Genomic DNA, 57,671 nt, shown 5'->3' with positions numbered 1-57,671 from the left:
CCACGCTCTCCATCCGCATCCCGAGCGTGCGCATCCCGATCGCGAGCCTCTCCGGCGGTCAGCGTCAGGTCGTCGCCATCGCCCGCGCCCTGATCGGCGACCCGAAGGTCGTCATCCTCGACGAGCCCACCGCCGCCCTCGGCGTCGAGCAGACCGCTCAGGTCCTCGACCTGGTCGAGCGGCTGCGCGAGCGCGACCTCGGCGTCATCCTCATCAGCCACAACATGGCCGACGTCAAGGCGGTCGCGGACACCGTCGCCGTTCTGCGCCTGGGCAAGAACAACGGCTCCTTCTCCGTGAAGGACACCAGCCACGAAGAGATCATCGCCGCGATCACGGGTGCCACGGACAACGCCGTGACCCGTCGTGCGGGGCGGCGCACCGCGGAGGCGGCACAGTGAGCGACACCTCGAAGACCGTGAAGAGCGATTCCCCGGAGCCGGAGAAGGCCACGACGGCCACGAAGGCCGGCAAGACCGAAGGCGTGGTCGAGAAGCAGGCCACCGTGGCGCCCGCCGACGACCCCACGGCCGCGCCGGTCGCCGTCGTCGACCCGCGTCTGCTGGTCCGCGAAGAGGGCCTCAAGGGCTACGTCACCGAGTTCAAGCGCAAGGTGAAGGGCGGCGAGCTGGGCTCGCTGCCGGTGGTCATCGGCCTGATCGTCATCTGGACGATCTTCCAGCTGCAGAACGACCGCTTCCTGAGCGCCGACAACCTCTCGAACATCAGCTACTACCTGTCGGCCACCGGCATGCTCGCCATCGGCCTGGTGTTCGTCCTGCTGCTCGGCGAGATCGACCTGTCCGTCGGTTCGGTCAGCGGTCTGGCCTCCACCCTGTTCGCCGTGTTCGTGGTGAACCAGGGCATGAACGCCTGGTTGTCGCTGCTCCTGGCGATCCTCACCGGTATTGCCATCGGCGCGCTGCACGGCTGGTTCTTCGCCAAGATCGGCGTACCCGCGTTCGTCGTCACCCTGGCCGGCTTCCTCGGCTGGAACGGTCTGATGCTGTGGCTGCTGGGCGACAGCGGCACGATCAACATCCCGTCCGACTCGGGCCCGGTCCACCTGCTCGGCCAGAGCTCCTTCTTCATGGACCAGGCCATCATCGGCGCCTACCTGCTGGCCGGCCTCGCCGTCGTGCTCTCCCTCGTCGGCAACTTCAACGAGCAGCGCCGCCGCCGGGCCGCGGGCGTTCCGTTCCGGCCGACCAGCGAGATCCTGCTGCGCGTCGGTGCCCTCGCCGTCGCGTCCTTCGTCGCCGCCGCCGTGCTCAACGACTCGGCCGGTGTCTCCAACGCGCTGGTGATCTTCCTGGCGGCGCTCGTGATCGTCGACTTCGTCCTGCGGCGTACGACGTACGGCCGCCAGGTGTTCGCGGTCGGTGGCGGTATCGAGGCGGCCCGCCGTGCCGGTATCAACGTGCCGATGGTCCGCATCACCGTGTTCGCCATCTCCGGTGGCTTCGCGGCGGTCGGCGGTATGTTCTTCGCCGGTCAGACCGCGAGCGCGACGCTCAGCGCCGGTGGCGGCAACACCCTGATGCTCGCCATCGCGGCGGCCGTCATCGGTGGCACCAGCCTCTTCGGCGGCCGCGGTACCGTCTGGTCCGCCCTCCTGGGCATGCTGGTCATCCAGTCCATCCAGACCGGCCTGGACCTGCTGAACATGAACACCTCGATCCAGTACATGATCACCGGTGGTGTTCTGCTCGGTGCGGTGGTCATCGACTCCGTCTCCCGCAAGAGCCAGAAGGCCGCCGGCCGGGGTTAGCGGTTCGCGGTGGCGCCGTTCGGGGTGCGGTGCGTCTGCGGGTGACCCGCCGTCGTGGCTGGTCGCGCCCACGCGGCGGAGCCGCATATCGATACAGCCCCGCGCCCCTAGAGGCTCGTTGCGGTCCCCTTCTTTGCCCGGTACCCGCGCGGTACCGGGCAAAGGCGTGTCATAGGGGAGGCCCATCCTGGGTACCGCCGTTGCGTGATGGATCACGTACGGGCCCGGCGCTGGGCGCTGGGGCGGAACATTAGACTCGATGCGCCCGGAAACAGCTCGATCAGCTCTACTGCAAGGAGGCACGGGTGCCGCTGCTGACCCGCATCAGGGGACCGCGCGATCTGGACCGGCTCAGCCTGGAGGAGCTGGACCAGCTGGCAGGGGAGATCCGGAGCTTCCTGGTCGACGCCGTCTCCAAGACCGGCGGCCACCTCGGCCCCAACCTCGGTGTGGTCGAGCTCACCATCGCCCTGCACCGCGTCTTCGAGTCGCCGAAGGACAAGGTGCTGTGGGACACGGGCCACCAGTCCTACGTGCACAAGCTGCTCACCGGGCGGCAGGACTTCGCCAAGCTGAAGATGAAGGGCGGCCTGTCCGGCTACCCCTCGCAGGCCGAGTCCGAGCACGACGTCATCGAGAACAGCCACGCCTCCACGGTGCTCGGCTGGGCCGACGGCATCGCCAAGGCCAACCAGCTCCTCGAACGCGACAGCCATGTCGTCGCCGTGATCGGTGACGGGGCGCTGACCGGCGGTATGGCCTGGGAGGCGCTGAACAACATCGCCGAGGCCAAGGACCGCCCGCTCGTCATCGTCGTCAACGACAACGAGCGGTCGTACGCCCCGACCATCGGCGGTCTCGCCAACCACCTGGCGACGCTGCGCACGACCGACGGCTACGAGCGCTTCCTGACCCGGACGAAGGAGATCCTCGACCGCACGCCGGTCGTCGGAAAGCCGCTGTACGAGACCCTGCACGGCGCCAAGAAGGGCCTCAAGGACTTCATCGCGCCGCAGGGGATGTTCGAGGACCTCGGGCTGAAGTACGTCGGACCGATCGACGGGCACGACATCGAGGCCCTGGAGTCGGCGCTGGCCCGCGCCAAGCGGTTCGGCGGGCCCGTCATCGTGCACTGCCTCACCGAGAAGGGCCGCGGCTACCAGCCCGCCCTCCAGGACGAGGCCGACCGCTTCCACGCCGTCGGCAAGATCCACCCGGACACCGGTCTGCCGATCTCCAGCTCCGGCGCCGACTGGACCTCCGTCTTCGGCGACGAGATGGTCAAGCTCGGCGAGGAGCGCAAGGACATCGTCGCCATCACCGCGGCCATGCTCCAGCCCGTCGGACTCGACAAGTTCGCCAAGGCCTTCCCCGAGCGGGTCTACGACGTCGGCATCGCCGAGCAGCACGGCGCCGTCTCCGCGGCGGGTCTCGCGCACGCGGGCGTGCACCCCGTCTTCGCCGTGTACGCCACCTTCCTCAACCGCGCCTTCGACCAGGTCCTGATGGACGTCGCCCTCCACAAGTGCGGAGTGACGTTCGTCCTGGACCGGGCCGGCATCACCGGCACCGACGGCGCCTCCCACAACGGCATGTGGGACATGTCGATCCTCCAGGTCGTGCCGGGGCTCAGGCTGGCCGCGCCGCGTGACGCCGACCAGGTGCGCGCACAGCTCCGCGAGGCCGTGGAGGTCGACGACGCGCCGACCGTCGTCCGCTTCTCCAAGGGCGCCGTCGGCCCCGCCGTACCCGCCGTGGGACGCGTCGGCGGGATGGACGTGCTGCGTGAGCCGGGGACGGACCGACCCGACGTGCTGCTCGTCTCCGTGGGCGCCCTGGCGCCGATGTGCCTGGAGATCGCGGGTCTGCTCGACCAGCAGGGCATCTCCACCACCGTCGTCGACCCGCGCTGGGTCAAGCCCGTCGACGAGGCCATGGCCCCGCTCGCCGAGCGGCACCGTGTCGTCGTCACCGTCGAGGACAACTCCCGCGTCGGCGGCGTCGGCTCCGCGATCGCCCAGACCCTGCGCGACGCCGGCGTCGACATCCCGCTGCGCGACTTCGGCATCCCGCCGCGCTTCCTCGACCACGCCTCCCGCGCCGAGGTCATGGCCGAGATCGGCCTCACCGCCCCCGACATCGCCCGCCAGGTCACCGGCCTGGTCTCCAAGCTGGACGGGCGGTTCGCCGGCACGGCGGCGGAGGTCGACTCCGTGGAGCCCGCCCGCGACTGACATGCCCGACCGGGCCGGTTGTGCCACCGTGAGGAGTGGCGCAACCGGCCTTTTTGCGTGAGACAAGCCCGCGCCGGGGCATACGCACTACGCCCCCTCTCGATCATGTCGAGGACGACGCAGCGTGGGAGGTAAGCCCGTGAGCAGCACTCTCTTCCGGACGAAGAAGGTCGAACAGTCCATCCTCGATACCGAGGAACCCGAGCACGCGCTCAAGAAAACCTTGTCCGCACTCGATCTGACCGTCTTCGGCGTCGGTGTCATCATCGGCACCGGCATCTTCGTCCTCACCGGCACGGTGGCCAAGAACAACGCCGGTCCCGCCGTCGCACTGGCCTTCGTGGTGTCCGGTGTCGTCTGCGCGCTCGCCGCGCTCTGCTACGCCGAGTTCGCCTCCACCGTCCCGGTGGCGGGCTCCGCGTACACGTTCTCGTACGCCTCCCTCGGGGAACTGCCCGCCTGGATCATCGGCTGGGACCTGGTCCTGGAGTTCGCGCTGGGCACGGCGGTGGTCGCCGTCGGCTGGTCCGGCTACATCCATTCGCTCATGGACAACGCGGGCTGGCAGCTGCCCGCCGCGCTGGGCAGCCGGGAGGGCGCCGACGGCTTCGGCTTCGACATCCTCGCCGCCGCGCTGGTCCTCATCCTCACCTGCATCCTCGTGATCGGGATGAAGCTGTCCGCGCGGGTCACCTCGGTCGTCGTCGCCATCAAGGTCACGGTCGTCCTCGTGGTGATCATCGCGGGCGCCTTCTTCATCAAGGCCGCCAACTACGACCCGTTCGTCCCGAAGGCGCAGACCGTGGAGGCCGGCAGCAGCCTCGACGCCCCGCTGATCCAGCTCATGTTCGGCTGGGCGCCCTCCAACTTCGGTGTGATGGGCATCTTCACCGCCGCCTCGGTCGTCTTCTTCGCCTTCATCGGCTTCGACGTGGTGGCCACGGCCGCCGAGGAGACCAGGAACCCGCAGCGGGACATGCCGCGCGGCATCCTCGGTTCCCTTTTCATCTGCACCGCCCTCTACGTCCTGGTGTCGATCGTCGTGACCGGCATGCAGCACTACAGCCGGCTGTCCGTGGACGCCCCGCTCGCCGACGCCTTCAAGGCCACCGGGCACCCCTGGTACGCGGGCTTCATCAGCTTCGGCGCCGCGGTCGGTCTGACCACGGTCTGCATGATCCTGCTCCTGGGCCAGACCCGCGTCTTCTTCGCGATGAGCCGCGACGGACTGCTGCCCCGCTTCTTCTCCCACGTCCACCCGCGGTTCAGGACCCCGCACCGGCCGACCATCCTGCTCGGTGTGGTCATCGCGATCCTCGCCGGTTTCACGCCCCTGACCGAACTCGCCGCCCTGGTCAACATCGGCACACTGTTCGCCTTCGTCGTCGTGGCCATCGGCGTGATCATCCTCCGGAAGACCCGCCCCGACCTGCACCGGGCCTTCCGCACCCCGTGGGTGCCGGTCATCCCGATCCTGTCGGTGGCCGCCTCCCTGTGGCTGATGATCAACCTGCCGGCCGAAACCTGGGTCCGCTTCGGCATCTGGATGGCGGCCGGCTTCGTCGTCTACTTCCTCTACGGTCGCTCCCACAGCCGTCTGGGCCGCCACCACGAGACCACGGTCGAACAGGTGGTCAAGGGCGAACCCGGCGTGGACTGACCGACGCCCTTCCCGGCCTCCGGCCCTGTACGTCCTGCTTACGCAGGGGTGCGGGGCCGGACGTGCGTGGACGGTGGGTCGCCCGGCGAGCTGCCCTTCCGGCCTCTGAACGCCGCCCTCAACCCCGTACCGTCCGTGGGCCCGTGACCTCCGCGCCCAGCTCCGTCACCCGGCGGCGCAGTTCGCGGTCGGCCGTGACGACGAGGCGGGGGCGGTCGGCGGCCCGGGCGACCAGGCCGACGATGTGGTCGTCGCCGCTGCCGGGTGCCGACTCCACCCGTACGCCGGGCACCGGCTCCACCCCGCGGGCGGCGCCCTCGACGACGAGGACGATGTCCACGGGCCCGGAGTGCCCCGGGAGCCCGTCCGCGGCCAGCCGGTCGCGCAGCCGCCGCGCGGCGCCCCGCCGGTCGCGCCACCAGCCGTCGGGCACCGACCCGACGACGTTCGCGGCGTCGACGATCACCAGCAGCGGGGTGTTGTGGTCCATGGGCCCCAGGGTCGCACGGACAGGGCGCCGGGTGTGCCCCGCGCGAAGTCGCCGCAGGGGGGGCCGACATACAGTGAGCGGGTGAACGGCGAATGGCTCATACGAGGCCGCGACGGGCGGCTCAGTGTCTACCTGACGTCGGACGACACCGTCCTGTGCCGGGCGGAGCGCACCCGGGGCGGCCCCTGGGACCCGCCGCGCACGGTCGGCGGCGACCAGAAGGTGCAGCCGGGCGTCGCGGTCGGCCAGGGCTCCGACGGCTATGCCCATCTGGCCGCCTGGCGGCCGACCGCGGCGGGGGAGGCGGTGCTGATGCACTCCACTCACTTCCGGCCCCTGCTCGCCGCCCTGGACTGGTCCCCGTGCGGTCACGGTCACCCCAACAAGAAGGGCGACCGCACGGGCACACCCGCCGTGGCCGTGGACGCCCAGGGGCGGGCGCATGTCTTCGTGCGCAACATCGGCACCGGGATCAGCATGGTCGCCCAGAAGGAGAAGGGCGGCTGGGACCCGTGGCGCGACCTCAAGGGGCAGGGCGTCCAGGGGCCGCCGGTCGCGGTGACGGGGGAGTCCGGGTGCGTCGAGGCGTACGCGGCCGTGTCCGGGGCGATCCTGTACTGGCGTCAGGCGCAGCCGGGCACCATTCCGGTGCGGGAGGAACCCCTGGAGGCGCCGGTCCGCCCGGGCACCCTGCGGGCCCTCGCCACCTCTGCCGAGCACACCACGCTCTTCTTCACCGACGACGACTCCGGTGACCTGTGCGCCTGGCGCCCCGGCGGCAAGCCCGTCCCGCTGCTCCCCGCGGCCGGGCCCGGCCCGATCGCCGCCGTGCGCTGTGAACTCGACGGCCACGACTGCACGTTGCTCGCCCAGCGCTCCGCGAGCGGCCGTGTCGCCTTCGCCGCGTACCCCACCGAGGAGGAGACGGCCGGCGCCTGGTGGACCGAGTCCGGCCCCCAACTCCCGGACGACGCCCGGGTGGCGCTCACCAAGGACCACGAGGACCGCGTGGTCGCGGCCACCCTCTCCCCGTCGACCGGCCGCCTCCTCGTCACCCGCCGCAAGGACGAGCCGGGGCTGGCGCTGAAGGCGTGGCAGGAGGTGTGAGGCGGCGCGGGCGCCGTGTGCTCACGCCATCCGCAGGATCCACTGCCAGCCACCCATTCCCACGGTGACCGGCGCCCCGATCCCCGTGTCCGTCCCGGGCTGGAAGAGCAGGGCGCTGTCGGTGCCCGCGTTCGTCGTCGCCCACAGGTCGGCTCGGCCGTCCCGGTCGAGGTCGCCCGCGGTCAGCAGCGGCCGGTCGGCGGCCGACCAGGTGCCGCCCGCCACCGCCCGGCGCGTGCCGAGCGTTCCCGTCCCGGTGTTCGGGTGGAGCCACAGGGTCCCGGTGGCACGGTCGCGGGCCCACAGATCGGGGGAGCCGTCCCCGTCGGTGTCGCCGGGGGCGAGGACGTCCAGGCCGGTCCAGTCGCCGGCGCTCAGCCGCACGGGCGCGGCGGTCGACAGGGCGGGCGCGGAGGCGGCCGGGTCGCCGGGGTACAGCCACAGGCCGCCGGCGTCACGGACGACGAGATCGAGCGTCCCGTCGCGGTTCAGGTCGCCGGCGCTGAGCACGGCGGTGGCCGCGGTCCAGCCGGCGGGCCGTCCGCCCATGGCGAGGCGGGTGCCGAGCGCGCCGCTGCCGGTGTTGGGATAGACCCACAGCCGGTCACCGAGGCGGACGACCAGGTCCTCCCGTCCGTCGCCGGTCCAGTCGCCCCGGTGGGTGACCAGGGCGTCGGTCCAGCCGCCGGTACCGATCTGCCGGTGAGGGACGGCGACCAGGCCGTCGCCGAGCCCGGAGTACAGCCGCAGGTTGCCCTCGTTCTGCACAGCCACCAGGTCGGGCCGACCGTCGTTCGTGAGATCGCCCGGCACGCCGGAGCCGGGGCGCGGCTCGGGGTACGCGGCGCCGCGCAGCAGCCGGTGGTCGGACAGGCCGGGGTCAACGACGTCGCCACGGACGCCGTAGAAGTCGCCGGCGGTGACGAAGACGTGGTCGAACTTCTTGGGCGTGCCGGAGATGTCCGCGGTCGGCTCCCCGGAACGGCACTCGCCGCTGCCCGCGGTCAGGCAGGCGTCGGTGAACCAGTCCTTGTCGTTCTCGTCGACCTCGGCGAACCGTCCGGTGCCGGGCAGCCCGGTGCGGACCGGGTCCAGGGCCGGGTAGTCGGGGGCGGCGTTGAAGTCGCCGCCCAGGACGACCGGCAGCCCGAGGGCCCAGCGGTCGATGTGGGCGAGGGCCTCGGCGGAGCCGTTGTCGGGCTGGATGTACTGGGCGAGGTGGGTGGTGCAGGCCAGGGTCGGCCGGCCGTCGACGGGGCCCTTCGCGCACAGCACGGAACGGGGTTCCTCGCCGTCCGGGACGGTCAGGTTGGCGACGTACCGCTCGACCGAGTCCGTCTTGACCAGCACGCCGAGTCCGAAGCGGGTGCTGCCGTCCGCCGCCCACTTCGCGCAGCCGCTCGCCGAGGCCGGGCTGGTCCACACCGCGCTGTACCCGGGCAACGCGTCCCGCAGCGCGGTCCACTGACCGAGGCACAGTTCCTGGAGCATGACGGCGTCGGCGTCCCAGGCCTCGATCTGCTCGACCATCCGCTGCGTCCAGGTGGCGGTGTCCAGGTCGCTCTGGCAGACGTGGTAGGCGCCGCACACGTTGTACGTGAGTGAGCGGACGGTGGGTGCCGTGGCCGGATCCAGTTCGTCGGCATGCGCGGTTGTGGGCAGCAACAGGGCCGCACAGAGGGCGAGTCCTGTGCCGATCCATGTCAACAAGCCGCTGTACAGCCGCTTTTGTCCGCCCATGATGGCGTCTCCCGGAAGATTCGTAAGGGATTTGTAAAAGTAAAACGAACGCATAATATGCGCCCATGTTCAGGAAGATCACGGGGCGAGCGTGGCTCGCGGCCCTGCTCGCCGCGCTCCTGTGCAGAACACGGTGGCCGACCACCACCTCCGACGGCGACGAAGCGGCACGGCCCGTGGCCGACACGGTGCAGGCGGGGCGGGCGGCTGTCCGCTGCCCAGCAGTTCCCGACCGACCGTCCCCAGCCGTCCGCACTCCTGGGGCAAGGCGTCCGGCCGCCGGTGGAGCGGAAGGCCGGCGACGCGGCCCTGATCGTCCCGGAGTCCTGGACCGACAAGTCCGACGAAGGAGCCCTACTTGAGAGCACGCACCTGGCTCGCCGCGGTCCTGGCGATCGCGGTTGCCGCCCTGCCCACCACCGCGAGCGCGGAGGACGCGCCGCTGGTCACCACCGGCCCCGTCTTCAACAACCCGACCGGCGACATCACCGCACAAAACGCCATCCTCTCGAAGGTGGGCAGGCTGGTCCAGGGAGCCACCGCGGGGTCCGAGATCAAGCTGTCGCTCTTCCTCATGCACTCGCAGTGGCTGGCCGGCGAGCTGATCGAGGCCGCCGACCGGGGCGTGTCGGTCCAGATCGTCCTCGACTCCCGCACCACCAGCGCGGCGTACACCACGCTGGTGAACGCGCTCGGCACCGACACGGGCGCCTCCTCGTGGGTGGTCACCTGCCCGAGCGGCAAGGCCTGCCTGTCGAAGGCGTCGGACATGGTCAACCACAACAAGTTCTTCCTGTTCAGCGAGACGACCGGCAGTGAGTCCGGCGGCACCCCGGTGCAGGACGTCGTCGTCCAGTCCTCCGCCAACATGAGGGACTGGGACACCAAGGACGCCTGGAACGACGCGATGGTCGTCGTCGGCAACAGCACCCTCCACCAGGCCTACACCGACTACTTCGAGGACCTGAAGGCCGCGAGCAGCCCAACGACCCCGCCGGTCACCGACTACCCGGCCGACACCCAGGCCGGCGTCGCCAAGCTGTACCTCTTCCCCCGGCAGACCACCGACCCGATCGTCAACATCCTCAACACCGTGGACGACCCGGTCGGCACCCACGCGGTCTGCCACGGCAACTCCACCGGATACGGCACCACCGACGGCCGTACCGTGATCCGCGTCGCCATGCACCAGATCACCCGGCTCGCGGTCGCCGAGAAGCTGTGGGAGCTGGACAACGCCGGCTGCTACGTCGACATCGTGTACAGCCTGCTCGACGAGATGTACTCGGGTGAGGTCGTCGAGCAGCTCAAGGCCCCGACCGCTTACGGCGGCATCGCGCTGCACCGGCTGAACGACGAGGTCGACGGCACGTCCAGCCACACCAAGTACCTTCTGGTGGAGGGGACGTACAAGGGTGTCACCGACCAGAAGATCGTGTGGACCGGCAGCCACACCTACACCAAGAGCGCCCTGGTCGGCAACGACGAGGCCCTGCTGAAGTACCACGACTCCACCGTGCACGACGCCTACCGCCTCAACTTCTGGCACCAGCGCGCCGAAGCGGACGTGATCCAGTGAGATCCCCCTTCCGTACGGCGGCCGTGGCGGCCGCATCCCTCGTGGCCCTCTGCGCCACCCCGAGATTGTGCTCATCTCGTGAGGGGTGATCACATGGCCTCCACGACACAGAACGTCATCACAGGGAAAGCGAGTACGCCCATGGCAGTGGGACGCAGAGTGTTCCTCGGGGCCTTCACCGCAGGCGCGGTCACCGTCGCCGCCGGCGCCGAGGCGGCAGCAGCCGACGATGAGTACACGCAGTACACCGCACCGGCCAAGTTCTACGGGGACTCGCCGACGGCGTACGTCGTCGCCATCAACTACAAGGCCACGTCCGGCGACAAGGCGGCGCTGAACGTGACGTCGGACAACCCGGCCTCGTCCGCGATGTACATCAGCGGCAAGGAACAGGCCGCGCGGGGCACGCTGAAGATTGCCCACGTGGGGTACGCCGACGGCTCGGACAGCGGGGCCTCCGGCCTCTCGATCGACCTCCAGACTCCGGGGACCGCCGCACAGGGCATCTACGTCACCGCGACCCAGGGCCCGACCAAGGGCGCCCTGCTCGTCCTGCGCAACAACGCGGGCCTGGAGGACTTCGTGGTCAAGGGCACCGGCCTGATCGGCGTCGGCATCGACCGTGGCGGCACGGTGCGCGGCCAGGTCCACGTGGTCCAGCGCACCGAGAACCCCGCGCTCGTCGTCCAGGGCGTGACGCACATCGCCGACGTCGCCACGGCCCCGACCGAGCTGAAGCATCCTTCGCTCGGTGGTGGCGTCCTCTACGCGGAGAACGGCGAGCTGAAGTGGCTCAGCTCCAAGGGCGGCACGCCCACCACACTGGCCTGACAGGGAGGGACAAGGTGCAACTGACCCCCGAGGAACTCATCTCCGAGTTCCACGACGCCGTCATGGAGCTGTACTTCGCCCGTAAGCGCATCGCCGTCCTGGAGGCGGAGAACGCCGACCTGAAGGCCCGGCTCGCCGCGGCCGAACAGGACGCCACGAGCGCATGACAGAGGGCCTCCGCCGGACGGCGGAGGCCCTCTTCAGATCCGTACGACGACTACGCCGGAACCGACGCCACGCCCGGAGCCAGGAACTTCTTGCCGTTCACCCGCTCCGACACACCCTCGCGGTCCAGGTACGGCGTGATGCCGCCCAGGTGGAAGGGCCAGCCGGCACCGGTGATCAGGCAGAGGTCGATGTCCTGGGCCTCGGCGACGACGCCCTCGTCGAGCATCAGGCCGATCTCCTGCGCGACCGCGTCCAGGACACGGGCGCGGACCTGCTCCTCCGTCAGGACGGTGTCGCCCTGCTTCAGCAGCGCGGCGACCTCCGGGTCCAGCTCGGGCTTGCCGCTGTCGTAGACGTAGAAGCCGCGCTTGCCCGCCTCGACGACCGCCTTGAGGTTCGGGGAGACCGTGAAGCGGTCCGGGAACGCCCGGTTGAGCGTCTCGGAGACGTGCAGGCCGATGGCCGGGCCGACCAGCTCCAGCAGGACGAGAGGAGACATCGGCAGGCCCAGCGGCTCCACCGCCTTCTCCGCCACCTCGACCGGGGTGCCCTCGTCGATGACGTTCTGGACCTCGCCCATGAAGCGGGTCAGGATCCGGTTCACGACGAACGCCGGGGCGTCCTTCACCAGAACCGCCGTCTTCTTCAGCTTCTTGGCGACGCCGAACGCCGTGGCCAGCGAGGCGTCGTCGGTCTTCTCGCCGCGGACGATCTCGAGGAGCGGCAGGACGGCGACCGGGTTGAAGAAGTGGAAGCCCACGACCCGCTCGGGGTTCTTCAGCTTCGACGCCATCTCGGTGACCGAGAGGGACGAGGTGTTGGTGGCGAGGATCGCGTGCGCCGGGGCGACCGCCTCGACCTCCGCGAACACCTGCTGCTTGACGCCGATCTCCTCGAACACGGCCTCGATGATGAAGTCCGCGTCGGAGAAGCCCTCGGCCTTGTCCAGGACACCGCTCACCAGCGCCTTGAGGCGGTTGGCCTTGTCCTGGTTGATCCGGCCCTTGCCGAGCAGCTTGTCGATCTCGGCGTGGACGTAGCCCACACCCTTGTCGACGCGCTCCTGGTCGATGTCGGTCAGCACGACCGGCACCTCCAGGCGGCGCAGGAACAGCAGCGCGAGCTGGGAGGCCATCAGACCGGCGCCGACGACACCGACCTTGGTGACCGGACGGGCCAGCGACTTGTCCGGGGCGCCCGCCGGGCGCTTGCCGCGCTTCTGCACCAGGTTGAACGCGTAGATGCCCGCGCGCAGTTCACCGCCCATGATCAGGTCGGCGAGCGCCTTGTCCTCGGCGTCGTAGCCCTGCTGCAGGTCGCCGTTCTTGGCGGCGGCGATGATGTCCAGCGCGCGGTACGCGGCCGGGGCCGCGCCGTGCACCTTGCCGTCCGCGATGAAGCGGCCCTTGGCGACGGCCTGGTCCCAGGCCTCGCCGCGGTCGATCACCGGGCGCTCGACCTCGATCTCGCCCTTGAGGACGTGCGCCGTCCACAGCAGCGACTGCTCCAGGAAGTCCGCGCCCTCGAAGAGGGCGTCGGCGATGCCGAGGTCGAAGACCTGCTGGCCCTTGAGCTGCTTGTTCTGGTTGAGCGAGTTCTCGATGATGACCGAGACGGCCTTGTCCGCGCCGATCAGGTTCGGCAGCAGGGTGCAGCCGCCCCAGCCGGGGACGAGACCGAGGAACACCTCGGGGAGCGAGAAGGCCGGGAGCGCCTTGGAGACGGTCCGGTACGTGCAGTGCAGACCGACCTCGACACCGCCGCCCATGGCTGCGCCGTTGTAGTACGCGAAGGTCGGGACCGCGAGGCCCGCGAGGCGCTTGAAGACCTCGTGGCCGCCCTTGCCGATGGCGAGCGCGTGGTCGTACTCCTTCAGCAGCTCGACGCCCTTGAGGTCGGCGCCGACCGCGAAGATGAACGGCTTGCCGGTGACGCCGGCACCGACGATCTCGCCGGCCGCGGCCTCCGCCTCGACCTGGTCGATGGCGGTGTTGAGGTTCGCGAGGGAGGCCGGGCCGAAGGTGGTCGGCTTGGTGTGGTCGAAGCCGTTGTCCAGCGTGATCAGGGCGAAGCGCCCGGCGCCGAACGGCAGGTCCAGGTGGCGTACGTGCGCGGACGTGACGACCTCGTCGGGGAACAGCTCGGCCGCGCCCTTCAGGAGCTCAGCGGTGGTGCTCACTTGTTGCCTCCGTCGAAGTGCGGGTTCTCCCAGATGACCGTCGCGCCCATGCCGAAGCCGACGCACATGGTGGTCAGGCCGTAGCGGACCTGCGGCTGCTCCTCGAACTGGCGGGCCAGCTGCGTCATCAGACGGACGCCGGAGGAGGCCAGCGGGTGACCGAAGGCGATGGCGCCGCCGTACTGGTTGACGCGCTCGTCGTCGTCGGCGATGCCGTAGTGGTCGAGGAAGGCCAGGACCTGGACGGCGAAGGCCTCGTTGATCTCGAACAGACCGATGTCGGAGATGGACAGACCCGCCTGGGCGAGCGCCTTCTCCGTGGCCGGGATCGGGCCGTAGCCCATGACCTCCGGCTCGACGCCCGCGAAGGCGTAGCTGACGAGGCGCATCTTCACCGGCAGGTTGTTCTCGCGGGCGAAGTCCTCGGAGGCGATGAGGGAGGCGGTGGCACCGTCGTTCAGACCGGCCGCGTTACCGGCGGTGACCCGGCCGTGGACACGGAACGGGGTCTTGAGACCGGAGAGGTTCTCCAGGGTCGTGCCCGGGCGCATCGGCTCATCGGCGGTGACCAGGCCCCAGCCCGTCTCGCCGCCCTCGGGGTTGGTCCGGCGCACCGAGATCGGCACCAGGTCGGCCTGGATCTTGCCGTTGGCGTACGCCTTGGCGGCCTTCTCCTGGGAGCGCACCGCGTACTCGTCCGCGCGCAGCTTGGTGATCTGCGGGTAGCGGTCGTGCAGGTTCTCCGCGGTCATGCCCATGAACAGGGCGGACTCGTCGACGAGCTTCTCGCTGACGAACCGCGGGTTCGGGTCCACGCCCTCGCCCATGGGGTGGCGGCCCATGTGCTCGACACCGCCCGCGACGGCGATGTCGTACGCGCCGAAGGCGACGGAGCCGGCGACCGTGGTGACGGCGGTCAGGGCACCGGCGCACATGCGGTCGATGGAGTAACCGGGCACCGACTGCGGCAGACCGGCGAGGATGCCGGCCGTGCGGCCGATGGTCAGACCCTGGTCGCCGATCTGCGTGGTCGCGGCGATGGCGACCTCGTCGATCTTCTTCGGGTCGAGGCCGGGGTTGCGGCGCAGCAGCTCCCGGATCGCCTTCACGACAAGGTCGTCGGCGCGGGTCTCGTGGTAGATGCCCTTCGGGCCCGCCTTGCCGAACGGGGTACGGACGCCGTCGACGAAGACGACGTCCCTGACGGTACGAGGCACGATGGCTCTCCTCCAGAGGTGCGGGATGGCACTGCTGCGACACGCAAGCGCTGAGCGCGCGCTCAGGACCCATGCTACTTATGGGTAACGTAGCTGCACAGCCCTACCCGGGGGAGCGGCGAATGTCACACGTTCGGCGGAGCCGTCGACCCCCGGGGCGTCAGCACCGGTGTCGGTACCGGATGCGAACCCGGTCCCTCGCCCGTGATCACCCCGAACAGCGTCCGTGCCGCCTCCGCGCCGAAGCCGAACACGTCGTGACTCATCGCGGACAGCGTCGGATGCGTCAGCCGGCACAGCTGGGAGTCGTCCCAGGCGAGCAGGGAGACGTCCCGCGGCACGCTCAGCCCCATCTCGGCCGCCACCGCCAACCCCGCCACCGCCATGATGTCGTTGTCGTAAACGATTGCCGTGGGCCGGTCGGACGCGGCCGCGGTCAGCATGGACCGGGTCGCCCGCGCCCCTGCCTCCCCGGAGTAGTCCGTGGCGACCTGCCACGCACCGGCCAGCCCCAGACTCCGCGCCGCCGCGTCGAACGCGGCCGTCCGCATCACCGTGTGCCCGAGCGCGGCCGCACCCCCGACCCGGGCGATCCGGCGGTGCCCCAGCGCCGCCAGATACCGCACGGCCTCCGTCACCGCCGTCGCGTCGTCGGTCCACACGGACGTCAGACTCCCGGTCAGCGAGGGGTGCCCCACGGCCACCACCGGCATCCCGAGCCGCTCCGCCGCGGCCACGCGGGGATCGTCCGCCCGGAAGTCCACCAGGATCGACCCGCCGATCTGCCGCCCCCGCCACCACGACTCCTGGAGCCCGACCTCCTCGTCCAGGTTCCGCACCAGCCGCAGCAGCAGCGAGCAGGAGTGCTCGGTCAGCACGCTCTCCACCCCGGAGACGAACTCCATGTAGAACGGCTCGAGCCCCAGCATCCGCGCCGGCCGGCAGATCGCGAGCCCCACCACGTCCACGCGCGAGCTCGACAGTGACCGTGCGGTGAGGTTCGGTTCCCAGCCCAGCTCTCGCGCCGCCGCGAAGATGCGGTCCCGGGTCGCCTCCGCCAGCCCCGGCTTGTGGTTGAAGGCGAGCGAGACGGCACCCTTGGACACGCCGGCGCGCGCGGCGACGTCCTTGATGGTGACGCGAGGTGACGGGGACGCTGTCATCGAGCGGGCTCCTGGCAGTACAACGCTGAACGGGCGGCGGCGGCATCCGGAGTCTCCCAGCCCTCGACCCCGATGGTGACCCGTTCTCCGGGGAGCAGCGTCACGAGCCCCCGATCGGCCCGCGCCCGCGGATCCAGCCGGTCGGCCTGCAGGAGCAGATCCCGTACGAGAGTGCGGGCGCTCACCTCGATGCCTCCCGGTACGACCGCCACCTCGAACTCCGGCCTCGGATACGGGACGTCCCGGTCCGGCACGGGAAAGTGCACGGCCCGCAGCCTTCCCCCGCTCTCGGCTCCGCCCCCGCTCTCGGCTCCGCTCGAGCGGGGGGACCCCCATGAGCGGGAGGGGTCCCCATGCGCGGGGGACCCCCACGCGTCGGCCACCAGGAACTCCTTCGCGCCGGCCGGCTCCAGCTCCGCCGGCACCCGCACCTCGGCCACCGCCCGCGCGCCCGCGAGGAGGGGGACGTCCACCGCACCGATCAGCTCCCCCTCGACGGACATCCGTCGCAGCGACAGCGTGCCCGTCCACCGCTCACGGGCCTGGTTGACGGCCGCCACCACCAGTCCCGTCTCCCCCTGTCGCACCGTGAGCAGCCGATCCGCGTACAGCCGCCGCAGCTCGTGGTAGAGCGGCTTCTCCCGCCCGTCCCCGTCGATCGCCGCCCAGGACGTCACCGGCCAGCAGTCGTTGAGCTGCCAGACGACCGTGCCGGCGCACACCGGCCAGTGCGACCGCCAGTGTTCGATCCCCGCGGCCACCGCACGGGCCTGGTTGACCTGCGTGAGGTAGTGCCAGCGGTCGAAGTCCCCCTCGGGGAAGGGGAAGTGCCGCTCCAGCCCCCGCCGCAGCTTGCCGTTGCCGTCCTCCGCCTTCTGGTGGTGCAGCATGCCGGGGGAGTCCGCCGTGAGCTCCTCGCCCGGCAGTGCCCTCCGCAGCGTGGCGTACGCGGGCGGCGCCTGCCATCCGAACTCGGCCACGAACCGCGGCACATGAAGCCGGTAGTCGGCGTAGTCCTCCCGGTTCCACACCTCCCACGAGTGGTGCGTCCCGTGTGCCGGATCGTTCGGATGACGCCGCCACGACCCCGACCAGGGGCTGCCCGCCGTGTACGGCCGCGTCGGGTCCAGCTCGCCCACCACCCGGGGCAGCAGACCCAGGTAGTACCCCTCGCCCCAGGAGTCCCCGCCGAGCCGCTCCTCCCATCCCCAGTCCCGGAACCCCCACAGGTTCTCGTTGTTCCCGTTCCACAGCACCAGCGAGGGATGCGGCATCAGCCGTACGACGTTCTCCCGGGCCTCCGCCTCCACCTCGCCCCGCAGCGGCTGCTCCTCGGGGTAGGCCGCGCACGCGAACGGGAAGTCCTGCCACACCAGCAGGCCCAGCTCGTCGCAGGCGTCGTAGAAGTCCTCGCTCTCGTAGATCCCGCCACCCCAGATCCGGACCAGGTCCACGCCGGCGTCGGCCGCCTGCCGCAACCGCTTGCGGTAACGCTCCCGCGTCACCCGGGACGGGAACACGTCGTCCGGGATCCAGTTGACGCCCCGCGCGAAGAGCCGCTCACCGTTGACGACGAGGGTGAAACCGGTTCCGTGCGCGTCGGCGGAGGTGTCCAGCTCGACGTTCCGGAAACCGACGCGCCGCCGCCAGACGTCCAGCGGAGCGGACTCATGGTGCAAGGTCACCTCGACGTCGTACAGCGGCTGTCGGCCATACCCCCGGGGCCACCACAGCTCCGCGTCCGGCACCTCCACCCGTACGACGCCACTCGTCCCCGCCACCTCCGCCCGCACCCGCCGCCCGCCCACCCGGGCCTCCAGGGTGAGCACGGCCTCCACCCGGGTGCGCTCCACGTCGACGTGCAGCTCGACGACGCCGACGCCCTGCTCGACGGTGACGAGCGGCCGCACCCGGGCGATCCGTGCCGTCGACCAGCGCTCCAGCCGCACCGGCCGCCAGATCCCGGCCGTCACCAGCGTCGGCCCCCAGTCCCAGCCGAAGGAGCAGGCCATCTTGCGGAGGTACTGGTACGGCTCGGTGTACGCGGCCGGCCGCTCACCGACCCGCCCGCGCACCGCCTCCGCCTCGGCGTAGGCCGAGCGGAACCGGACGGTCAGCCCACCGCTCAGCCCCGTCACGTCGAACCGGTACGACCGGTGCATGTTCCGTGCCCGGCCCAGGAGTTGACCGTCCACCAGGATCTCGGCGGCCGTGTCGAGCCCGTCGAAGACCAGGTCGGTCTGCTCGTGCCCCGACGACACCTCCGGCAACCGGGTCTCGTAGGTCCACTCGCGCCGCCCCACCCACGCGACCTCGGTCTCGTTCCGGCCGAGGAAGGGGTCCGGGATCACCCCCGCCGCGAGCAGATCGGTGTGCACGCAGCCCGGCACCACGGCCGGGAGCGCCTCCTGCTCGTGCCGCAGGATCCATCCGTCGGTGAGCGGTGTCGCCTCCAGCATGCGCACTCCCTAAACCGGTAAACCCCAGCACTTGAGCGCCATCTCTTCATCCTTGGCGGATTTGGGACTTTACCGGTTGAGAAAGCGCTGTCAGAGTGCCGAATCAGCCAACCCGCTCGTGCTCGTCCGTCCCAAGAACGGAGCTGACGCACATGAACCGCCGTACAGTCCTCGCCATGGTCGCGGGAGCCGCCCTGCTGCTCCCGGGCTGCACCGGTACAGCAGGCAGTTCGAAGGGAGCCGACGCCAAGGCGCCCGACGACCCGTCGCAAGTGAGCGGAAACATCACGGTCCTCACCGTGCGCACCGACCTCGTGCAGGACGGCACGATGAAGAGGTACGCCGCCGAGTTCAACAAGACCTACCCGAAGGTGAAGGTCGAGTTCCAGGCGCTCACCAACTACGAGGCCGAGATCAAGATCCGGATGAACACGGAGGACTACGGCGACGTCCTCCTGATCCCCGGGGTCATCGAGAAGAGCGACTACCCGAAGTTCTTCGCCTCCCTGGGCACCGAGGCCGAACGCAGCAAGAAGTACCGCTTCACCGACTTCACCACCGTCGACGGCAAGGTCTACGGCCAGAGCCCCAACGGAGTGATGCCCGGCTTCATCTACAACAAGCGCGTCTGGAAGGAGGCCGGGATCAGCGAATGGCCCACCACCCCGGCCGAGTTCCTCGCCGGACTCAAGGCGATCAAGGCCAGGACCGACGCGATCCCGTACTACACCAACTTCGCCGCCCAGTGGCCGCTGACCTCCTGGACCTTCGTCAACGGTTCGGTCCACTGCGACCCGCAGGCGACCACGAAGCTCGCCACGGGTGACCCCTGGGCGGAGGGCTCCGACCTGCGCGTCGGTGACACGCTCCTGTACGACATCGTCAAGGAGGGCCTTGCCGAGAAGGACCCGACCACCAGCAACTGGGAGGAGTCCAAGCCCCGGACGGCGAAGGGCGAGATCGCCACGCAGTGGCTCGGCACCTGGGCGATCGTCCAGTTCCGGGACGCGGCGAAGAAGGCCGGCGTGAACCCCGACGACATCGGTTTCATGCCGTTCCCCGCCCAGGTGGACGGGAAGTTCTGCTCGACCATCGGCCCCGACTACAACCAGGCCGTCAACATCCACTCCCAGCACAAGGAGGCGGCCCGCGCCTGGATCGACTGGTTCACCGACAAGTCCGGCTACGACAAGGACAACCTGGCGATCTCCCCGCTCAAGGACGCCCCCATGCCCGACGTGCTGAAGCCGTACGAGGACGCGGGCGTCAAGCTCATCGAGCTGGACGACTCGGCGGGCGCGGAGGTCAAGCTCATCGACAACGAGTCCGAGGTCGGCATCAACAAGCCCGAGTACCGCCAGGACCTGGTCGACCTGGCGCGCGGCGCCAAGAAGGGCAGCCTGGACGACTTCCTCGCCGGCCTCGGCAAGAAGTGGACCGACACACAGAAGAACGTGGGCTCCTGATGACGGACACCACCGAGAAGGCGGACTTCAGGGCCGTGGCGCCGGCCCTGAAGTCCGCCGCCCCCCGGCGGGCCCCGCGCCGCGCCCGCACCTGGCGGCTGGTCACCCCGTGGCTGTTCCTGCTCGCCCCGCTCGCCCTCCTGATCACCTTCACCTACGCACCCATCGCCAACATGGTCGCGTACAGCTTCACCGACTGGGACGGCGTGAGCCCCGAACTGCACTACACGGGCGCCGAGAACTACGAGGAGCTCTTCACCAGGGAAGACCTCTTCCAGGTGTTCTGGGTCAGCGGCTACTACCTGGCCGCCTCCGCCGTCCAGATCGTCGCCGCGCTGTACTTCGCGACCGTCCTCAGCTTCAACCTCCGCTTCCGGAACTTCTTCAAGGGCGTGCTCTTCTTCCCGTCCCTGGTCAACGGCGTCGCGATCGGCTTCGTCTTCCTCTACTTCTTCCAGGACGGCGGCACCCTGGACACCGTCCTCGGTCTCTTCGGGTACGACACGGACCACGCCTGGCTGGGCACGCCGTTCTCCGCCAACACCTCACTCGCCGGCGTCTCGATATGGCGCTACCTCGGCATGAACTTCGTCCTGTTCCTGGGCGCGATCCAGTCCATCCCGGGGGAGCTGTACGAGGCGTCCGAGCTGGACGGCGCGAACCGCTGGCACCAGTTCCGCTACATCATCCTGCCCGGCATCAAGCCGGTGCTGACCCTGACCGTGATCCTCTCGGTCTCCGGCTCCCTCTCCGCCTTCGAGATCCCGTACATCATGACCGGCGGGGCGACCGGCACCGAGACCTTCGTGATCCAGACCGTGAAGCTGGCCTTCCAGTTCAACAAGACGGGGCTCGCCTCCGCGGCGGCCGTCGTGCTGCTGCTGATCATCCTGCTGGTGACCTGGGTGCAGCGACGCCTCGTCCCCGACGACAGGGTGGACCTCGTATGACACGCCGAGCCGTTGCCCGCACCCTCGTGTACCTGTCGCTGGTCCTCGCGGCGGTGGTCGTCCTGCTCCCGCTCGGCGTCGTCTTCCTGACCTCGCTGAAGACGGAGAACGAGACGGCGAACGACGGCGGAGCCCTCACGCTCCCGCGCGACCCGCTCAACTTCGACAACTACGTGACCGCGTTCCAGGACGGCGGGATGCTGGCGGCCTTCGGCAACACCGCCTTCATCCTGCTGATCTCCGTGGGCGGCACGGTCCTCATCGGCTCGATGACGGCCTACGCGATCGACCGCTTCACCTTCCGCTTCCGGAAACTGGTGGTCGCCCTCTTCCTGATCGCCGCCCTGGTCCCCGGCGTGACCACCCAGGTGGCCACCTTCCAGATCGTCCACAGCGTCGGCCTGTTCGACACCCGCTGGGCCCCGATCGCCCTCTACATGGGCACGGACATCGTGTCGATCTACATCTTCCTGCAGTTCGTCCGCTCGATCCCGATCTCCCTGGACGAGGCGGCCCGCCTCGACGGCGCGAACGCCTTCACCATCTACCGCAGGATCATCTTCCCGCTGCTGAAACCGGCGATCGCGACGGTCGTGATCGTGAAGGGGATCGCCGTCTACAACGACTTCTACATCCCCTTCCTCTACATGCCCTCCCAAGATCTTGGCGTGATCTCGACGTCCCTGTTCCGCTTCAAGGGCCCCTACGCCGCCCACTGGGAAACGATCTCGGCAGGAGCGGTGCTGGTGATCCTGCCGACGCTGATCGTCTTCCTGGTTCTGCAGAAATACATCTACAACGGTTTCATGCGGGGGGCGACCAGGTGAGCTGCCTTCAGCGGCGCCGGGCCGCGTCCTCAGGCGGACAGTGCCGCGACCAGCGCCGGCGTCACCTGCTCCACCTGCCAGGGCCGCGCCCCGTACCCCGTGAGCGCGGAGGCGATCGACTCCCCGTCGAGCGGCGCAGGCGGCTCCCAGCAGACGCGCCGCACGGCGTCCGGCGCGACGAGGTTCTCCTGAGGCATGTTCAACTGCTCGGCCAACGCGGACACGGCCGACCTCGCCGCACTGAGCCGCGCCGCCGCCGCAGGATCCTTGTCCGCCCAGGCGCGCGGCGGCGGAGGCCCGGCGACCGGCTGCCCCGGCTGCGGCAGCTGCGCCTCGGTCAACGCCTTCGCCCGGTCGACGGCCGCCTGCCACTGCTCCAGCTGCCGCCGCCCCATCCGATGCCCGAACCCGTTCAACGCCGCGAGCGCGTGCACATTGGCCGGAAGCGAGAGCGCGGCCTCCACGATGGCCGCGTCCGAGAGCACCTTGCCCGGTGACACGTCCCGCCGCTGGGCGATCCGGTCCCGGGTCTGCCACAGCTCCCGTACGACACCGAGCTGCCGCCGCCGGCGCACCTTGTGCATGCCGGACGTACGACGCCACGGGTCCTTGCGGGGCTCCGGCGGCGGGGCCGAGGCGATCGCGTCGAACTCCTGGCGGGCCCACTCCAGCTTGCCCTGCCGGTCCAGCTCCTTCTCCAGCGCGTCCCGCAGGTCGACGAGCAGCTCGACGTCGAGGGCCGCGTACCTGAGCCACGGCTCGGGCAGCGGGCGGGTGGACCAGTCGACGGCGGAGTGACCCTTCTCCAGGACGAAGCCGAGGACGCCCTCGACCATCGCGCCGAGGCCGACCCGCGGGAATCCGGCCAGCCGTCCGGCCAGCTCGGTGTCGAACAGCCGCGTCGGCACCATGCCTATTTCGCGGAGGCAGGGCAGGTCCTGGGTGGCCGCGTGCAGCACCCACTCGACGCCGGACAGCGCCTCGCCCAGCGCGGACAGGTCGGGGCAGGCGACGGGGTCGACCAGCGCGGTGCCGGCGCCCTGACGGCGTAGCTGAACCAGATAGGCGCGCTGGCCGTAGCGGTAGCCGGAGGCGCGCTCGGCGTCGACGGCGACGGGGCCGGAGCCGGCGGCGAAGGCCGCGATCACCTCGGCGAGCGAGGCCTCGTCGGCGATCACGGGCGGGATGCCCTCGCGCGGTTCGAGCAGAGGTGTCGGCGCCCCGGAAGCAGTAGATCCGCCGTCGTCCGGAGGGGCGCCTCCGGTGGTTCGCAGTGAACTGGCTGCTGCGGTTTCTTGGGCGTCGGTCACCTGTCAAGGGTATCCGTGTGTGGACGGCGCCCGCCGACGGAACGTTCCGCCGACGGGCGCCGCAGGGTCGTGAACCGGTCAGGAAAGGGGAGGGCCGGGACGGGGATCCCGGCGGGCTCTCCGTGGGGCATGCGTGGATATGTCGGTGGGAAAAAGTCGGTGGGTCAGTGGATGATGCCGGTGCGCAGGGCCACCGCGACCATGCCGGCGCGGTCACCCGTGCCGAGCTTGCGGGCGATCCGGGCGAGATGGCTCTTGACGGTCAGCGCGGACAGGCCCATCGAGACGCCGATCGCCTTGTTCGACTGGCCTTCGGCGACCAGCCGCAGTACCTCCACCTCGCGGCCGGACAGCTCGCGGTAGCCGCCCGGGTGGCTCGGGGCACCCGGGGGGCGGCGGTGGAGGCGGGCGGCGGCCGCGCCGATGGGGGCGGCACCGGGCCGGGTGGGGAGCCCGACGTTGGTGCGGGTACCGGTGACGACATAGCCCTTGACGCCGCCCGCGAGGGCGTTGCGCACGGCGCCGATGTCGTCGGCGGCGGAGAGGGCCAGCCCGTTGGGCCAGCCCGCGGCGCGGGTCTCCGACAGCAGGGTCAGGCCGGAGCCGTCGGGTAGGTGGACGTCGGCGACGCAGATGTCGCGGGGGTTGCCGATGCGGGGACGAGCCTCCGCGATGGACGAAGCCTCGATGACATCGCGCACACCGAGCGCCCACAGATGGCGGGTGACGGTGGAGCGGACGCGTGGGTCGGCCACGACCACCATGGCGGTGGGCTTGTTCGGGCGGTAGGCGACCAGGCTTGTGGGCTGCTCGAGGAGAACGGACACCAGGCCTCCTGGGGTGCGGGACGGGGCCGGCTCGTGGGGATCAAGCCGGGACGAACCGTGCTTTCAAGGTCACAGTCGTCTTCGGCACCGAACCCGGGGTCCTTTAGAGAACGATCACGATCTAGTGAGTAACAATTCGTGCAATTCGGACACGCGATCGATCATCCGAAGATCGAGTCGGTTTGAGTGAGTGCTGCCTGAGATCGAAAGTGGCCGTATCGACAAAGAGATGGTCAACGATGAGGCCAGGAGGGTTGGCCGACGGAAACGGTCAACGCGACTGCGGCCCGCGCCGCTGCGGAAGCGTCACCACCGACGCGTCCCCCGGACCGGCCGGCGGCAGCCCCGCCACCTGGGCCAGCAGATCGCACCAGGACGCCAGATGCGCCCCCGTGTCCGGCACCCCGCCCAACCCCTCCCGGGGCGTCCACGAGGCCCGGATCTCGATCTGCGAGGCCGCCGGACGCTCCGCCAGCCCGCCGAAGTAGTGCGAGCTCGCGCGCGTGACGGTCCCGCTCGGTTCCCCGTACGTCAGACCGCGCGCCTGGAGCGCACCCGTCAGCCAGGACCAGCACACCTCGGGCAGCAGCGGATCGACGGCCATCTCGGCCTCCAGCTCGGCGCGGATGAGCGTGACCAGGCGGAACGTGCCCCGCCAGGCGTCGTGCCCGGCTGGGTCGTGCAGCAGCACCAGCCGGCCGTCGGCCAGATCCTGGTCGCCGTCCACGACCGTCGCCTCCAGCGCGTACGCGAACGGGGCGAGCCGCTGCGGGGGCGGGGTGGGCTCCACCTCGATCTGGGGTCGCAGCCGGGCCGCCCGCAGGGCGTCGACCGCAGCCCGGAAGGGCAGCGGCACCGCACTGTTCCCCTGCCGGTCCCCCTCCCCGGTGTCCTTCTCGTCGTCCATTCCGCCCGTGCCGTCCGACAGTCGTCCCTGAGCCGCAGCCATGCGGGGAAGATTAAGGGGAACGGGAGCTTCGCGCAGGGCAAGACACCCGCCCGCGGGACCTGGGGGGCTGCGCGCTGGGCGAACACGCGCACGGGTCGCGGGCCCGGCAGGGGGGCGGCAGGGGGCGGCCCCACCGCCTCCGGCGCCGTGCGAGACTTGCCGTCGTGAGCGTGAACGAGAGCACCGCGGGCCGGCAGCCGACAGCGACGTACGACAGCCCCTTCCTGAAGGCGTGCAGGCGGGAACCCGTGCCGCACACACCCGTGTGGTTCATGCGGCAGGCCGGGCGCTCCCTGCCGGAGTACCGCAAGGTCCGCGAGGGCATCCCGATGCTCGAGTCCTGCATGCGGCCCGAGCTGGTCACCGAGATCACGCTGCAGCCCGTGCGCCGGCACAACGTGGACGCGGCGATCTACTTCAGCGACATCGTCGTCCCGCTCAAGGCCATCGGCATCGACCTCGACATCAAGCCCGGCGTCGGCCCGGTCGTCGAGCATCCGATCCGCACCCGCGCCGATCTCGCGCAACTGCGTGACCTCACCCCCGAGGACGTCTCCTACGTCACCGAGGCGATCGGCCTGCTGACCCGCGAGCTCGGCTCCACCCCCCTCATCGGTTTCGCGGGCGCGCCTTTCACCCTCGCGAGCTACCTCGTCGAGGGCGGACCGTCGCGCACGTACGAGAACGCCAAGGCGATGATGTACGGCGACCCCGAGCTGTGGGCCGAGCTGCTGGACCGGCTCGCGGACATCACGGCCGCGTTCCTGAAGGTGCAGATCGAGGCGGGCGCGAGCGCGGTCCAGCTGTTCGACTCCTGGGTCGGCGCCCTGGCACCGGCCGACTACCGCCGCTCGGTGATGCCCGCCTCCGCGAAGGTCTTCGACGCCGTCGCCGGGTACGGCGTCCCGCGCATCCACTTCGGCGTCGGCACCGGTGAGCTGCTGAAGCTGATGGGCGAGGCCGGCGCGGACGTCGTCGGCGTCGACTGGCGCGTCCCGCTCGACGAGGCCGCCCGCCGCGTCGGCCCCGGCAAGGCGCTCCAGGGCAACCTCGACCCGACCGTGCTGTTCTCCTCCACCGAGGCCGTCGAGACCAAGACCCGCGAGGTGCTTCAGGCGGCGGCCGGTCTGGAGGGCCACGTCTTCAACCTCGGCCACGGCGTCATGCCGTCCACCGACCCGGACGCACTGACCCGGCTCGTGGAGTACGTCCACACGCAGACGGCTCGCTAGGACTTCTCAGGCGCTCACCATGTGTGCCGGGGCCGCGCGCGCCTGCCGAACAGCAGGCCGCGCGGTTCCGGCGGCGGGGGTGTGCCCGGCTTGAGCGGCCAGGCGAGCAGCATGCCCGCGAGGAAGCCCACGATGTGCGCGGCGTACGCCACCGTGCCCGCGTCGGAGACGCCCTCGCCGGAGGAGTACACCGCCTGGAGCACGAACCAGAAGCCCAGCACCAGCCAGGCCGGCAGCCTCAGCGGCAGGAAGATCAGGAACGGGACGAGGACCCACACCCTGGCCTTCGGATACAGCACCAGATAGGCCCCCAGCACCCCCGCGATCGCCCCCGATGCCCCGATCAGCGGATCGGCCGACTCGGCGTTCAGAAGGGCGAAACCGTACGAGGCCGCGTAGCCGCAGGCGACGTAGAACAGCGCGAAGCGGACGTGGCCCATGCGGTCCTCGATGTTGTTGCCGAAGATCAGCAGGAACAGCATGTTGCCCAGCAGATGCAGCCAGCCGCCGTGCAGGAACATCGCGGTGAACACGCTCAGCTGCGGAGACTTTTCGTAGCCCGGCGGGGCCAGCACACAGCCGCCGTCCCGCACGTCGCCCGTGGGGACGAGCCGGGGCAGCTGATCATGGATCAACTCGCGCGGCACGGCCGCGTAGTGCTCCAGGAAGGCGTGCAGATGACACGTCTGCGCCAGGGTGCTGTCGCCGGCCACGGAGCCGGACAGGCCGGGCATGAAGAGGAACACGAAGACGTTCACGGCGATCAGCGCGTACGTCACCACCGGGGTACGGCGCGCGGGATTCACGTCATGGACGGGGATGACCACAAGGAAGTACTGCCCCCGATCCGTTCGGCGAATCGGTGCCCGCGGTGAACGGGGCGCCCGGGCCCTGCGTATGTCTCGGCAACCGCCCGTGACCCGGGGAAGGCGGGTCGCGGGGACGACGTGAGGAACAGACGATGAACGACCGGGTTACCCCTCCCCTGCACGCCACGCCCGACGGCGAGGCCGAGATCGCGCTCGTGATCCGCCTCCCCTGGGAGGACGTGGCACGGCTCGGCCAGGAGGCGGGACGGCTCGCTTCGCAGATGCAGCGGCCGGTGACGCTGGACGAGGCTGTCAGCCACCGGCTGCGGTCGCGGCCCGCTGCGGCTGCGCATGCGAAGCCGGCGGAGCAGCCTGCGGCGGCTGCGGTTTCTGCTCTGCCGCGGCTCACCGGGACTGCTTAGGTGGTCTTCGGGGTGCGGGTCGACTGTGGCTGGTCGCGCCCACGCGGCGGAGCCGCACATCGATGCAGCCCCGCGCCCCTTCACGTTGGCTGACCTGCTGTTCCCTACAAGTTCCGTACTTTTGCCGCTGCTTTTCTTGCCGCCACCAGCACCGGATCCCACACCGGGCTGAACGGCGGCGCGTACCCCAGGTCCAAGGCCGTCATCTGTTCCACCGTCATGCCGGCCGTCAGGGCGACCGCCGCGATGTCGACCCGCTTGCCCGCGCCCTCCCTGCCCACGATCTGCACGCCCAGCAGCCGTCCCGTCCGGCGCTCGGCGAGCATCTTGACCGTCATGGGGGAGGCGCCGGGGTAGTAGCCGGCGCGGCTGGTGGATTCGATGGTGACCGTCTCGTACTGCAGGCCGGCCCTGCGGGCGTCCTTCTCGCGGAGGCCCGTGCGGGCGATCTCGAGGTCGCAGACCTTGCTGACGGCCGTGCCGACGACGCCGGGGAAGGTGGCGTAGCCGCCGCCGACGTTGGTGCCGATGACCTGGCCGTGCTTGTTGGCGTGGGTCCCGAGGGCGATGTGGCGTTCCTGGCCCGAGACCAGGTCGAGGACCTCGACGCAGTCGCCGCCGGCCCAGATGTTCGCGTGGCCGCGCACCCGCATCGCCAGGTCGGTGAGGAGGCCGCCGTGGGCTCCGAGGGGGAGACCGGCGGCCTCGGCGAGACCGGTCTCCGGGCGGACGCCGATGCCGAGGACCACCACGTCCGCCGGGTACTCGGCGTCCTGCGTGACGACCGCCCGGACGCGGCCGTCGTCGTCGGTGAGCAGCTTGGTGACCTCGGCGTCGTTCACCATCGTGATGCCGAGGCCCTCCATGGCCTCGTGCACCAGCCGGCCCATGTCCGGGTCGAGGGTCGACATCGGCTCGCTGCCCCGGTTGACGACCGTCACCAGGTAACCGCGGTTGATGAGCGCCTCGGCCATCTCCACGCCGATGTAGCCCGCCCCGACCACCACCGCATGCCTGCCACGCGTACGCGTGAGCGTGTCGAGCAGCTCCTGCCCGTCGTCCAGCGTCTGCACCCCGTGCACGCCCTCGGCGTCGGCCCCCGGCATGTCCGGCCGGATCGGCCGGGCCCCGGTCGCGAGGACGAGCTTGTCGTACGACGTCCAGGACTCCGCCCCGGAGTCGACGTCACGCGCGTGTACCCGCTGCCGGGCCACGTCGATCTCCGTGACCTCGGTGCGCAGGCGCAGGTCGATCCCGCGCGCGCGGTGCTCCTCGGGCGTGCGGGCGATCAGGGCGTCCCGTTCGGTGACGTCACCCCCGACCCAGTACGGGATGCCGCACGCGGAGTAGGACGTGAAGTGGCCGCGTTCGAACGCCACGATCTCCAGCTCGTCGGGGCCCTTCAGCCGGCGGGCCTGGGACGCCGCGGACATGCCCGCGGCGTCCCCGCCGATCACGACCAGCCGCTCCCGCCCGGAGTTACCCTGGCGCGCGCTCTCGCTCATGCTCATGCGAACACGCTACGGGCGGGCGGCGTTTGAGTCCTCCTCGGCCTCGCCGGGCGTCGTCCGGCGCCGGCCCCGGAGCAGCCGCAGCCACACCAGCAGCAGCACGAGGGCCACCGCGGCGAACGGCAGCACCGCGCCGAACACGACGGCGATCCAGCGCAGCAACGTCACCAACGCGTCCCAGCCGCCCGCGAGCGCGTCCAGGAAGCCGGGCTCTTCGTCCTCCTTCGGCTTCTTCACCACCGGCTTCTCGGACAGGGTCAGCGTGATGGTGGCCATGCTGGTGCGGTCCTTCAGGGACGCCTGCTGGGCGAGCAGCGCCTCCAGGTCGGCCTCCCGGCGGCTCAACTCCCCCTCCAGGGTGACCACATCGCTCAGCTTGGTCGCCTGGTCCATCAGTTCGCGGATCCGGGCGACGCTGGCGCGCTGCGAGGTGATGCGGCTCTCGACGTCGACGACCTGGTCGGTGACGTCCTGCGCCTTCGCCGTGCGCTCCAGGAGCTTGCCCGCCCCCTGGAGACCGGCGAGGACGTCGTCGTACTTCTCGACGGGCACGCGCAGGACGACCCGGGTGTGCTCGGCGCCCTCCTCGTCGCGGGTGGTGGTCTCGTCGCCGACGTAGCCGCCCGCGTTCTCGGTGGCGGCGCGGGCCTCGTCGAGGGCCTTCGGCACGTCCTTGACCTGCACGGTCAGGGTCGCGGTGCGGATGATGCGGTTCACGGGCAGCTTCGGGGCCGCGCTGGGCTTCGACCCGCTCGCGCCCGCGCCCTGCTTGCCGCCCTCCGCCACACCGGCCTCTGCCGCGCCGGCGTCCGCGGCGGCCGCCTCGTCGTTCGCCTTGGAGCTGCCGCCGGCCGAGTCGTCCGCGCCGCTGCATCCGGCGAGCGCGACCGTGGTGGCGAGCAGGAGCCCCGCCAGGGCGTGCAGTGGTCGTACGGAACGTCGTGTGCGCATGTGGGTGTACCCCCCGAGGGTCGTGGAACCACTGACGCTTCTTCGACGCCGGGGCGCGGCGGGACGTTGGCCGCGCACGGTTCCGATGCGGTCACGGTCGGGACTCGGCCCGGGCACACCGGTCCGGGCGGGAGGGCCGAACGGCCCTGTCGGGAGTGTCAGTGGCGTTTGAGAGAGTGGGATCATGCGCGAAGCGGACACAGGCACGGGAGCGGGGCACGCCGTCGTCATCGGGGGTGGGATCGCCGGCCTCGCGGCGGCCCACCGGCTGCTGGACGGCGGCAGACGCGTGACCGTGCTGGAGGCCTCGGACCGGGTCGGCGGCAAACTGCTGCCCGGGGAGATCGCGGGCGTACGGGTCGACCTGGGCGCCGAGTCGATGCTGGCCCGCCGCCCCGAGGCGGTCGCCCTCGCGCGCGAGGTGGGCCTCGGCGACCGCCTTCGGCCGCCGGCCACCGCGACGGCCTCGATCTGGACCCGCGGCGCCCTGCGCCCCATGCCCAAGGGCCATGTCATGGGCGTCCCCGGCACCGCGGCCGCCCTCTCCGGCGTCCTGTCCGACGAGGGCCTCGCCCGTATCGAGCGCGACGCCGACCTGCCGCGCACGGAGGTCGGCGAGGACGTGGCGGTCGGGGAGTACGTGGCGGCGCGGCTGGGCCGCGAGGTCGTCGACCGTCTCGTCGAGCCGCTGCTGGGCGGGGTCTACGCCGGTGACGCCTACCGCATCTCGATGCGCTCGGCCGTCCCCCAGCTGTACCAGGCCGCGCGGACCCGTACGTCGTTGACGGAGGCCGTCCGCGAGATCCAGGCGAAGGCCGTCGCGAGCCGGCAGACCGGCCCGGTGTTCATGGGCGTCGAGGGCGGCGTGGGCCGACTCCCGCTCGCGGTCGCGGAGTCGGTCCGCGCACGGGGCGGCGAGATCGTCACCGGAGCGCCGGTGACGGAGCTGCGCAGAGTGACCGCGCCGGCCGCCGGCGAAGGGAGCGAGGCGGGCACGGGCGCGCCCGGTGACTCGCCCGACCGCGCCCACGCGGCGGCGCGGCCGCACCCGGTCTGGCGGATCGTCGCCGGGGAGCGGGTGCTGTACGCCGACGCCGTGATCGTCGCCGTCCCCGCGCCCGTCGCCGCCGATCTGCTGTCCGCCGAGTCCCCCGAGGCCGCCGCCGAGCTGCGCACCGTCGAGTACGCCTCCATGGCCCTGGTCACCCTCGCCTACCGCCGCTCCGAGGCCGCCCTGCCCGACGGCAGCGGCTTCCTCGTCCCGCCCGTCGACGGCCGCACCATCAAGGCGTCCACCTTCGCCTCCCAGAAGTGGGGCTGGATCGCCGACGAGGACCCGGACGTGATCGTGCTGCGCACCTCCGTCGGGCGGTACGGCGAGACGGAGATCCTCCAGCGGGAGGACGCCGACCTCGTCGACGTCTCCCGGCACGACCTCGAGGCGGCCACCGGGCTGGACGCCAGGCCCCTCGCCACCCGCGTCACCCGCTGGACGGACGGCCTGCCCCAGTACCCGGTCGGCCACCACGCGCGCGTGGCCCGCATCCGCGAGCACGTAGCCAAGCTGCCCGGCCTCGCCGTGTGCGGCGCCCCGTACGACGGGGTCGGCATCCCGGCCTGCATCGCGAGCGCCTCCGCGGCCGTCGACCAGATCGGCGGTGACCTGCGCGCTGTGCAGGAGCTCACCGCCCACCCCGTGCAAAGTCTGCACGGCGGAGCAGGAGAATGAGAACCATGAGTGACGACGCCCCCACCACCGAGCCCGGCAGGATCCCGAACAAGGGCAAGCTGGCCAAGGACCTCAACGAGGTCATCCGCTACACGCTGTGGTCCGTCTTCAAGCTGAAGGACGTGCTGCCCGAGGACCGCACCGGCTACGCCGACGAGGTCCAGGAGCTGTTCGACCAGCTCGCCGCCAAGGACGTGACGATCCGCGGCACGTACGACCTGTCCGGTCTGCGCGCCGACGCCGACCTCATGATCTGGTGGCACGCCGAGACCAGCGACCAGCTCCAGGAGGCGTACAACCTCTTCCGGCGCACCAGGCTGGGCCGCGCGCTGACGCCGGTCTGGTCGAACATGGCGCTGCACCGCCCCGCCGAGTTCAACCGCTCGCACATCCCGGCGTTCCTCGCCGACGAGACGCCCCGGGACTACGTCAGCGTCTACCCGTTCGTGCGCTCCTACGACTGGTACCTGCTGCCCGACGAGGACCGCCGCCGCATGCTCGCCGACCACGGCAAGATGGCCCGCGGCTTCCCGGACGTCCGCGCCAACACGGTCGCCTCGTTCTCGCTGGGCGACTACGAGTGGATCCTGGCCTTCGAGGCCGACGAGCTCTACCGCATCGTCGACCTCATGCGCCACCTGCGCGCCAGCGAGGCCCGTATGCACGTCCGCGAGGAGGTCCCCTTCTTCACCGGGCGCCGGAAGTCGGTGGCCGATCTGATCGCCGGGCTCGCCTGATCAGCTCTTCGCCCGGGCCGTCGCCTTCTCGGGGCGGTCCGCCGGCTTCGGCTCGGGGTGCGGTGCGCAGGACGCGCGCCGCACCGGCAGCCGGCCTTCCAGCAGGTAGGCCTCCAGGTGGCCGTTGACGCAGCGGTTCGCGCCGCCCGCGATGCCGTGGGCGCCGGCGTCCCGCTCGGTCACCAGGACCGAGCCGGTCAGCCGCCGGTGCATCTCGAGGGCGCCGTCGTAGGGGGCGGCCGCGTCCCGCTCGGCGGCCAGGATCAGCGTCGGCGGCAGCTCGCCCGGCCCGGTCCGCACGTCCAGCGGCTTCTGCCGCTGCGCCGTCCAGTAGGCGCACGGCAGGTTCATCCACACGTTGTCCCAGGTCTCGAACGGGGCCACCCGCGCGAGCCGGGTGTTGTCCCGGTCCCACTCCCGGAAGTCCGTCGGCCAGGGCCCGTCGTTGCACTCCACGGCCGTGTAGACGGCGTTCGCGTTCTCCGCCTCCTTCGCGGCCTCCTGGGCCGGCGAGGCCAGCGCGATCAGCGGCTTCGGGTCGCCCTTCAGATACGCCGACAGCGCCTCGGCCCGGGACGGCCAGAAGTCGTCGTAGTACCCGGCCTGCAGGAACGCGCCCTGCAGCTGCCCGGGCCCCACCTTCCCGCCGGCCGGTGCGGCGGCGAGCCTCGCCCGCGCCCGCTCGTAGCTGCGCAGCACCGCCTCCGGGGTTCTGCCCAGCCGGTACACGCGGTCGTGCCTGGCGACCCACTCCCGGAAGTCCGCCCAGCGGCTCTCGAAGGCCACCGACTGGGCCAGGTTGTTGCGGTACCAGATCTGTGCGGGGTCCGGGTTCACCGGCGCGTCGAACACCATCCGCCGCACGTGCGAGGGGAACAGCGTCGCGTACAGGGCGCCGAAGTAGGTGCCGTACGACGCGCCCAGGAACGTAAGCTTCTGCTCCCCGAGCGCGGCCCGCAGGACGTCCAGGTCGCGGGCGTTGTTCAGGGAGGTGTAGTGCCGCAGCGCACTGCCCGCCCGCTGCGCGCAGCCGCGCGCATACGCCTTCGCCTGCGCCACCTGCTCTTGCTTGTACGTCTCCGAGGGGTGCGTCGGCGCGAGTGAGGGCGCCTTGACGAAGTGCTGGGGGTCCTGGCAGGACAGCGGCGCCGAGCGGCCGACCCCGCGCGGGTCGTAGCCGATCAGGTCGTAGGCGGCCCCGAGGCGCTTCCACTCGGGCAGCACCCCGACCAGCGGGAAGCGCAGGCCGGAGCCGCCCGGCCCGCCCGGGTTGAAGACCAGCGCACCCTGCCGGGGCACCCGGCGCTTGCTGTTGTTCGGGTCGCGGTGGGTGGCCCGCACCCGGCTGACGGTCAGCTTGATCTGCTTGCCGTTCGGCTGGGCGTAGTCGAGCGGGACGGAGACCGTGCCGCACTGCATGCTGCTCGGCAGGTCCCGCGCGTCGGGGCACTTCCCGAAGGTGACGCCCTGTGCCGCGGCGCGGGCGACGGCGAGCGCGACGCCGGAGTCGGCGCCGGCTCCGATGCTCGGAACACCGCCCGCCGGGGCGGCGGCGAGGGTGGTCAGGAGCAGGGCTCCGGCGGCCGGGTAGAGGGCGGCGGCTCTCATCGGGGGTCCCTTCGGTGCACGGCTGCGACAAAAGGGATGTTTCGTTCACCCGTTGGGGAAGGCAAGCACCGTCCGCGGGTGTCGGCGCCAATGCCCCGTGTGCGCCTGCGCCGGAACCCGGACGCGCGCCGCGTCCGTCCTCAGTCGCGCCCGTACGGCTCGCGGTGCGCGAAGGCCGCCCGCAGGTCCGGTTCCCCGACGGCCCGGATCCCGCGTACGGCGACGGAGGTCAGGTACGTGCGGTCGTCGCCCCCGTCGCCGTCGGCGTGCCGGGCCAGTGTGCCCAGCAGCCGCTGTCCGGCCGGGGAGGCCCAGCGCGAGTACGGATGCACCTCGACCCGGGCGATGGCCAGGCAGCTCAGGGTGAGCGCGAGGGGCAGCGCGAACCAGAGGGCGACCAGGGAGCGCGGCATGTCCGAGGGGGCGGGCATCAGCAGCGCGACGGCGCCCAGCGCGAGCACGGCCATGGCGGCGCCCCGCACCTGCCGCACCCCGGCCGCGACCGTCGTACGCGCCCCGTCCGGCACGGCGAGACCGGCACTGACCAGCCGGTCGGCGAGGCCGCGCACCGCGTCCGCCGCGGCCGCGGCGGCCCGCACCGGCGCGATACGGGACTGCCCCTCGGGCCCGATGGCCCCTATGACCGACCGTTCGATCTCGTCGCGGCCGCGCGGGTCCACGACGGTGGCCCAGCCGGTGTGGGCGAGCAGCAGCCGCCGCTGTCGCGCCATGGACACCAGGGTGAGGTCGGCGACCCGGCCAGGGCCGCCGGAGAGGAAGGCCGCCTCGTAGAGCGTCAGATCATGTCCCTGGCCCGTGTCCGTGTCGACGGCCGCCGCACGGACGGTGGCCAGGCACAGCCGTGTACACGCCGCGCCGGCGACGGCCCAGGCCAGCAGCAGGAGAAGAACCCAGAACATGCCGTTTTTCTATGCCAGACGCACAGGGAAACGCCATGCCTTGTTCACGATCCGGACCGAGCGTTGTGGGTACGTGACGTTCCGCTTACCTTCGTCCCGGCCGACCGGTCCTCAGGACCCGCCCTGCGGCGGCGGACCGGTCGCGGCCGGCGGGAGCGTGTAGCTCGGGTACGGCGACGGGATGACCGGCACGATCGTTCCGGGATCGGCCACCGGACCCGGCGGGGTGGGGGAGTTGGCCGGCGACGGGGTGCCGGTGGCCGCCAAGTCACGGGCCAGGGCACCGAAGTCGACGTACCCGGTGGCCTCCAGGATCGTGATGTGGTCCAGGACGGTGGTGTTGGCGTCGTCGGCGAGCTGCCGCACCAGCGCGTTCTGGGTGCCGGCCCGCACCTGGGCGACCACGGAGAACACCCGGCCGTGCGCCAGCCGCAGGATGTTGGCGAACTTCCGGTCGTAGTCCACGCCCTGTGCCGCGTTCAGCTCCTCCAGCCAGCCCTTCTGCTGGTCGTTGGGCTCGTTCGGCAGCGGGAGACCGAGCTGTGCGGCGACGGAGCGCACCCGCTCGTCCAGGAAGGTGTGCCCCTCGACGAGATGCCGCCCCGCCGTCCGTACGGCCTCGGTGGTGCCCTTCGCCTGCGCCTGCTGACCGGCCGGCAGCTCCCACAGCCCGGCCAGCCGCACCTTCGTGATGAAGTCCCGGTCGAGCCCGGACAGCGGCCCGTACTGCGTCAGCACCGTCTGCGCGTTCAGAATGTCCACGTTCGTCCCCGACCGGTCCTCGTACGACCAGATCGGGTAGACCAGCGCCACGAGGGTCGCCGCCAGGCCCGTGATGATGAGCCCGGTACCACTGAATATGCCTCTGCCCTTGATCGGGGGTCGCGGTCGCATGGTGCCTCCTGCTTGCGGCACCGCACGCTAGTGCGTTTCGGGTGCGGGATTGGCATATTACTGCGGCCGCTACGTCAACTTTCGTACGGGGGCGAAGGGTTGTATGACGGACATCCCAGGCCAATGGGGGAGCGGGCGTGGACGACATAGGGGGCGGAACGGGGGCGAAAGCGACGCCGGGGCGATCTGGTGCGGCTCGGGTGTTAACCCCGGCACATTCGGGGACGGACGGGTGGGCGGGGCTCGACCGGGCGGGGTCTGTTCACCGCCGGACCAGCGCCCGCCCCACCCGTCCCCAGCGTGACCGCGGCCTCGGGGCCTGGCCCGAGCGGTCCAGCCACCACTGGCGCAGCTCCCGCCGGCCCCGGCCCTCCTCCAACTGCCCGCCCAGCAGCAGCTGCTCCGCGAAGTCCAGGGCGTCCTGCCGGTACCCCCCGCGCATGGGGTGCCCCTGGGCGTACGCGATGAACGAGGACCGGTAGCCGCTGCCGAGGATCAGCGGGAGTTCCGGGGCCACCTTCGCCACCACGTCCGCCCGCTTGGCGGCCAGGGCCCGGGCCTGGACGCCGAGGCGCACCCGGTCGAAACCCTCGGGGACGGGGGTCCCGGCGACGAGGGCCGACAGCAGGGCGGCCTGGGCGAGGCCGACGCGCTGGCGGGCGGCCTCCGGGGCGCTGACGAGTACGTGGGGCCGCACGGGTGCGGTCTCACTGTCGGAGGTACCTGAGGTGCCCGAGGTGCTTGAGGTGTTGCCCGAGGCGCTTGAGGTGCCCGAGGTGCCGGAGGTTGTCCGGCTCCGGGCGCCCTCCCGCACCGCGTCCCGGATCGACGCCAACTCCCGCTCCAGCTCGGCCGGTTCGGGGAAGTTCTCGTCGCGCTCCAGCAGGACTCCCGGCGGGGAGACCTTGGCGGCGAGGTCGGTCAGGATGTCGAGGACCGGGCGGGGCACCGGGTGGGCGTGGCTGTCGTGCCAGACGCCGTCCCGCTCGAAGCCGCCCGCGACATGGACGTAGGCGATGGCCTCCAGGGGCAGTTCGGCGAGCGCCTTGGCGGGGTCCTCACCGCGGTTGACGTGGTTGGTGTGCAGGTTGGCCACGTCGATGAGGAGCCGTACGCCGGTGCGGTCGGCCAGCTCGTACAGGAACTGGCCCTCCGTCAGCTCCTCGCCGGGCCAGGCGATGAGCGCGGCGATGTTCTCCACGGCGAGCGGCACCGGCAGCGCCTCCTGCGCGATGCGCACGTTCTCGCACAGCACGTCGAGCGCGTCGCGGGTGCGCGGTACGGGCAGCAGATGCCCGGCCTCCAGCTGCGGGGAGGCCGTCAGAGGTCCGCCCGCGCGGACGAACGCGATGTGCTCGGTGACCAGCGGGGAGCCCAGCGCCGCGGCCCGCTCGGCAAGCGCCGTCAGCCGTCCCTCGTCGGGGCGGTCCGCGCCGCCGAGCCCGAGCGAGACGCCGTGCGGGACGACGGTGACCCCGCGCTCGCGCAGCCGCAGCAGGGAGTCGGGGAGGTGCCCCGGGCAGACGTTCTCGGCGACGACCTCGACCCAGTCGATGCCCGGCATCCGCTCCACGGCGTCCGCGATCTCCGGCCGCCAGCCGATTCCCGTCCCGAGTCGCGTCATGGTCCCCTCCTCCATCCAGGCCCCCGCCGTGGTGACGGGGATATGACCCCGCCACCCGGGCCCGAACCGTCCGCCGCCCTCCTTCAGAGCAACATTTGAGGTTCGACGCGGAGTGCGGTCACCGGGTGCGCAGGGCCGGATGGTCCGCGACCACCGTGCAGCTCCCCGGCGCGATCTCGGTGAACCCCGCGTCCCGCACCAACGGCAGCCCGCTCGTCGTCAGCTCCCGCCACCGCTGCGGCTCCGCCGTCCGCACGGCGAGCGGGAAGCCCGCCTCGCGCCACGCCGCACGCTCCTCGTCCGACAGTTCCCACCAGGCGAGCTGCGCACCGTGCCCGGCCTGCGCCATCGCCTTCCCCGCCGACATCTCCACCTCGGGGCTCATCCACAGCACCGGCACCCCCGGATCCGCCGGCGCCGACGGCTCCGGATCGTCGAGATCGGTCCCCGACACCTGCAGCTTCGCCAGATCCTTCGGCCACCCGTCCAACGGCACCGGCGGAAACACCCGCACCTCCGCCGCCTTCCCGGTCACGGTGATCCCCGGCAGCGCCCCGGCCCGCCGCCACTCGGCCCCCCGAGCCCGCCGCACGACCTTCCGGATCCGGGCGTCCTGCCAGTCCCGCACGGCCTGCGCCCACTCCCCGTCCCCGAGGGCCCGCTCGTCGCTCAGCAGCACGAGCACGGCCCGGGCGGCGGTCTCGAGAGCGTCGGTACGGGCAGGCGGCTCGGCCTTCTCCATCCGCACGACGAGGGGCAGCACGAACTGCGGGGCCTGGTCACGGGGGTTCGGCTCGGTCTGGAAGGGGCTCTCACTCACGTGGCGCAGGGTACTGGACGCCCTGGACCGGCCGCTCCGATCCGCCCACTCAGCCCGAGCAGGCCGTGCGCTGCGCCTCCTGCCACTCGCAGACCGGGCACAGGGTGATCCCCTTGTACGACTCCGGGTACTCCGTCGGCTCCCGGCACACCACACACTCCGCGTACGGCGGTCCGTCGGCCTTGGGCGGCCGGGTTGCGTCGATCAGGCAGTAGCCGGTGTCGCCGTCGTCCTCGCTCATACCTCCAGCGTACGAGAGCGCACACCGCTCACCGCCGGCCGTTCGCGGCCCCGATCAGCTCGGAGACCTTCACGAACCGGTAGCCCCGGCGGCGCAGCTCGGGCACGATCACGCGCACCGCCTTCTCGGTGGCGGGGGCGGCGGTGCGGGTGCAGTGCATGACGACCACCGACCCCGGTTTCACCCCGTCCAGCACGTCCCGGGCCACGGCGTCCGCGTCCGTCGCGAAGGCGTCCCCGCTCACCACGTCCCACTGCACCGCGGTCACCCCGGCGCCGCTCACCGCCCGCAGCGCCCGCCGGTCGTAGCAGCCGCCGGGGAAGCGGAAGTAGGGCCTGGCGTCCGGCACACCGGCCTTGCGGAAGGCCGCGTACGCCCGTTCCACGTCCGCCCGCATCCGGTCCTCCGGCAGGGTCGGCAGGCCGTAGCAGTCGTCGGTGAAGGCGTAGTGACTGTAGGAGTGGTTGGCGACCTCGAACAGCGGGTCGCGTCCGATGGTGCGGGCCTGGACCGGGTACTCCTCGGCCCACCGGCCCGTCATGAACACGGTGGCCGGCACCTTCAGCGCCCGCAGCGCCGCGATCAGCTCCGGATGGTCGAACCGCTCGCCCGCCGCCGCCCGCGCCCCCTGGCCGGCGGTCATGTCGGCGTCGAAGGTGAGGGCGACGGTCCTGTCGCGGGTGCGGGGGGCGTGCGAGAAGACGGGCGTCAGGCCGGCCGGGCCCGGGGCCAGCGTGGGCGGCCGGGACGGCGCGGGTGAGGGCTGGGCGGGGGCCGGGCGGGCGGCCCGGGGTGCCTGGTCCGTGCCGCAGGCGGCGAGCGCGGCGGCCAGGGCGCAGACGGCGGCGAGGCGGCGTACGGGAGCGGTCACCGTATGAAGGTAGGAGTGATGAAGTGACGTTTATCCGCATATACGGGCGCGTCTGTCGTCCTGTCACCCGCCCGGTCCTTCACCTAGGGTGCGGAGGGTGGACGGTCGCCGCAGCCTCTCCTCCTGCCGAGCACCTCTCGTCGAAGCCCTCCTGACGGGCCGTTACGGCACCACCGTCACCGTCTCCTCCTGGTCCCGGCTCGCCCCCTGGGCCGTCGCCCGCGCCCGGCTCGCCGGGCCCGCCGGCGTGCCCCGGGACGTCGTGGTCAAGTGGGTCCGCGACCATCCGGCGCCGGGCCGTACGCCGGGCGGGCGCCTGTGCGCCGAGGTCGCCGCGCTCCGCTTCCTCGCCGACGACCTCGGGCTCGCCCTCGCCCCGCGCGTGCTCGCCGCCGACCTGGACGCGGGGCTCGTCGTCCTGGAGGACCTGGCGCCGCGCGTCGCGCTGGACGGGCTGCTGCGCCGGGACGGTGCCGCCGCCCACGCCGAGCGGCTGGCCGCGTTCGCGCGGGCCCGCGGCGAGCTGGGCGCGGCGACCGCCGGCCACGACGGCGCCTACCACGCCCGGCGGGCCACGCTCGGCCCCGTGGACCGGGCGGCCGACCGGCGCGGCCGGTACGCGCCCCTGCGGGAGGAGGCCCACGGCCACGCCGACGCCCTCGGGGTGCCGATCGCCGGCCCTGCCGCCGCCGAACTGGCCGACGCGCTCGCCGAGTTGTACGAGCCCGGCCCCTTCCTCGTGCTCAGCAACGACGACGCCGAGGCCAACAACGCGCTCGTGCACCCGACCGGCCCGGCCGACCCGCGCCTCATCGACTTCGAGTACGCCGGCTACGCGCACGCCCTGCACGACGCGGTGTGCCTGTATGTGCCCGGGCCGGCCTGGATGTCCGTCGGCGACCCCGTCGCGTCTGGGCTCGCCGACGTCCACCGCACGGCGCTGGCGGCGGGTGTGCCGCAGGCAGCGGACGACCGGCGGTACGGCTTCGGGCTGGCCGCGGCCTGTCTGGCGTTCGCGCTGGTCCGTCTCGAGCGGTTACCGCGCCTGGACGCGCGCCCGCCCGGCGACCCCAGCAGGCCGCAGCTCGTCGCCACCCTGGAGGCGGCCGCCCGCACCGCCGACACCCACCGCGCCCTGCCCCGCCTGGCCGGCTGGGCACACCGGACGGCCGCCCTGCTGCGCCGCCGCTGGCCGGACGCGGACCTGGACCTCGCCGCCCTGCTCCCGTACACGCCCCGCAGCAGGGACTAGCAGCAGGACCAGCAGCATGGACTAACGGCCCCAGGGGCCCGTCACCGCGAACGTCGTCCCGGGCTTGTAGCAGTTGACGTACATCGTCCGGCCGTCGGGGGAGAAGGTGACGCCGGCGAACTCGCCCCACTCGGGCTCCTCGGCGGTGCCGCCCGCCGCGGTAGCGGCCGATGCAATCGCCTGCCGGCCCCGGGCCAGGGCGTACACCTCGCCGCCCCGGGTCACGCCGTAGACGTGCTGGGCGCCGTTGCCGTCCTCGCAGACCATCAGGCCGCCGCCGGGGGCGAGGCAGATGTTGTCGGGGGACTCGCCGGGCAGCTGGACATCCGTGTCCGGGCCGAAGACGATCACCAGGGTCAGCCGGCGGCGCGCCGGGTCGTAGCGCCAGATCTGGCCGTAGTGGTCGGCCGCCGAGCCCTCCGCCCCGCGCGCGTACGACGACACGAAGTACACGCACCGCCCGCCCCAGTAGCAGCCCTCCAGCTTCTGCGCGTGCGTGATGCCCTTCGGGCCGAAGTCCTGGAGGCGGATCGGGGTCTCGGCGGCCAGCGGGTCCGGTACGTCGACCCACTCGATGCCGTCGAAGGCCGCGCCCGTCTCCCGGACCGACGACAGGTCCGCCACGCCCGGCACGCGCATCGCCTGGAGCCGGCCGCCCGCGCGCAGCGAGCCCACGCCGCCCAGCGGCTTCTCGGGCAGGAAGCGGTAGAAGAGGCCGAAGGGCTTGAGGAACGCGTCCTCCGTCTCGTAGACGATCCCGCGGTGCGGGTCGACGGCGATCGCCTCGTGCTGGAAGCGGCCCATCGCGGTCAGCGGGACGGCGCCGGTGCGGCGCGGGTCGGACGGGTCGACCTCGAAGATGAAGCCGTGGTCCTTGGTGTAGCCGTTGGTGCCGGCCCGGTCCTCGGTCTCCTCGCAGGTCAGCCAGGTGCGCCACGGGGTGGGTCCGCCCGCGCAGTTGACGGCCGTACCGGCGATCGCGACCCGCTCCGACAGGACCTTGCCGGCCGAGTCCAGCGTCAGCGCCGTACAGCCGCCCTTGCCGGCCGGGTCGTAGGTCAGGCCCTCGACGGTGGGGACGGGGAGCTTCGCGTCCTGGCGGTTCTCGTGGTTGCGGACCAGGTGGATCCGGCCCTGGCGGCCGGGGAGGGCCGTCATGCCGTCGTGGTTCGAGGGGACCGGGCCCTCGCCGGAGCGCAGCCGGTCGCCCTCGCGGGAGAGGACCCGGTAGCGGAAGCCCTTCGGCAGGTCGAGCAGGCCGTGCGGGTCGGGCACGAGGGGGCCGTAGCCGGTGTGGCCGAGGTTGCGCGCGGCTGCCGTGTCGGTGAAGAGCTCGGACAGCGCCCCGGAGAACGCGATGCCCGCTCCCAGAGCACCGGTGCGGGCGAGGACCTGACGGCGCGTCGACGCGCCACGGATCTCTGACATGGGGGTGACCTTCCTGCTGGCGGACAGGAACTGTGACCCCGCTGTGTCTATCACTCGCCGCGCGCCCCTGGAACCACGCGCGGAGCACGCGTCACGGGGCGGTGGTCCGCTCAGGCGGCGCGGGCTGCGGCGAAGGCGGCACCTGCTGGCCCTTCTCCAGGAAACGCAGCAGCTCCACCGGGATGGGCAGCACCAGCGTGGAGTTCTTCTCCGCCGCCACCGCCATCACCGTCTGCAGCAGCCGCAGCTGGAGCGCGGACGGCGTGTCGGCCATCTGCTGCGCCGCCTCGGCCAGCTTCCTCGACGCCTGCAGCTCGGCGTCCGCGTTGATGATCCGGGCCCGCCGCTCACGGTCGGCCTCGGCCTGGCGGGCCATGGAGCGCTTCATCGTGTCCGGCAGGGACACGTCCTTGATCTCGACCCGGTCGATCTGCACGCCCCAGCCGACGGCCGGGCTGTCGATCATCAGCTCCAGGCCCTCGTTGAGCTTCTCCCGGTTGGACAGCAGGTCGTCCAGCTCGCTCTTGCCGATGATCGACCGCAGCGAGGTCTGGGCCATCTGCGAGACGGCGAAGCGGTAGTCCTCGACGTTGACGATCGCCGCCGACGCGTCCACGACACGGAAGTACACGACCGCGTCCACCCGCACGGTCACGTTGTCGCGGGTGATGCCCTCCTGGGCGGGCACGGGCATCGTCACGATCTGCATGTTGACCTTGCGCAGCCGGTCCACGGCGGGGATCACCATCGTGAAGCCCGGCGACCGTACGGCGCCGCGGATCCGCCCGAGCCGGAAGACCACCCCGCGCTCGTACTGCTTGATCACCCGCGCGGCCGCCGCGACATACACCAATCCCGCGGCGCCGGCCGCCGCGGCCGCCGCCAGCAGATCCTCGAGCATGGCGACCTCCTCCGTCAGAGGCCCGGAATCCGGACCGCTCAGAAGGTTCGGAATCTGGAAATTCTGCTCCTGCAACGATATGCCCGCCGCCGGTTCCGGGGCCATGCGCGATGTCCCGGAACCCGACGGCGGGCAGGTGTGCTCAGCGGAGGGCTGGGGCCGGTCCGGCGGACCGGGCCGCAGCCGTGGCGCCTAGGCCGCGCTGACCGCTTCCGCGCCGACTTCGGTGACCTTCACCGGTTCGGTGCCGACCGCGCTGTGCCGCTCGGCCCACGTCTCCAGCGCCGTACGGCAGGCGTGGTCGAGATGGTGCAGGCCGGAGAGGTCCAGTTCGACCGGGCGGTCCTGCGGCAGGGACTCCAGGCTGTCGAGGATCTTCGGCAGCCGGAGGAAGGTCGCGTTGCCCGACAGGTACGCCTGGATCGGGCCGGCGCCCTTGTCGATGACCTCCAGCTTGACGTGCGAGGCCTCCCAGGCGGTCTTGACGACCGACAGGGCCAGACCGATCAGGACACCCTCGAACATGTTCACCGCGACGATCGACACGGCCGTGGCGATGAGGATCAGCGCCTCGCCCTTGTGGCCGCGCCACAGCGCCGCGATCTGGCGGAACGGGATGAGCTTGAAGCCCGCGTGCACCAGGATGCCGGCGAGCGCCGGGATCGGGATCAGGGCCAGGGCCCACGGCATCGCGGCGGCGAACAGCAGCAGCCACACGCCGTGCAGCACCCGCGAGGCCTTGGTCTTCGCGCCGGCGGCGACGTTGGCCGAGCTGCGCACGATCACCGCGGTCATCGGCAGCGCGCCGAGCAGACCGCACACGGTGTTGCCCGTGCCCTGGGCGATCATCTCCTTGTTGTACTCGGTGCGCGGACCGTCGTGCAGCCGGTCCACGGCCGCCGCGCTGAACAGGCTCTCCGCCGAGGCGATCAGCGCGAACGCGATGATGGTGCCCCAGATGGCCGGGTTGGTCAGCTCGCCGAAGGCCTCGCCCGTGGGCACCTGGACGGCGCCGAGCAGACCCTCCACCTGGACGGTGGCGACGGGCAGGCCGAAGGCGAGGGTGGTGACCGTGGCCAGGATCACCGCCGCGAGGGCGCCGGGCACGGACTGCACCGCCTTCGGCATCTTCTTCCACAGCACGATCACGGCGATGGTGCCCGCGCCGATGGCGAGGGAGGCCAGGGCCTCGGTGCTGCGGACCGCGTCGGCGAACGCCCCGGGCAGCCCCACGAGCTTGCCGATGCCGGTCTCCGGCGCCTTCAGGCCCACCGCCGCGTAGATCTGATCGGCGATGATCACCAGGCCGATACCGCAGAGCATGCCCTCGACGACGGAAACGGAGATCGCCCGGAACCAGCGGCCTATCTTCGCGAAGCCCATGGCGAGCTGGAGCAGACCGGCGCACAGCACGATCACACCGAGCGTGCCCACGCCGAACTCGCTGACGGCCTCGAAGACCAGCACGGTCAGGCCGGCGGCCGGTCCCGAGACCTGGAGGCTGCTGCCCCGCATGAGCCCGGTGACGATACCGCCCACGATGCCGGTGACCAGGCCGAGCTCGGCCGGGACACCGGAGGCGACCGCGACACCGACGCACAGCGGCACGGCGACAAGGAAGACGACGATGGAGGCGAGGAAGTCCTGCCTCAGGTAAGGGAACTTCGACAGCATGGTCAGCGGTCCCCTCAGAGCGTCTCGAACGTGTCGGACTGCGCGCGGTGTTCCCGCACGATGCCGGTGTGGACCTCGTAGAACCAGCCGTGCAGCTGGAGTTCACCCGTCTGCAGGCGCTTCTCGATGCAGGGGTAGGAGCGCAGCCGCAGCAGCTGCGCGAGGACGTGGTTCTGGACGGCCTCGGCGACCGTCGGGTCGGCCGTGTCGGAGCACTTGGGCTCGTCGGCGGCGTTGGTCAGCCACTCGCGCACGGCGGGCACGGCGGTGAGGTCGTCACCACGCACCAGGGCGCCGATGGCACCGCAGTGGGAGTGCCCGCAGACCACGATGTTCCTGACGCCGAGCACCTCCACCGCGTACTCGATGGTGGCCGCCTCGCTGGTGGGGTGCTCGGAGGCGTACGGGGGGACGATGTTGCCCGCGGTGCGCAGCTCGAAGAGCTCGCCGGGCCGGGCGCCCGTGATCAGGGCCGGGACGACCCTGGAATCGGAGCAGGTGATGAACAGGACCTGCGGCGACTGGCCGTGGGCCAGCTTGGCGAACTCCTCAGGGCGCTGTCCGTGCATGCGGGCGTTGTCGATGAGGGGCTGCATGATGTGGTGACTCCTCCTGGCGCGCCGAACGGCGCGTCGGGCTTACACGACAGAGGTGGGGGGACTGCTCTGCTGTCAGCAGCGGAAGACCTGGAGTGTGGCCGGTGAGTGCGCTGCCGAGGATCTCGACAGGGTGAACGCGCCGCGCGCGAGGTGTGGGGGTGTGTCCGTCCGGTCCTGGGCCGGCACCGGGCGCTCGGGCCATTCGGGGGCACAGTCGACGGTGCGGTGCCGGTCGCGGGCGCGCAGGGGACCGGTCGGGTCCCCGGAAGGGATGCAGGGGCGGGAGACGGCGGTCTCGTCGCGGAGCGCCTTGCCGGAGAGTTTGGTTCCGGGCTGGGCTTTGGCCTCGATGTGACGGGCTGTGTACGCGGATGCGAAGCACTCGGTGAGTGCGAAGAAGGGGAGAGCGAGCAGGGCGGCGGCGAGGACCGCTACCACGGTCCGTACCGTCGTACCTCGGAACATGCGCCCCCTCCCGGCCGTTCACGCCTCTAGTCCGGACCAACGGTTGGTCAACGGCTGGTCAAGAAACACATTAACCCTGCAAAGTTGTTTGCAGGGTTAACTTAACGTTTCCAGCTGAAGAGAGGCTGAAGCGTGCCGGGTGGTTGGCCTGAACTGACCCTTGACCTAGGGGATTTGATCGGGTATCAGGATCGTCGGTCCGCGTCGATGAGCCGCTTGGCGTCGCGGGCCAGCGCGGTGAGGCGGGAGATCGCCCGGAAGTACTTCTTGCGGTACCCGCCCTTCAGCATCTCCTCGCTGAACAGCCGGTCGAAGGGGAGCCCGGAGGCCAGCACCGGCACCTCGCGGTCGTAGAGCCGGTCGGCGAGGACGACGAGGCGCAGGGCCGTCGACTGGTCGGGAATCGGCCGCACATCGGTGAGACACACCGCCTTCAGGCCGTCGGTCAGGGCGCCGTAGCGGCTGGGGTGGACCTTGGCCAGGTGCTCCAGCAGCTGCGGGAAGTCGTCGAGCGAGGCACCCTCGGTGGCGTACGCCGCCTTCGTCACCTGTTCCTCGGAGTACGGCGCCGGCGCCTCGGGCAGGCCGCGGTGGCGGTAGTCCTCGCCGTCGATGCGCAGGGCGCGGAAGTGCGCGGACAGACCCTGGATCTCGCGCAGGAAGTCGGCCGCCGCGAAGCGGCCCTCGCCGAGCTTGCCCGGCAGCGTGTTGGAGGTGGCGGCGAGCGCGACGCCCGCGTCGACCAGCTTGCCCAGCAGGGTCGACACGAGGACGGTGTCACCGGGGTCGTCCAGCTCGAACTCGTCGATGCACAGGAGGCGGTGCCCGGAGAGCGTCTGCACGGTCTGCTGGAAACCGAGGGCGCCGACCAGGTTGGTCAGCTCCACGAAGGTGCCGAACGCCTTGAGCGCGGGCTCGGCCGGGGTGGCGTGCCACAGGGAGGCCAGCAGATGGGTCTTGCCGACGCCGTAGCCACCGTCGAGGTAGACCCCGCGCGGGCCGGCCGGGGCCTTGGGCGCCTTCGCCCTGCCGAAGCCGAAGAACCCCCGCTTGGCGGCACCGGCGGCATGCGCCCCGTCGAGCCCCGCCGCGAAGCCCTCCAGGACCGCGACCGCCTCGCTCTGGCTGGGCTGGTTCGGGTCCGGGAGGTAGGTGCTGAAGCGGACCGAGTCGAACCGCGGCGGCGGCACCATCTCGGCGACCAGCCGGTCCGCGGGGACGTACGGCTCACGGGCGCACAGGGACAGCGGGGCCGCGTCGGCTATCGGGTCGAGGCCGGGGGCGGGGTGGGAGGACGACACGCTTCCCAATGCTAAGGGCCGTGCCAGACTGCCTGGCATGCGACGGCTGTTCCCTGTGACCGACCAGACAGTGCCAGAAAACCCGAATGAGGCGGGTGTGGCGCCGGAGGATCGCGAGTGGAGCCTCGACGAGCTCGCCGAGGCCTACGCCTATCCCGAGCCCGGCCCCGGAGAGCCCGCGCCCTGGCTGCGGGCCAACATGGTCTCCACGCTCGACGGGGCCGCCCAGCACGACGGGCGTTCCCAGCCCATCTCCAACGCCACCGACATGCGGATCTTCGGCACCCTGCGAGGGCTCGCCGATGTGGTGCTCGTCGGTGCGGAAACGGTACGGCAGGAGGGCTACCGGCCCGCACGCGCGCGGGCCGAGTTCGCGGAGCGGCGGGAGGCGGCCGGGCAGGGGCCCGCACCGGCGATCGCGATCGTCAGCGCGAGCCTGGACCTCGACTTCTCGCTCCCGCTGTTCACCTCGCCGCTCGTCCCCACCCTCGTCCTGACCGGCGCCGCGGCCGCCCCCGACCGGATCGCGACCGCGGAGAAGGCCGGCGCCCGGGTGGTGATCGCCGGTGACGGCATGGGCGTGGAGCCCGCGCGGGCCGTACGGGCCCTCGCCGAGCTCGGCCACACCCGGCTGCTGACCGAGGGCGGCCCGCGACTGCTGGGCCAGCTCGTGGCCGCCGGTGTGCTCGACGAGCTGTGCCTGACCGTCTCCCCGCTGCTCACCGCGGGGGACGCGCAGCGGATCGCGGGCGGGCCGTCGGTCGCCGTACCGCACCGCTTCACCCTGGTGTCCCTGCTGGAGGAGGGCGGGTTCCTGTACGGGAGGTACGGCAGGGCCTGAACGGGCCGGAGACGACGGGTGTGACGCGCCGATTCCGGGGCATCCGGGGCACGACACCCGAGTCCCGAATTCGGCGGAATCTGCCGTTCCGGTTAGTTTCGGGTGGGCAGACTAGGACCGCATACCCCGTGCGCGCGCGGGGATGGATGCTTGAGGGCCACGGGGGTCCTCGAAGGAGAGGGCGCTGTGTTCACAAGCGTGTTGATGATCGAGAAGGCCCTGACGTCCGCCGACGTGGAGTTCGTCACCACCCTGCACGGGGACGAGCCGGTCTCCTTCCACGTGCTGCTCCAGCCGCGCGGCGACCAGGCCGACCGGTTGCTGCGGGCCATCGACGACATCGCCCTCGGCGAGCTGGACGAGGCTGTCCGCGAGGGCGAGACCCCCGAGGGGGAAGAGGCCAAGAGCGTCGGGGAGAGAGCGCTGGAGGTGTCCCTGGCGGCGTTGCGCTCCGCGGGTGGCGCGGCGGAGGGGCGGCTGGTGGAGGACCATCCGCTGGACGCGCTCAAGGGGGTCGTGGACGAGGTGGACGCCGACGAGGTGATCGTGCTGACCGATCCGCACTACGTGGAGGAGTTCTTCCACCGGGACTGGGCTTCGCGGGCCCGGCACAAGGTGGGGGTGCCGGTTCTGAAGCTGTTCTCGCACAGCAAGGCGTAGTCGCTGCCGCCGGGCTGGGCCGTGGGGCGCCGTCGGGGGTGCGGTGCGTTTCGGGCTGCGGGCCCGTCGTAGCTGGCCGCTGCCCCGCTCCCTACTTTGCTCGAGGGGGGACCCCATCGCGGCGGAGCCGCACATCGGTACAGTCTCGCGGCCCTGGGTCGGCTGCTGGTGCCCTGCGCAATAAGGTGGAGCCCCTCACCCTCGTACCGCAACCCCTGGGAGAAACACACATGGCACCCGGCCTTCCTACCGCCATGGACCGACCGCACTTCATCGGGATCGGTGGAGCCGGGATGTCCGGGATCGCGAAGATCCTCGCCCAGCGCGGGGCCAAGGTGGCCGGCAGTGATGCCAAGGAGTCGGCGACCGCCGAGGCGCTGCGGGCGCTCGGGGCCACCGTGCACATCGGGCACGCCGCCGGGCATCTGGCCGACGACGCCACGTGTGTCGTCGTGTCGTCGGCGATCCGGGCGGACAACCCGGAGCTGGCCCGCGCGGCGGAGCTGGGGATTCCGGTGGTGCACCGGTCGGACGCGCTCGCCCGGCTGATGGACGGGCTGCGGCCGATCGCGGTCGCCGGTACGCACGGCAAGACCACCACGACGTCCATGCTGGCCGTGTCGCTGAGCGAGCTGGGGCTGAACCCCTCGTACGCGATCGGCGGCGACCTGGACACGCCCGGTTCCAACGCGCTGCACGGCGAGGGCGACATCTTCGTCGCCGAGGCGGACGAGTCGGACCGCAGCTTCCACAAGTACGCGCCCGAGGTCGCCATCGTCCTCAACGTCGAGCTGGACCACCACGCCAACTACGCGTCGATGGAAGAGATCTACGAGTCCTTCGAGACGTTCGCCGGGAAGATCGTGCCCGGCGGCACCTTGGTGATCTCCGCCGACCACGAGGGCGCGCGGGAGCTGACGCGGCGGGTCGAGGGTGTGCGGGTGGTGACGTACGGCGAGGCGGAGGACGCCGACGTCCGCGTGCTCGCCGTGGTGGCGCAGGGGCTGAAGAGCGAGGTGACGGTCCTCCTGGACGGCCAGGAGCTCACCTTCACCGTCTCCGTCCCCGGCCGTCACTACGCGCACAACGCGGTCGCCGCGCTGGCGGCGGGCGTGGCCCTGGGAGTTCCGGCGGCCGATCTGGCGCCGGCGCTGGCCGCGTACACCGGCGTCAAGCGGCGCCTGCAGCTGAAGGGCGAGGAGGCGGGCGTCCAGGTCATCGACTCCTACGCGCACCACCCGACGGAGATGACGGCGGACCTGGAGGCGATGCGCGCGGCGGCGGGCGACGCCCGGATCCTGGTCGTCTTCCAGCCCCACCTGTTCTCCCGGACACAGGAGCTGGGCAAGGAGATGGGCGAGTCGCTGGCCCTGGCGGACGCCTCGGTCGTCCTCGACATCTACCCGGCCCGCGAGGACCCGATCCCCGGTGTGACGAGCGAGCTGATCATCGACGTGGCCCGGGCGGCGGGCGCGGACGTGACGCCGGTCCACGCCAAGGACGAGGTGCCCGCCGTGATCGCGGGAATGGCCGGCCCCGGTGATCTCGTTCTCACCATGGGCGCGGGCGATGTGACCGACCTGGGCCCGAGGATCCTGGACCGTCTCGCACAGAGCTAACGGAAGTAAGGGGTTGGCCTTCATGTCGTACGACGTCGAAAAGCCGGACGAGCAGTGGCGGGCGGAGCTGACCCCGGCCGAGTACGCCGTGCTGCGCCAGGCCGCGACAGAGCCCGCCTTCACCGGTGAGTACACCGACACGAAGGCGAAGGGCGTCTACTCCTGTCGGGCCTGCGGCGCCGAACTGTTCACCTCCGAGACCAAGTTCGAATCCCACTGCGGCTGGCCTTCCTTCTTCGACCCGAAGGACAGTGACGCCGTCGAGCTGATCGAGGACCGCTCGCACGGGATGGTCCGGACCGAGGTGCGGTGCGCCCGGTGCGGGTCCCATCTCGGGCATGTGTTCGAGGGTGAGGGGTATCCCACTCCGACGGACCAGCGGTACTGCATCAACAGCATCTCGCTGCGGCTGACGCCGGCCTAGGGCCTGTCCGGCGGAGGTCCCAGGGCTGACGCCGGGTCAAGGCCTCCCCTCGGGCTCCCTGCCGAGGGCCGCCACGGTCAGCGCCAGGGGGTGGTGGCCCGGCCGGGGGCGAGTGCCGGCCGGAAGGGCGCGGCCCGGTCGTGTCGGCGTTCGTCGTCGGGGGCCCGGCCCGCTCTTGCTGAGCCGCAGCTCGGTGGCGAGCCGACCCAGGGAGAGTGCCTCCAGGCCCTCCACCGAGGCGACGTCGACGGTGCGCCGAAGGATCAGCCGGCGGGTCTGATTGCCGCGCTCGATCCGTCCGTCCGCGCGCGTGCCTGGCGTGGGCGCGGCCTCCTGGTCGTCCGGGGGCGACCCGGGCCTGTGCGGAGGGCCGGGCCGGGAGGGTACTACCACCGGCCCGTCGCCCCCGTGTTCACAGCACCTTCCGCTGCACCAGCGCCGACAGCACCAGCATCCCGGGCAGCAGGGGCAGCCAGACGGTCAGGACGCGGTAGCCGATGACCGTGGCCGTGGCCAGGGCGAGGGGGGTGCCATAGCCCGCCAGGGTGAGGACCAGGGCCGCGTCGATCGGGCCTATGCCGCCCGGGGCGGGGACGGCGCCCGCCGCCGTGCTCGCGGCGAGGAACGCGAAGACCAGTTGGGTCCAGGCGAGCGGGACCCCCAGCGCCGTGCCGACCGAGGCGACCACGCAGGCTTGGAGCAGCGGGGCGGCGGCGGCTCCGCACCACAGGGGGAGGAAGCGGCTCGGGCGGGTGTGCAGCCGGCGTGCGTCGGTGAGGGCCGTACGGACGAGGTCGAAGGCCGGGCGGCGCAGGGGGCGTACCAGGACCAGGACGACGGCTGCCGCCGCCGGGGCGAGGAGGATGCCCGTGGCGATCAGGAGCAGGGTGCGCCGGTCGGGGAGGAGCTCGGCGGGGGGTACGGCGGTGGGGGTCGCCAGGAGGCAGACCAGGACCACGGGGGGCTTCGCCAGTGCCCTGACCAGGGAGTACAGGGCGATCGAGGCCGTGGCCCGGGGGAGCGGGACGCCCTGGCGCTGGAGGAAGCGGACCGTGACCGCGTGGGCGCCGATGCTAGCCGGCAGGAGGTGGTTCGCGGCGCCCGCGGCGACCTGGGAGGCCAGCAGCAGGCCCTTGGGCAGCCGGTCGGGGATCGCGCCCTGGCGGACGCAGGCCGCGGCGACCCAGCCGAGGCAGGTGAAGACGAGCCCGGCCAGCAGCCACCAGGGATCGGCGGTGGCGAGGTGGGCGACGCCCTCACGTACGGCGCGCCAGTCGATCGCCGCCCAGATCCCCAGGAGGAGGAGCGGGAGCAGGCTCAGGGCGCGGCGGGCGGCGGCGGAGGTCAGGGTACGGCGGCCGGGGGAGGCCGGGGTGCCGTCGGGGGAGGGCTGGGGGTGGCGGTCGTCCGCGCAGGGGAGCGGGGCGGCGGGACCGTCGAGCGGCAGCAGGGACACGGCGCACGTCGTCCTTCCGCGTCACCGCCGCGGGGCGGGGTGACGGATCAAGGGCGGGGCAGGGAGGGGACGGGGGAGAAGCTTCCCCTCCGGTGTGACGGTGCGGTGTCCGGAAGCCGACGGTGTGCGGGCGGAGGGGCGACGCGGTGCGGTGGGACTGTGAAATGTCTGCCCGGCGCCGCCGCCGCTCATCCCGCGCGCCGTGCCGTCGTCCCGTGCTGCCGGTCTGCCCGCTGGGCGGGTGTCGGGCCGTCGGCTTTTGGTCTGCCCGGGCCTGTGCTGTCGGTCTGGCCGCTGGGCGGGTGTCGGGCTGTCGGCTTTTGGCCGCTGTGGCGTTCGGGCTGTCGGCTTTTGGTCTGCCTGGTCCTGTGCTGTCGGTCTGGTCGCTGTGCGGGTGTCGGGCCGTCGGCTTTCGGCCTGCCCGGCCCTGTGCTGTCGGCCTGCCTGCCGTGCCGATGTCCGGCCGCCGTGCTGTCGGTCTGCCCCCGCCGCTGTCGTCCCGTGCTGTCGGTCCCTCCGCGTCTCAGCGCACCTTCGGCACCGCCGCCGACACCTCCGCCAGCAGCCTTTCCGGGTCCGCGCCCCAGCGTGAGCTGATGACCAGGTCGCGGGCCGGGTCCACCCACAGCAGATGGGTGCCGCCGTTGCCGCGGGCACAGCGGCCCGTGACGGGAGCCGAGGGCCAGACCGCGCCGGTGTCGTTGAGCCACCAGGACAGGCCGTACTGCGGTTTCACCCGGCACGGGGTCCACAGCTCCTCGATCCAGCGGGCCGAGAGCACCTGTTTGCCGTTCCAGGTGCCGCCGCGCAGGCAGAGCTGGCCGATACGGGCCAGGTCGAGGGCGCTGATCCACAGGCCGCCGCCCCAGTGGGCCCCGCCGGACACCACGGGGAGGCGGGTGCCGGCCACCTCCACGTACGAGGTGTCATAGCCGTGCCAGGACCAGGACGTGGACGCGTCGAGGGGCTCCATCACGCGTTCGCGGAGCAGGTCGGGGAGGGAGCGGGCGGTGAGGGCCGTCAGGGCGAGGGCGGTGAGGTTCACGCGGACGTCGTTGTAGGCCCAGCCCTCGCCCGGCGGGCCGCCCGGGGACTCGGTGCCCTCGCGGGTGCTCTGGGCGTCGGCCGAGGTGGGCTTCCCCCACAGGGTGCCCTCCCACTGGCTCGTCTGGTCCAGCAGATGCCGCCAGGTCACCGCCCGCCCGTGGGCGCCGGCGAACTCCGGCAGGCCGACCGAGGCGGACACCGGCGCGTCGAGGTGCAGCAGCCCGTCGTCGTACGCGATCCCGGCGACCAGCGACAGCACGCTCTTCGTCGCGCTGTAGGCCATCTCCGCCCGCGTGGGATCGCCCCAGGACGCGAGTACCGCGCCGCGCCGGACGACGACGCCGCTCGCGCCGCCGCCGTCGAGCAGGGGGCCGATCACCTCGCGGTGGGAGGTGTCGGACACCTGGGCGGCGAGGTAGGTTCCCATGTCCTCGACGCCGGGTACGGGGCGCTGCTCCTGCGCCCGCACCGCCTCGGTCAGCACGTCGGTGTCGACGCCCTTCCACGGGTCGGCGGCGATGCTCGCGTTCTCCAGTACGTAAGGCACGGACGGGACGTACCCATGCGCCGAACGGCTCAAAGGTCCGTGCCGCTCCCGTGTGCCGCAACGGGGGGCCAGTGGTCGGGGGCGCCGCCGTGGGCCCGGACCAGGGAGCGGGCGACGGCCAGGCCCAGGCCGCTGCCGCCGCGGGTGCCCGCATGTCGCCGCATGTCGCCACATGGCCGATCGGCCGCACCGCCCGGTTCGGCTCCGCCGTTCGGGTGCGGGCCGCCCAGGCGTCCCGCCGGGCGGCCGGGCCCGCCGGGGCGGGGGCGGTCAGCTGTTCCTGGGCGGGCCCAGGGGGAGGGTGAGGACGAAGACCGTCGGGGCTGCGGTGTCGTCGAGGGCGAGGGTGCCGCCGTGGGCCCGGACCAGGGAGCGGGCCACCGCCAGACCCAGGCCGCTGCCGCCGCGGTCGCGGCTGCGGGCCTTGTCGACACGGTAGAAGCGGTCGAAGACCCGCTCCCGGTCGCCGGGCGGGATGCCGGGACCCTTGTCGGCGACGCGGACCTGCGCCGAGTGCGGGGTGACCGACACCGCGACGGACACCGGGGTACCGGCCGGGGTGTGCACGGCCGCGTTGGTGAGGAGGTTGTCCAGGACCTGCCGGACGCGCTGCGGGTCCAGCCGCAGCCGGACCGACTCCGGGCCCGGCGCCACCGTCAGCGGATGACCGGCTCGGGTCGCGCGGAAGGCGTCGGCCGCCTGCTCGACCAGCTCCACCAGGTCGGTGTCCTCCATCCGCAGCGGCGTCTCGACCTCGGCCGCGTCCAGGCGGGCGAGCAGCAGCAGGTCGTCGAGGAGGACGCCCATGCGCGCGGCCTCGGCCCGCAGCCGGGCCAGGTGCTTGTCGCGCTCCTCGGGCGCGTTGGCGGCCGCGTACTGGAAGAGGTCCGCGTAGCCGCGCACCGACATCAGCGGGGTGCGCAGTTCGTGCGAGGCGTCCGCGACGAAGCGGCGCAGCCGCTGTTCGGCCTCCGCGCGGACCGCCAGGGAGGCGTCGATGTGCTCCAGCATGGTGTTGAAGGCCGTACGGAGCTCCTCCACCTCGGGACCGCCGCCCGGCGCGTCCGCGCGCAGGGGCAGCCGGGACGCCGACTCGGTCAGATCGTGGGAGGCGATGCCGTGCGCGGTGTGCGCCATGTCGCTCAGCGGTTTCAGCCCGCGCCGCAGCATCGCCCGGCCGAACACCACGAGGGCCAGCAGCGCGAGGCCGAAGGTGACGACCTGGATCGTGATCAGCTGCCCGACGGTGTCCTCGATGTCGTCCAGGGGGGCGCCGCTGACCAGGACCACGCCGGGTTCGACCTCGCAGGCGCGCAGCCGGTACAGACCCTCACCCTTCAGGTGCTCGGTGCGCAGGACCTCGGTGCCCGCGACGGTCTGCGCCTTGGCCAGGGCGGTGAGGTCGTCGACGTCCTCGGGCACGTCGGCGGCGTCCTCGGGCTTGCGCAGCACCGGGGTGCCGTCCGACACGTCGTACACGGCGTAGTACCAGCGGTAGTACTTCTTTCCGGCCAGCGAGCCGGAATCCACGATGCTCTTGGACTGGGCGACCTGCGCGAGCTTCAGCTGCTCGTTGAGCTGGGCCGACAGATAGTCCCGCATGTACGTCGTCAGGGCCGTGCCGACGATGGCGAACACCACCAGGGCCAGCGCGCCCAGCCCCAGCGCCATCCGGGTGCCGAGCCGAAGCCTGCCGCGGTACGACTGCCACGCCCGGCGTATCACTCGGCCGCCTGCCGGACGACGTACCCGAACCCGCGCACGGTGTGGATCAGCGGCTCGCCCGTCGCGTCGAGCTTGCGGCGCAGCCGGCTGACGACCAGCTCGACGACGTTGGAGCGGCCGCCGAAGCCGTACTCCCACACGTGGTCGAGGATCTGCGCCTTGGTCAGCACGGTCGGGGACTTGCGCATCAGATAGCGCAGCACCTCGTACTCCGTCGGTGTGAGCGTCAGCAGCTTGTCGCCGCGCCGCACCTCACGGGTGTCCTCGTCCATCATGAGGTCACCCACCCGGAGGACCGAGCGCTGGAAGGCGGGGCCCGCGCTGCGCCGCAGCACGGTCCGCAGCCGGGCCATCAGCTCCTCCACCGCGAACGGCTTGACCAGGTAGTCGTCGCCACCCCGGGTCAGTCCCGCCACCCGGTCGGCGACCCCGTCCCGGGCGGTGAGGAACACCACCGGCACCATCGTCCCCGAGCGGCGCAGCCGGTCCAGCACGCCGAAACCGTCGACATCGGGCAGCATGAGATCGAGCACCACGATGTCGGGACGGAAGTCTGCGGCACGCCGCAGCGCCTCCTCACCCGAGTTCGCGGTGATCGCGTCCCAGCCCTCGTAGCGGGCGACCGTCGCCACGAGATCGGCGATCGGCGGGTCGTCGTCCACGACGAGGAGTCGTACTTTTTCCACCCGCTCATAGTGCGTCACGCACCCCGCCGCGGGAGAGGCCGGTCTCACGCGCGGGCAGATCGATAAGCTCTTGAAAGTTGTACGACAGGATTTCGACAGGTCCCGACAGCGAAGCTCGGTGTCCTGAGGACCCGATCGAGGAGTTTCCGTCCGTGACGACCGTCCAATCACCTCCCGTGACCCCCACCGGGATCCGTCCGAAAGTAGTGGCCCGCACCGGCCTGTACGCCGTGCTGGCCGCGAACGCGGCCGTCGTGACCCTGTTCGCCGTGCAGGCGGGTTTCGCCTCCAACGCCCTGGTCGTGCTGGGCCGCTTCACCGGCCTCTACGCCGCCCTGCTGATGGCGTTCCAGCTGCTGCTGGTCGCCCGGCTGCCCTGGCTGGACCGCCGTATCGGCATGGACCGGCTGACCAACTGGCACCGCTGGACCGGCTTCGGCCTGCTGTGGACGCTGGTCGGGCATGTGGTGTTCATCACCTTCGGCTAGCCGAGTCGTCCTCGATGGACCCGGTCAGCCAGCTCGTCGACCTCGCCGAGACCGTCGAGGGCGTGTTCCGCGCGGTCGTCGCGCTGGGGATCGTCCTGCTCGTCGGCGGCGTCTCCGCCCGCTGGGCCCGCCGTCGGCTGGCCTACGAGACCTGGCACTTCATCCACCTGTACACCTACGTCGCCGTGGTGCTGGCCTTCACGCACCAGGTCGCGGTCGGTACGACCTTCACCGCGTCGCCCGCCGCGACGAGCTACTGGTACGCGCTGTGGACCGTCGCCCTCGGCTCGGTGTTCGTGGGCCGGCTCGTCCTGCCGCTCTGGCGGAACTGGCGCCATCAGCTGCGCGTCGAGGCGGTCGTACCCGAGTCGGACAACGTCGTCTCCGTGTACGTCACCGGACGTGACCTGGACCGGCTGCCGGCCCGCGCGGGCCAGTTCTTCCTGTGGCGGTTCCTCACCAAGGACCGCTGGTGGCAGGCGAACCCCTTCTCCCTGTCGGCCGCGCCCGACGGCCGCACCCTGCGCCTGACCGCCAAGGCCGCCGGCGACGGCTCCGCCGCCCTGCGCCACATCAAGCCCGGCACCCGCGTCTTCGCCGAGGGCCCCTACGGCGCCTTCACCGCGATGCACCGCACCCGGCCGGAGGCCGTCCTCGTCGCCGGCGGTGTCGGCGTCACCCCCATCCGGGCCCTGCTGGAGGAGCTGCACGGCCACGCCGTCGTCATCTACCGGGTCGGCTCGGACCGGGACGCGGTCCTCTACGACGAGCTGCGTGACCTCGCCCACGCCAAGGGGTCCGAGCTGCACCTGGTCACCGGCCCGCCGGTCCCCGACAAGCTGGCCCCGGGCGAGCTGGCCCGGCTGGTGCCGGACATCGCCGACCGGGACGTGTTTCTGTGCGGACCGCCCCCGATGATGAACGCGGTGCTGGGCAGCCTGCGCGAGCTGAACGTGCCCAGGACGCAGATCCACTTCGAGCGTTTCAGCCTGGCGGGATGAGAGAGACGACGTGAAGCGAGCACTGCCTGTTCTGGTCCTGAGCATCGCGGGCCTCGTCCCGGTCTGGCGCTACGAGCCGTCCTTGGGGACGTCGACGACCGAGGCCGCCGCGCCCGCGTCGACACCGTCCACCTCCGCTACGGGCTCCTCGTCCGGGGCCACCACCGTCAAGGGCACGGTCGTCACCACCGACAAGGGCGATGTGCAGGTCGAGGTCACCTTCGAGGGTGACAAGATCACGGCCGTCAGGATGCTGAAGCA

49 protein-coding genes and 3 pseudogenes (1 of these 52 running past the window's edge) are annotated in these 57,671 nt (G+C 71.7%); 22 read left to right on the top strand and 30 right to left on the bottom strand.

The window, feature by feature from the left end; all coding sequences use genetic code 11:
• From IE263_RS21585 to IE263_RS21570, 4 genes are all read left to right on the top strand, one after another.
• Positions 1–401 carry the 3' portion of an ATP-binding cassette domain-containing protein gene (locus IE263_RS21585; protein ID WP_189939546.1) on the top strand. It extends 391 nt beyond the left edge of the window, so the window shows 401 of its 792 coding nt (coding positions 392–792); its start codon lies beyond the left edge, outside the window; the stop codon is at positions 399–401.
• A complete protein-coding gene (locus tag IE263_RS21580) occupies positions 398–1,771 on the top strand; it encodes a sugar ABC transporter permease (protein ID WP_373312038.1) in 1,374 nt (457 codons plus the stop codon). Before IE263_RS21585 ends, IE263_RS21580 begins: the two co-directional genes overlap by 4 nt.
• Positions 1,772–2,076: 305 nt before the next feature.
• Positions 2,077–4,005 carry a 1-deoxy-D-xylulose-5-phosphate synthase gene (gene dxs, locus IE263_RS21575; protein WP_189939091.1) on the top strand — a complete coding sequence of 643 codons (1,929 nt, stop codon included), beginning with the start codon at positions 2,077–2,079 and terminating at the stop codon, positions 4,003–4,005.
• A 139-nt stretch (positions 4,006–4,144) separates the two neighbouring features.
• Positions 4,145–5,665 (top strand): amino acid permease, encoded by a 1,521-nt coding sequence (locus IE263_RS21570; RefSeq protein ID WP_189939089.1) that lies wholly within the window; start codon positions 4,145–4,147, stop codon positions 5,663–5,665.
• A gap of 118 nt (positions 5,666–5,783) precedes the next feature.
• On the opposite strand, the gene IE263_RS21565 is transcribed toward IE263_RS21570, so the two are convergent.
• Entirely contained in the window at positions 5,784–6,155 is a 372-nt protein-coding gene (locus tag IE263_RS21565) for a PIN domain-containing protein (protein WP_189939087.1), read from the bottom strand.
• An 81-nt stretch (positions 6,156–6,236) separates the two neighbouring features.
• Between IE263_RS21565 and IE263_RS21560 the strand changes: the two genes are divergently transcribed.
• Positions 6,237–7,262: a PLL family lectin gene (locus tag IE263_RS21560; protein WP_189939085.1), complete on the top strand. Its 1,026-nt coding sequence runs from the start codon at positions 6,237–6,239 to the stop codon at positions 7,260–7,262.
• Between the two features lie 21 nt (positions 7,263–7,283).
• Here the strand turns inward: IE263_RS21560 and IE263_RS21555 are convergent, their stop codons facing one another.
• Positions 7,284–9,002 (bottom strand): FG-GAP-like repeat-containing protein, encoded by a 1,719-nt coding sequence (locus IE263_RS21555; protein ID WP_189939083.1) that lies wholly within the window; start codon positions 9,000–9,002, stop codon positions 7,284–7,286.
• A 358-nt stretch (positions 9,003–9,360) separates the two neighbouring features.
• Here IE263_RS21555 and IE263_RS21550 point away from each other — a divergent pair, with 358 nt between their 5' ends.
• The 3 genes from IE263_RS21550 (at position 9,361) to IE263_RS21540 (ending at position 11,579) form a co-directional block, all read left to right on the top strand.
• Positions 9,361–10,581, top strand: coding sequence for a phospholipase D-like domain-containing protein (locus IE263_RS21550; RefSeq protein WP_189939082.1), 1,221 nt, complete (start codon positions 9,361–9,363; stop codon positions 10,579–10,581).
• A gap of 141 nt (positions 10,582–10,722) precedes the next feature.
• Positions 10,723–11,412: a hyaluronoglucosaminidase gene (locus IE263_RS21545; protein WP_189939080.1), complete on the top strand. Its 690-nt coding sequence runs from the start codon at positions 10,723–10,725 to the stop codon at positions 11,410–11,412.
• A 14-nt stretch (positions 11,413–11,426) separates the two neighbouring features.
• Complete coding sequence (locus tag IE263_RS21540; RefSeq protein ID WP_189939078.1) at positions 11,427–11,579, top strand: hypothetical protein; 153 nt, start codon at positions 11,427–11,429, stop codon at positions 11,577–11,579.
• A gap of 50 nt (positions 11,580–11,629) precedes the next feature.
• On the opposite strand, the gene IE263_RS21535 is transcribed toward IE263_RS21540, so the two are convergent.
• From IE263_RS21535 to IE263_RS21520, 4 genes are all read right to left on the bottom strand, one after another.
• Positions 11,630–13,759: a 3-hydroxyacyl-CoA dehydrogenase NAD-binding domain-containing protein gene (locus IE263_RS21535; RefSeq protein WP_189939075.1), complete on the bottom strand. Its 2,130-nt coding sequence runs from the start codon at positions 13,757–13,759 to the stop codon at positions 11,630–11,632.
• Positions 13,756–14,976, bottom strand: a complete 1,221-nt coding sequence (locus IE263_RS21530; protein ID WP_189939073.1) for a thiolase family protein — start codon at positions 14,974–14,976, stop codon at positions 13,756–13,758. The genes IE263_RS21535 and IE263_RS21530 overlap by 4 nt, the downstream gene beginning before the upstream one ends.
• Positions 14,977–15,101: 125 nt before the next feature.
• Complete coding sequence (locus tag IE263_RS21525) at positions 15,102–16,139, bottom strand: LacI family DNA-binding transcriptional regulator (protein WP_189939072.1); 1,038 nt, start codon at positions 16,137–16,139, stop codon at positions 15,102–15,104.
• Entirely contained in the window at positions 16,136–18,598 is a 2,463-nt protein-coding gene (locus tag IE263_RS21520) for a glycoside hydrolase family 2 protein (RefSeq protein WP_189939070.1), read from the bottom strand. Before IE263_RS21520 ends, IE263_RS21525 begins: the two co-directional genes overlap by 4 nt.
• 152 nt (positions 18,599–18,750) lie before the next feature.
• Between IE263_RS21520 and IE263_RS21515 the strand changes: the two genes are divergently transcribed.
• Genes IE263_RS21515 through IE263_RS21505 form a run of 3 tightly spaced genes read left to right on the top strand, consistent with a single transcriptional unit; the run spans position 18,751 to position 21,841 of the window.
• On the top strand, positions 18,751–20,064 hold the full coding sequence (locus IE263_RS21515) for an ABC transporter substrate-binding protein (protein ID WP_189939068.1): 1,314 nt from the start codon (positions 18,751–18,753) through the stop codon (positions 20,062–20,064).
• On the top strand, positions 20,064–21,014 hold the full coding sequence (locus IE263_RS21510) for a carbohydrate ABC transporter permease (RefSeq protein WP_189939066.1): 951 nt from the start codon (positions 20,064–20,066) through the stop codon (positions 21,012–21,014). Before IE263_RS21515 ends, IE263_RS21510 begins: the two co-directional genes overlap by 1 nt.
• On the top strand, positions 21,011–21,841 hold the full coding sequence (locus IE263_RS21505; RefSeq protein ID WP_189939063.1) for a carbohydrate ABC transporter permease: 831 nt from the start codon (positions 21,011–21,013) through the stop codon (positions 21,839–21,841). The genes IE263_RS21510 and IE263_RS21505 overlap by 4 nt, the downstream gene beginning before the upstream one ends.
• Positions 21,842–21,870: 29 nt before the next feature.
• Here IE263_RS21505 and IE263_RS21500 read toward each other — a convergent pair whose 3' ends face one another.
• From IE263_RS21500 to IE263_RS21490, 3 genes are all read right to left on the bottom strand, one after another.
• Entirely contained in the window at positions 21,871–23,151 is a 1,281-nt protein-coding gene (locus IE263_RS21500; protein ID WP_189939061.1) for a ribonuclease D, read from the bottom strand.
• A 164-nt stretch (positions 23,152–23,315) separates the two neighbouring features.
• On the bottom strand, positions 23,316–23,978 hold the full coding sequence (locus tag IE263_RS21495) for a response regulator transcription factor (RefSeq protein ID WP_189939059.1): 663 nt from the start codon (positions 23,976–23,978) through the stop codon (positions 23,316–23,318).
• 271 nt (positions 23,979–24,249) lie between these two features.
• Positions 24,250–24,927, bottom strand: coding sequence for a DUF3000 domain-containing protein (locus IE263_RS21490; RefSeq protein ID WP_189939057.1), 678 nt, complete (start codon positions 24,925–24,927; stop codon positions 24,250–24,252).
• Between the two features lie 164 nt (positions 24,928–25,091).
• On the opposite strand from IE263_RS21490, the gene hemE reads away from it, so the two are divergent.
• Positions 25,092–26,159, top strand: a complete 1,068-nt coding sequence (gene hemE / locus IE263_RS21485; protein ID WP_189939055.1) for a uroporphyrinogen decarboxylase — start codon at positions 25,092–25,094, stop codon at positions 26,157–26,159.
• Between the two features lie 14 nt (positions 26,160–26,173).
• Here the strand turns inward: hemE and IE263_RS21480 are convergent, their stop codons facing one another.
• Positions 26,174–26,986 carry a rhomboid family intramembrane serine protease gene (locus IE263_RS21480; RefSeq protein WP_189939053.1) on the bottom strand — a complete coding sequence of 271 codons (813 nt, stop codon included), beginning with the start codon at positions 26,984–26,986 and terminating at the stop codon, positions 26,174–26,176.
• A gap of 134 nt (positions 26,987–27,120) precedes the next feature.
• Between IE263_RS21480 and IE263_RS21475 the strand changes: the two genes are divergently transcribed.
• A complete protein-coding gene (locus IE263_RS21475) occupies positions 27,121–27,390 on the top strand; it encodes a hypothetical protein (protein ID WP_189939051.1) in 270 nt (89 codons plus the stop codon).
• A 104-nt stretch (positions 27,391–27,494) separates the two neighbouring features.
• Here the strand turns inward: IE263_RS21475 and IE263_RS21470 are convergent, their stop codons facing one another.
• The gene (locus tag IE263_RS21470; RefSeq protein WP_189939542.1) at positions 27,495–28,895 is read right to left on the bottom strand and encodes an FAD-dependent oxidoreductase; all 1,401 of its coding nucleotides are present in this window, start codon (positions 28,893–28,895) and stop codon (positions 27,495–27,497) included.
• Between the two features lie 15 nt (positions 28,896–28,910).
• Positions 28,911–29,852: a DUF4349 domain-containing protein gene (locus IE263_RS21465; protein WP_189939049.1), complete on the bottom strand. Its 942-nt coding sequence runs from the start codon at positions 29,850–29,852 to the stop codon at positions 28,911–28,913.
• Between the two features lie 184 nt (positions 29,853–30,036).
• On the opposite strand from IE263_RS21465, the gene hemG reads away from it, so the two are divergent.
• Together hemG and hemQ are read left to right on the top strand one after the other, a co-directional pair.
• Positions 30,037–31,581 (top strand): protoporphyrinogen oxidase, encoded by a 1,545-nt coding sequence (hemG, locus tag IE263_RS21460; protein ID WP_189939047.1) that lies wholly within the window; start codon positions 30,037–30,039, stop codon positions 31,579–31,581.
• Between the two features lie 5 nt (positions 31,582–31,586).
• Positions 31,587–32,318 carry a hydrogen peroxide-dependent heme synthase gene (gene hemQ, locus IE263_RS21455; RefSeq protein WP_189939045.1) on the top strand — a complete coding sequence of 244 codons (732 nt, stop codon included), beginning with the start codon at positions 31,587–31,589 and terminating at the stop codon, positions 32,316–32,318.
• On the opposite strand, the gene IE263_RS21450 is transcribed toward hemQ, so the two are convergent.
• From IE263_RS21450 to IE263_RS21420, 7 genes are all read right to left on the bottom strand, one after another.
• Positions 32,319–33,926: an alpha/beta hydrolase gene (locus IE263_RS21450; protein ID WP_189939043.1), complete on the bottom strand. Its 1,608-nt coding sequence runs from the start codon at positions 33,924–33,926 to the stop codon at positions 32,319–32,321. It abuts the gene before it with no gap.
• Between the two features lie 140 nt (positions 33,927–34,066).
• A complete protein-coding gene (locus IE263_RS21445; protein WP_189939041.1) occupies positions 34,067–34,846 on the bottom strand; it encodes a TIGR04222 domain-containing membrane protein in 780 nt (259 codons plus the stop codon).
• A gap of 111 nt (positions 34,847–34,957) precedes the next feature.
• Complete coding sequence (locus IE263_RS21440; RefSeq protein ID WP_189939039.1) at positions 34,958–35,740, bottom strand: DUF4142 domain-containing protein; 783 nt, start codon at positions 35,738–35,740, stop codon at positions 34,958–34,960.
• A 262-nt stretch (positions 35,741–36,002) separates the two neighbouring features.
• Entirely contained in the window at positions 36,003–37,364 is a 1,362-nt protein-coding gene (locus tag IE263_RS21435) for an MbnB/TglH/ChrH family RiPP precursor modification enzyme (protein ID WP_189939036.1), read from the bottom strand.
• A 118-nt stretch (positions 37,365–37,482) separates the two neighbouring features.
• Entirely contained in the window at positions 37,483–38,184 is a 702-nt protein-coding gene (locus tag IE263_RS21430; protein ID WP_373312035.1) for a peptidyl-tRNA hydrolase, read from the bottom strand.
• Positions 38,185–38,233: 49 nt separating this feature from the next.
• Positions 38,234–38,425, bottom strand: coding sequence for a hypothetical protein (locus IE263_RS21425; RefSeq protein ID WP_189939034.1), 192 nt, complete (start codon positions 38,423–38,425; stop codon positions 38,234–38,236).
• Between the two features lie 28 nt (positions 38,426–38,453).
• Complete coding sequence (locus IE263_RS21420; RefSeq protein WP_189939032.1) at positions 38,454–39,296, bottom strand: polysaccharide deacetylase family protein; 843 nt, start codon at positions 39,294–39,296, stop codon at positions 38,454–38,456.
• 97 nt (positions 39,297–39,393) lie between these two features.
• Here IE263_RS21420 and IE263_RS21415 point away from each other — a divergent pair, with 97 nt between their 5' ends.
• A complete protein-coding gene (locus IE263_RS21415) occupies positions 39,394–40,548 on the top strand; it encodes a phosphotransferase (RefSeq protein ID WP_189939030.1) in 1,155 nt (384 codons plus the stop codon).
• A gap of 21 nt (positions 40,549–40,569) precedes the next feature.
• On the opposite strand, the gene IE263_RS21410 is transcribed toward IE263_RS21415, so the two are convergent.
• The 6 genes from IE263_RS21410 to zapE form a co-directional block, all read right to left on the bottom strand.
• Entirely contained in the window at positions 40,570–41,976 is a 1,407-nt protein-coding gene (locus IE263_RS21410; RefSeq protein ID WP_189939028.1) for an alkaline phosphatase PhoX, read from the bottom strand.
• 91 nt (positions 41,977–42,067) lie between these two features.
• Positions 42,068–42,877 (bottom strand): slipin family protein, encoded by an 810-nt coding sequence (locus IE263_RS21405; RefSeq protein ID WP_189939027.1) that lies wholly within the window; start codon positions 42,875–42,877, stop codon positions 42,068–42,070.
• Between the two features lie 192 nt (positions 42,878–43,069).
• Positions 43,070–44,551, bottom strand: coding sequence for a SulP family inorganic anion transporter (locus IE263_RS21400; protein WP_189939025.1), 1,482 nt, complete (start codon positions 44,549–44,551; stop codon positions 43,070–43,072).
• A 14-nt stretch (positions 44,552–44,565) separates the two neighbouring features.
• Entirely contained in the window at positions 44,566–45,147 is a 582-nt protein-coding gene (locus tag IE263_RS21395; RefSeq protein WP_189939023.1) for a carbonic anhydrase, read from the bottom strand.
• Positions 45,148–45,222: 75 nt separating this feature from the next.
• On the bottom strand, positions 45,223–45,615 hold the full coding sequence (locus tag IE263_RS21390) for a hypothetical protein (RefSeq protein ID WP_189939021.1): 393 nt from the start codon (positions 45,613–45,615) through the stop codon (positions 45,223–45,225).
• A gap of 185 nt (positions 45,616–45,800) precedes the next feature.
• Positions 45,801–46,916, bottom strand: a complete 1,116-nt coding sequence (gene zapE, locus IE263_RS21385; RefSeq protein ID WP_189939019.1) for a cell division protein ZapE — start codon at positions 46,914–46,916, stop codon at positions 45,801–45,803.
• Positions 46,917–46,953: 37 nt separating this feature from the next.
• On the opposite strand from zapE, the gene IE263_RS21380 reads away from it, so the two are divergent.
• From IE263_RS21380 to msrB, 4 genes are all read left to right on the top strand, one after another.
• The gene (locus IE263_RS21380; protein ID WP_189939007.1) at positions 46,954–47,757 is read left to right on the top strand and encodes a pyrimidine reductase family protein; all 804 of its coding nucleotides are present in this window, start codon (positions 46,954–46,956) and stop codon (positions 47,755–47,757) included.
• Between the two features lie 186 nt (positions 47,758–47,943).
• Positions 47,944–48,417, top strand: coding sequence for an indole-3-glycerol phosphate synthase (locus tag IE263_RS21375; RefSeq protein WP_189939005.1), 474 nt, complete (start codon positions 47,944–47,946; stop codon positions 48,415–48,417).
• 230 nt (positions 48,418–48,647) lie between these two features.
• Positions 48,648–50,036: a UDP-N-acetylmuramate--L-alanine ligase gene (murC, locus tag IE263_RS21370; RefSeq protein ID WP_189939003.1), complete on the top strand. Its 1,389-nt coding sequence runs from the start codon at positions 48,648–48,650 to the stop codon at positions 50,034–50,036.
• Positions 50,037–50,058: 22 nt separating this feature from the next.
• Entirely contained in the window at positions 50,059–50,460 is a 402-nt protein-coding gene (msrB, locus tag IE263_RS21365) for a peptide-methionine (R)-S-oxide reductase MsrB (protein WP_189939001.1), read from the top strand.
• Positions 50,461–50,628: 168 nt separating this feature from the next.
• On the opposite strand, the pseudogene IE263_RS48685 reads toward msrB, so the two are convergent.
• The 5 genes and pseudogenes from IE263_RS48685 to IE263_RS21345 all read right to left on the bottom strand — a co-directional run.
• Positions 50,629–50,754, bottom strand: a pseudogene (locus IE263_RS48685) (TetR/AcrR family transcriptional regulator); the annotation flags it as partial.
• 118 nt (positions 50,755–50,872) lie between these two features.
• On the bottom strand, positions 50,873–51,916 hold the full coding sequence (locus tag IE263_RS21360) for a lysylphosphatidylglycerol synthase transmembrane domain-containing protein (RefSeq protein WP_189938999.1): 1,044 nt from the start codon (positions 51,914–51,916) through the stop codon (positions 50,873–50,875).
• A 523-nt stretch (positions 51,917–52,439) separates the two neighbouring features.
• Positions 52,440–53,510 carry a serine hydrolase domain-containing protein gene (locus IE263_RS21355; RefSeq protein ID WP_229911088.1) on the bottom strand — a complete coding sequence of 357 codons (1,071 nt, stop codon included), beginning with the start codon at positions 53,508–53,510 and terminating at the stop codon, positions 52,440–52,442.
• A 270-nt stretch (positions 53,511–53,780) separates the two neighbouring features.
• Entirely contained in the window at positions 53,781–55,181 is a 1,401-nt protein-coding gene (locus IE263_RS21350; RefSeq protein WP_373312044.1) for a sensor histidine kinase, read from the bottom strand.
• 50 nt (positions 55,182–55,231) lie between these two features.
• Entirely contained in the window at positions 55,232–55,921 is a 690-nt protein-coding gene (locus IE263_RS21345) for a response regulator transcription factor (RefSeq protein WP_189938992.1), read from the bottom strand.
• Between the two features lie 152 nt (positions 55,922–56,073).
• Between IE263_RS21345 and IE263_RS21340 the strand changes: the two are divergent.
• Positions 56,074–57,410: pseudogene (locus tag IE263_RS21340) on the top strand (ferredoxin reductase family protein).
• A gap of 10 nt (positions 57,411–57,420) precedes the next feature.
• Positions 57,421–57,671: pseudogene (locus IE263_RS21335) on the top strand (FMN-binding protein); the annotation flags it as partial.

The organism is Streptomyces aurantiogriseus (genome assembly GCF_014649375.1).
Lineage (GTDB): Bacteria > Actinomycetota > Actinomycetes > Streptomycetales > Streptomycetaceae > Streptomyces > Streptomyces aurantiogriseus.
This window is presented reverse-complemented; position numbering and strand designations above follow the sequence as displayed.

Coding starts and splice junctions, on each gene's coding strand:
- IE263_RS21565 (WP_189939087.1), bottom strand. CDS start 6,155: ATGGACCACAACACCCCGCTGCTGGTGATCGTCGACGCCGCGAACGTC.
- IE263_RS21555 (WP_189939083.1), bottom strand. CDS start 9,002: ATGGGCGGACAAAAGCGGCTGTACAGCGGCTTGTTGACATGGATCGGC.
- IE263_RS21545 (WP_189939080.1), top strand. CDS start 10,723: ATGGCAGTGGGACGCAGAGTGTTCCTCGGGGCCTTCACCGCAGGCGCG.
- IE263_RS21525 (WP_189939072.1), bottom strand. CDS start 16,139: ATGACAGCGTCCCCGTCACCTCGCGTCACCATCAAGGACGTCGCCGCG.
- IE263_RS21520 (WP_189939070.1), bottom strand. CDS start 18,598: ATGCTGGAGGCGACACCGCTCACCGACGGATGGATCCTGCGGCACGAG.
- IE263_RS21515 (WP_189939068.1), top strand. CDS start 18,751: ATGAACCGCCGTACAGTCCTCGCCATGGTCGCGGGAGCCGCCCTGCTG.
- IE263_RS21510 (WP_189939066.1), top strand. CDS start 20,064: ATGACGGACACCACCGAGAAGGCGGACTTCAGGGCCGTGGCGCCGGCC.
- IE263_RS21505 (WP_189939063.1), top strand. CDS start 21,011: ATGACACGCCGAGCCGTTGCCCGCACCCTCGTGTACCTGTCGCTGGTC.
- IE263_RS21490 (WP_189939057.1), bottom strand. CDS start 24,927: ATGGCTGCGGCTCAGGGACGACTGTCGGACGGCACGGGCGGAATGGAC.
- IE263_RS21475 (WP_189939051.1), top strand. CDS start 27,121: ATGAACGACCGGGTTACCCCTCCCCTGCACGCCACGCCCGACGGCGAG.
- IE263_RS21470 (WP_189939542.1), bottom strand. CDS start 28,895: ATGAGCGAGAGCGCGCGCCAGGGTAACTCCGGGCGGGAGCGGCTGGTC.
- IE263_RS21465 (WP_189939049.1), bottom strand. CDS start 29,852: ATGCGCACACGACGTTCCGTACGACCACTGCACGCCCTGGCGGGGCTC.
- hemG (WP_189939047.1), top strand. CDS start 30,037: ATGCGCGAAGCGGACACAGGCACGGGAGCGGGGCACGCCGTCGTCATC.
- hemQ (WP_189939045.1), top strand. CDS start 31,587: ATGAGTGACGACGCCCCCACCACCGAGCCCGGCAGGATCCCGAACAAG.
- IE263_RS21450 (WP_189939043.1), bottom strand. CDS start 33,926: ATGAGAGCCGCCGCCCTCTACCCGGCCGCCGGAGCCCTGCTCCTGACC.
- IE263_RS21445 (WP_189939041.1), bottom strand. CDS start 34,846: ATGTTCTGGGTTCTTCTCCTGCTGCTGGCCTGGGCCGTCGCCGGCGCG.
- IE263_RS21440 (WP_189939039.1), bottom strand. CDS start 35,740: ATGCGACCGCGACCCCCGATCAAGGGCAGAGGCATATTCAGTGGTACC.
- IE263_RS21435 (WP_189939036.1), bottom strand. CDS start 37,364: ATGACGCGACTCGGGACGGGAATCGGCTGGCGGCCGGAGATCGCGGAC.
- IE263_RS21425 (WP_189939034.1), bottom strand. CDS start 38,425: ATGAGCGAGGACGACGGCGACACCGGCTACTGCCTGATCGACGCAACC.
- IE263_RS21410 (WP_189939028.1), bottom strand. CDS start 41,976: ATGTCAGAGATCCGTGGCGCGTCGACGCGCCGTCAGGTCCTCGCCCGC.
- IE263_RS21405 (WP_189939027.1), bottom strand. CDS start 42,877: ATGCTCGAGGATCTGCTGGCGGCGGCCGCGGCGGCCGGCGCCGCGGGA.
- IE263_RS21400 (WP_189939025.1), bottom strand. CDS start 44,551: ATGCTGTCGAAGTTCCCTTACCTGAGGCAGGACTTCCTCGCCTCCATC.
- IE263_RS21395 (WP_189939023.1), bottom strand. CDS start 45,147: ATGCAGCCCCTCATCGACAACGCCCGCATGCACGGACAGCGCCCTGAG.
- IE263_RS21390 (WP_189939021.1), bottom strand. CDS start 45,615: ATGTTCCGAGGTACGACGGTACGGACCGTGGTAGCGGTCCTCGCCGCC.
- IE263_RS21380 (WP_189939007.1), top strand. CDS start 46,954: ATGCGACGGCTGTTCCCTGTGACCGACCAGACAGTGCCAGAAAACCCG.
- murC (WP_189939003.1), top strand. CDS start 48,648: ATGGCACCCGGCCTTCCTACCGCCATGGACCGACCGCACTTCATCGGG.
- msrB (WP_189939001.1), top strand. CDS start 50,059: ATGTCGTACGACGTCGAAAAGCCGGACGAGCAGTGGCGGGCGGAGCTG.
- IE263_RS21350 (WP_373312044.1), bottom strand. CDS start 55,181: ATGGCGCTGGGGCTGGGCGCGCTGGCCCTGGTGGTGTTCGCCATCGTC.